The 55515-nt window shown below is 69.5% G+C and carries 54 protein-coding genes and 3 pseudogenes (2 of these 57 only partly in view); 15 read left to right on the top strand and 42 right to left on the bottom strand.

What is annotated here, in order from left to right; translation table 11 throughout:
- Positions 1-411, top strand: partial view of an NfeD family protein gene (locus HHL28_RS11130; protein WP_075773021.1) — the 3' portion only. It extends 39 nt beyond the left edge of the window; 411 of the gene's 450 nt are visible here — the last part of the coding sequence; its start codon lies off the left edge, out of view; it ends in the stop codon at positions 409-411.
- A gap of 44 nt (positions 412-455) precedes the next feature.
- On the opposite strand, the gene HHL28_RS11135 is transcribed toward HHL28_RS11130, so the two are convergent.
- The 3 genes from HHL28_RS11135 to HHL28_RS18655 form a co-directional block, all read right to left on the bottom strand.
- Positions 456-881, bottom strand: coding sequence for an HRDC domain-containing protein (locus tag HHL28_RS11135; protein WP_075773020.1), 426 nt, complete (start codon positions 879-881; stop codon positions 456-458).
- 249 nt (positions 882-1130) lie between these two features.
- A complete protein-coding gene (locus HHL28_RS11140; RefSeq protein ID WP_075773019.1) occupies positions 1131-1889 on the bottom strand; it encodes a SapC family protein in 759 nt (252 codons plus the stop codon).
- Positions 1890-1979: 90 nt separating this feature from the next.
- The gene (locus HHL28_RS18655; protein WP_404325590.1) at positions 1980-2105 is read right to left on the bottom strand and encodes a hypothetical protein; all 126 of its coding nucleotides are present in this window, start codon (positions 2103-2105) and stop codon (positions 1980-1982) included.
- 114 nt (positions 2106-2219) lie between these two features.
- Here HHL28_RS18655 and gcvA point away from each other — a divergent pair, with 114 nt between their 5' ends.
- Positions 2220-3155: a transcriptional regulator GcvA gene (gcvA, locus tag HHL28_RS11145; protein ID WP_075773018.1), complete on the top strand. Its 936-nt coding sequence runs from the start codon at positions 2220-2222 to the stop codon at positions 3153-3155.
- Between the two features lie 155 nt (positions 3156-3310).
- On the opposite strand, the gene HHL28_RS11150 is transcribed toward gcvA, so the two are convergent.
- The 3 genes from HHL28_RS11150 to HHL28_RS11160 all read right to left on the bottom strand — a co-directional run bounded on the left by HHL28_RS11150 (position 3311) and on the right by HHL28_RS11160 (position 6716).
- On the bottom strand, positions 3311-4402 hold the full coding sequence (locus tag HHL28_RS11150) for a DNA topoisomerase IB (protein WP_075773017.1): 1092 nt from the start codon (positions 4400-4402) through the stop codon (positions 3311-3313).
- A 115-nt stretch (positions 4403-4517) separates the two neighbouring features.
- Positions 4518-5588: a Glu/Leu/Phe/Val family dehydrogenase gene (locus HHL28_RS11155; RefSeq protein ID WP_169655131.1), complete on the bottom strand. Its 1071-nt coding sequence runs from the start codon at positions 5586-5588 to the stop codon at positions 4518-4520.
- A 231-nt stretch (positions 5589-5819) separates the two neighbouring features.
- On the bottom strand, positions 5820-6716 hold the full coding sequence (locus HHL28_RS11160; RefSeq protein WP_169655133.1) for a peptidoglycan-binding domain-containing protein: 897 nt from the start codon (positions 6714-6716) through the stop codon (positions 5820-5822).
- A gap of 93 nt (positions 6717-6809) precedes the next feature.
- On the opposite strand from HHL28_RS11160, the gene HHL28_RS11165 reads away from it, so the two are divergent.
- On the top strand, positions 6810-8477 hold the full coding sequence (locus HHL28_RS11165; protein ID WP_169655135.1) for a response regulator: 1668 nt from the start codon (positions 6810-6812) through the stop codon (positions 8475-8477).
- Between the two features lie 67 nt (positions 8478-8544).
- On the opposite strand, the gene HHL28_RS11170 is transcribed toward HHL28_RS11165, so the two are convergent.
- Both HHL28_RS11170 and putA read right to left on the bottom strand, forming a co-directional pair.
- Positions 8545-9261, bottom strand: a complete 717-nt coding sequence (locus tag HHL28_RS11170) for a response regulator transcription factor (protein ID WP_075771816.1) — start codon at positions 9259-9261, stop codon at positions 8545-8547.
- A gap of 233 nt (positions 9262-9494) precedes the next feature.
- Entirely contained in the window at positions 9495-12590 is a 3096-nt protein-coding gene (gene putA, locus HHL28_RS11175) for a bifunctional proline dehydrogenase/L-glutamate gamma-semialdehyde dehydrogenase PutA (protein ID WP_404325593.1), read from the bottom strand.
- 127 nt (positions 12591-12717) lie between these two features.
- Between putA and HHL28_RS11180 the strand changes: the two genes are divergently transcribed.
- The gene (locus tag HHL28_RS11180; RefSeq protein ID WP_075771818.1) at positions 12718-13203 is read left to right on the top strand and encodes an Lrp/AsnC ligand binding domain-containing protein; all 486 of its coding nucleotides are present in this window, start codon (positions 12718-12720) and stop codon (positions 13201-13203) included.
- A 3-nt stretch (positions 13204-13206) separates the two neighbouring features.
- On the opposite strand, the gene HHL28_RS11185 is transcribed toward HHL28_RS11180, so the two are convergent.
- The 7 genes from HHL28_RS11185 to HHL28_RS18665 all read right to left on the bottom strand — a co-directional run bounded on the left by HHL28_RS11185 (position 13207) and on the right by HHL28_RS18665 (position 20792).
- Complete coding sequence (locus HHL28_RS11185) at positions 13207-13965, bottom strand: ABC transporter substrate-binding protein (protein ID WP_075771819.1); 759 nt, start codon at positions 13963-13965, stop codon at positions 13207-13209.
- Between the two features lie 31 nt (positions 13966-13996).
- On the bottom strand, positions 13997-15229 hold the full coding sequence (locus HHL28_RS11190; RefSeq protein WP_075771820.1) for a TIGR03862 family flavoprotein: 1233 nt from the start codon (positions 15227-15229) through the stop codon (positions 13997-13999).
- Between the two features lie 147 nt (positions 15230-15376).
- On the bottom strand, positions 15377-15703 hold the full coding sequence (locus tag HHL28_RS11195; RefSeq protein ID WP_404325595.1) for a methyl-accepting chemotaxis protein: 327 nt from the start codon (positions 15701-15703) through the stop codon (positions 15377-15379).
- Positions 15704-15994: 291 nt separating this feature from the next.
- On the bottom strand, positions 15995-17572 hold the full coding sequence (gene serA, locus HHL28_RS11200; protein ID WP_075771822.1) for a phosphoglycerate dehydrogenase: 1578 nt from the start codon (positions 17570-17572) through the stop codon (positions 15995-15997).
- 186 nt (positions 17573-17758) lie between these two features.
- Positions 17759-18919, bottom strand: coding sequence for a phosphoserine transaminase (locus HHL28_RS11205; protein ID WP_075771823.1), 1161 nt, complete (start codon positions 18917-18919; stop codon positions 17759-17761).
- A 161-nt stretch (positions 18920-19080) separates the two neighbouring features.
- Positions 19081-19956, bottom strand: a complete 876-nt coding sequence (locus HHL28_RS18660; RefSeq protein WP_404325597.1) for a hypothetical protein — start codon at positions 19954-19956, stop codon at positions 19081-19083.
- Between the two features lie 29 nt (positions 19957-19985).
- Positions 19986-20792, bottom strand: a complete 807-nt coding sequence (locus HHL28_RS18665; RefSeq protein ID WP_404325599.1) for a hypothetical protein — start codon at positions 20790-20792, stop codon at positions 19986-19988.
- A gap of 365 nt (positions 20793-21157) precedes the next feature.
- Between HHL28_RS18665 and HHL28_RS11215 the strand changes: the two genes are divergently transcribed.
- Both HHL28_RS11215 and HHL28_RS11220 read left to right on the top strand, forming a co-directional pair.
- A complete protein-coding gene (locus HHL28_RS11215) occupies positions 21158-21385 on the top strand; it encodes a hypothetical protein (protein WP_169655137.1) in 228 nt (75 codons plus the stop codon).
- A gap of 307 nt (positions 21386-21692) precedes the next feature.
- Positions 21693-21920, top strand: coding sequence for a hypothetical protein (locus HHL28_RS11220; RefSeq protein ID WP_169655137.1), 228 nt, complete (start codon positions 21693-21695; stop codon positions 21918-21920).
- Positions 21921-22021: 101 nt separating this feature from the next.
- Here HHL28_RS11220 and HHL28_RS11225 read toward each other — a convergent pair whose 3' ends face one another.
- The 4 genes from HHL28_RS11225 to HHL28_RS11240 are packed head-to-tail and all read right to left on the bottom strand — an operon-like array spanning position 22022 to position 24548.
- Entirely contained in the window at positions 22022-22468 is a 447-nt protein-coding gene (locus HHL28_RS11225; RefSeq protein ID WP_075771825.1) for a GNAT family N-acetyltransferase, read from the bottom strand.
- Between the two features lie 8 nt (positions 22469-22476).
- Positions 22477-23112 (bottom strand): LysE family translocator, encoded by a 636-nt coding sequence (locus tag HHL28_RS11230; protein ID WP_075771826.1) that lies wholly within the window; start codon positions 23110-23112, stop codon positions 22477-22479.
- Positions 23105-23905: a PhzF family phenazine biosynthesis protein gene (locus HHL28_RS11235; protein WP_075771827.1), complete on the bottom strand. Its 801-nt coding sequence runs from the start codon at positions 23903-23905 to the stop codon at positions 23105-23107. Before HHL28_RS11235 ends, HHL28_RS11230 begins: the two co-directional genes overlap by 8 nt.
- Positions 23906-23921: 16 nt before the next feature.
- Positions 23922-24548: a GNAT family N-acetyltransferase gene (locus HHL28_RS11240; RefSeq protein WP_075771828.1), complete on the bottom strand. Its 627-nt coding sequence runs from the start codon at positions 24546-24548 to the stop codon at positions 23922-23924.
- Positions 24549-24679: 131 nt separating this feature from the next.
- Here HHL28_RS11240 and HHL28_RS18670 point away from each other — a divergent pair.
- From HHL28_RS18670 to HHL28_RS11250, 3 genes and pseudogenes are all read left to right on the top strand, one after another.
- Positions 24680-24841 (top strand): annotated as a pseudogene (locus tag HHL28_RS18670) (GntR family transcriptional regulator); the annotation flags it as partial.
- Positions 24842-24906: 65 nt separating this feature from the next.
- Positions 24907-26079 (top strand): aminotransferase-like domain-containing protein, encoded by a 1173-nt coding sequence (locus HHL28_RS11245; protein WP_404325602.1) that lies wholly within the window; start codon positions 24907-24909, stop codon positions 26077-26079.
- Positions 26080-26241: 162 nt separating this feature from the next.
- Entirely contained in the window at positions 26242-28395 is a 2154-nt protein-coding gene (locus HHL28_RS11250) for a right-handed parallel beta-helix repeat-containing protein (RefSeq protein ID WP_169655141.1), read from the top strand.
- Between the two features lie 163 nt (positions 28396-28558).
- On the opposite strand, the gene HHL28_RS11255 is transcribed toward HHL28_RS11250, so the two are convergent.
- The 4 genes and pseudogenes from HHL28_RS11255 to folP form a co-directional block, all read right to left on the bottom strand.
- Positions 28559-29005, bottom strand: coding sequence for a DUF3293 domain-containing protein (locus tag HHL28_RS11255; RefSeq protein WP_075771831.1), 447 nt, complete (start codon positions 29003-29005; stop codon positions 28559-28561).
- A pseudogene (thiD, locus tag HHL28_RS11260) lies at positions 29002-29801 on the bottom strand (bifunctional hydroxymethylpyrimidine kinase/phosphomethylpyrimidine kinase). Before thiD ends, HHL28_RS11255 begins: the two are co-directional and overlap by 4 nt.
- Positions 29802-29816: 15 nt before the next feature.
- A pseudogene (gene glmM, locus HHL28_RS11265) lies at positions 29817-31192 on the bottom strand (phosphoglucosamine mutase).
- 96 nt (positions 31193-31288) lie between these two features.
- Positions 31289-32392 (bottom strand): dihydropteroate synthase, encoded by a 1104-nt coding sequence (gene folP, locus HHL28_RS11270; RefSeq protein WP_075771834.1) that lies wholly within the window; start codon positions 32390-32392, stop codon positions 31289-31291.
- Between the two features lie 133 nt (positions 32393-32525).
- On the opposite strand from folP, the gene HHL28_RS11275 reads away from it, so the two are divergent.
- Together HHL28_RS11275 and HHL28_RS11280 are read left to right on the top strand one after the other, a co-directional pair.
- Positions 32526-33287: an AAA family ATPase gene (locus HHL28_RS11275; protein WP_083699212.1), complete on the top strand. Its 762-nt coding sequence runs from the start codon at positions 32526-32528 to the stop codon at positions 33285-33287.
- 46 nt (positions 33288-33333) lie between these two features.
- On the top strand, positions 33334-33768 hold the full coding sequence (locus tag HHL28_RS11280) for a hypothetical protein (protein ID WP_169655143.1): 435 nt from the start codon (positions 33334-33336) through the stop codon (positions 33766-33768).
- 306 nt (positions 33769-34074) lie between these two features.
- On the opposite strand, the gene ftsH is transcribed toward HHL28_RS11280, so the two are convergent.
- The 15 genes from ftsH to HHL28_RS11355 all read right to left on the bottom strand — a co-directional run bounded on the left by ftsH (position 34075) and on the right by HHL28_RS11355 (position 47524).
- Positions 34075-36009, bottom strand: a complete 1935-nt coding sequence (gene ftsH / locus HHL28_RS11285; protein WP_075771836.1) for an ATP-dependent zinc metalloprotease FtsH — start codon at positions 36007-36009, stop codon at positions 34075-34077.
- A 196-nt stretch (positions 36010-36205) separates the two neighbouring features.
- Positions 36206-37360, bottom strand: coding sequence for a tRNA lysidine(34) synthetase TilS (gene tilS, locus HHL28_RS11290; RefSeq protein WP_169655145.1), 1155 nt, complete (start codon positions 37358-37360; stop codon positions 36206-36208).
- A gap of 50 nt (positions 37361-37410) precedes the next feature.
- A complete protein-coding gene (ybgF, locus tag HHL28_RS11295; RefSeq protein ID WP_083699213.1) occupies positions 37411-38352 on the bottom strand; it encodes a tol-pal system protein YbgF in 942 nt (313 codons plus the stop codon).
- A 407-nt stretch (positions 38353-38759) separates the two neighbouring features.
- A complete protein-coding gene (gene pal, locus HHL28_RS11300) occupies positions 38760-39254 on the bottom strand; it encodes a peptidoglycan-associated lipoprotein Pal (RefSeq protein WP_075771838.1) in 495 nt (164 codons plus the stop codon).
- A gap of 156 nt (positions 39255-39410) precedes the next feature.
- The gene (gene tolB, locus HHL28_RS11305; protein WP_404325603.1) at positions 39411-40772 is read right to left on the bottom strand and encodes a Tol-Pal system beta propeller repeat protein TolB; all 1362 of its coding nucleotides are present in this window, start codon (positions 40770-40772) and stop codon (positions 39411-39413) included.
- On the bottom strand, positions 40772-41344 hold the full coding sequence (locus tag HHL28_RS18675; RefSeq protein WP_404325604.1) for a hypothetical protein: 573 nt from the start codon (positions 41342-41344) through the stop codon (positions 40772-40774). The genes tolB and HHL28_RS18675 overlap by 1 nt, the downstream gene beginning before the upstream one ends.
- Before the next feature lie 443 nt (positions 41345-41787).
- Entirely contained in the window at positions 41788-42198 is a 411-nt protein-coding gene (locus HHL28_RS11315) for an ExbD/TolR family protein (protein ID WP_404325606.1), read from the bottom strand.
- A gap of 64 nt (positions 42199-42262) precedes the next feature.
- Positions 42263-42997: a protein TolQ gene (gene tolQ, locus HHL28_RS11320; protein WP_075771841.1), complete on the bottom strand. Its 735-nt coding sequence runs from the start codon at positions 42995-42997 to the stop codon at positions 42263-42265.
- A gap of 4 nt (positions 42998-43001) precedes the next feature.
- Positions 43002-43505 (bottom strand): YbgC/FadM family acyl-CoA thioesterase, encoded by a 504-nt coding sequence (locus tag HHL28_RS11325; protein WP_083699214.1) that lies wholly within the window; start codon positions 43503-43505, stop codon positions 43002-43004.
- Positions 43495-44532 (bottom strand): Holliday junction branch migration DNA helicase RuvB, encoded by a 1038-nt coding sequence (gene ruvB / locus HHL28_RS11330; RefSeq protein WP_404325608.1) that lies wholly within the window; start codon positions 44530-44532, stop codon positions 43495-43497. Before ruvB ends, HHL28_RS11325 begins: the two co-directional genes overlap by 11 nt.
- Positions 44533-44567: 35 nt before the next feature.
- On the bottom strand, positions 44568-45188 hold the full coding sequence (gene ruvA, locus HHL28_RS11335; RefSeq protein WP_075771843.1) for a Holliday junction branch migration protein RuvA: 621 nt from the start codon (positions 45186-45188) through the stop codon (positions 44568-44570).
- Positions 45189-45367: 179 nt separating this feature from the next.
- Positions 45368-45799 (bottom strand): type II toxin-antitoxin system VapC family toxin, encoded by a 432-nt coding sequence (locus tag HHL28_RS11340; RefSeq protein WP_075771844.1) that lies wholly within the window; start codon positions 45797-45799, stop codon positions 45368-45370.
- A gap of 1 nt (position 45800) precedes the next feature.
- Entirely contained in the window at positions 45801-46061 is a 261-nt protein-coding gene (locus HHL28_RS11345) for a type II toxin-antitoxin system VapB family antitoxin (protein WP_075771845.1), read from the bottom strand.
- A 62-nt stretch (positions 46062-46123) separates the two neighbouring features.
- Entirely contained in the window at positions 46124-46660 is a 537-nt protein-coding gene (gene ruvC, locus HHL28_RS11350) for a crossover junction endodeoxyribonuclease RuvC (protein WP_075771846.1), read from the bottom strand.
- 108 nt (positions 46661-46768) lie between these two features.
- Positions 46769-47524 carry a YebC/PmpR family DNA-binding transcriptional regulator gene (locus HHL28_RS11355; protein WP_075771847.1) on the bottom strand — a complete coding sequence of 252 codons (756 nt, stop codon included), beginning with the start codon at positions 47522-47524 and terminating at the stop codon, positions 46769-46771.
- A gap of 213 nt (positions 47525-47737) precedes the next feature.
- Here HHL28_RS11355 and HHL28_RS11360 point away from each other — a divergent pair, with 213 nt between their 5' ends.
- The 3 genes from HHL28_RS11360 to HHL28_RS11370 are packed head-to-tail and all read left to right on the top strand — an operon-like array spanning position 47738 to position 50579.
- Complete coding sequence (locus HHL28_RS11360; RefSeq protein ID WP_075771848.1) at positions 47738-48850, top strand: bactofilin family protein; 1113 nt, start codon at positions 47738-47740, stop codon at positions 48848-48850.
- Between the two features lie 31 nt (positions 48851-48881).
- On the top strand, positions 48882-50408 hold the full coding sequence (locus tag HHL28_RS11365; protein ID WP_075771849.1) for an FAD-binding domain-containing protein: 1527 nt from the start codon (positions 48882-48884) through the stop codon (positions 50406-50408).
- Between the two features lie 3 nt (positions 50409-50411).
- A complete protein-coding gene (locus HHL28_RS11370; protein WP_075771850.1) occupies positions 50412-50579 on the top strand; it encodes a DUF2256 domain-containing protein in 168 nt (55 codons plus the stop codon).
- Positions 50580-50585: 6 nt separating this feature from the next.
- On the opposite strand, the gene HHL28_RS11375 is transcribed toward HHL28_RS11370, so the two are convergent.
- A complete protein-coding gene (locus HHL28_RS11375) occupies positions 50586-51605 on the bottom strand; it encodes a pepsin/retropepsin-like aspartic protease family protein (protein WP_075771851.1) in 1020 nt (339 codons plus the stop codon).
- 134 nt (positions 51606-51739) lie between these two features.
- Here HHL28_RS11375 and HHL28_RS11380 point away from each other — a divergent pair, with 134 nt between their 5' ends.
- Positions 51740-52270: an acyloxyacyl hydrolase gene (locus tag HHL28_RS11380; RefSeq protein ID WP_169655147.1), complete on the top strand. Its 531-nt coding sequence runs from the start codon at positions 51740-51742 to the stop codon at positions 52268-52270.
- A gap of 34 nt (positions 52271-52304) precedes the next feature.
- Here HHL28_RS11380 and HHL28_RS11385 read toward each other — a convergent pair whose 3' ends face one another.
- The 3 genes from HHL28_RS11385 to HHL28_RS11395 all read right to left on the bottom strand — a co-directional run.
- Positions 52305-52577, bottom strand: coding sequence for a hypothetical protein (locus HHL28_RS11385; RefSeq protein WP_075771853.1), 273 nt, complete (start codon positions 52575-52577; stop codon positions 52305-52307).
- 88 nt (positions 52578-52665) lie between these two features.
- On the bottom strand, positions 52666-54330 hold the full coding sequence (locus HHL28_RS11390) for a vWA domain-containing protein (protein ID WP_075771854.1): 1665 nt from the start codon (positions 54328-54330) through the stop codon (positions 52666-52668).
- 124 nt (positions 54331-54454) lie between these two features.
- Positions 54455-55515, bottom strand: the 3' portion of a protein-coding gene (locus tag HHL28_RS11395) for a cisplatin damage response ATP-dependent DNA ligase (protein ID WP_075771855.1). 544 nt of this gene lie beyond the right edge of the window; the window shows 1061 of its 1605 coding nt (coding positions 545-1605); its start codon lies off the right edge, out of view; its stop codon occupies positions 54455-54457.

Below are 55515 nucleotides of genomic sequence, written 5' to 3' on the forward strand. Positions count from 1 at the left end.
CTGGCGGTGGTGCTGGCCTCGGTGGAGATCTTCGCCCCCGGGGCGGCGTTCCTCTGGCTGGGGGTGGCGGCGGCGTGCGTGGGGATGGTGCTGGTGGTGTTCCCCGATTTGGGCTGGCAGGCCCAGTTCGGCCTGTTCGCCCTGCTCTGCATCATCGCCTTCGCCGCGTCCCGCTTCATCCCGCGGGGCAAGCCGGGCGACACGGACGAGCCCGGCCTGAACCGCCGGGCGGAGCAGTATGTGGGCCGCACCGTGGTGCTGGAGAGCGGCGTCGTCAACGGCCGCGGCCGTGCCCGGGTGGGCGACTCGCTCTGGACCGTCAGCAGCACCCGGGACCTGCCCGCCGGGGCGGCCGTGCGGGTGGTGGCGGCGGACGGGGTGGTGTTGAGGGTGGAACCGGCGGGATCGTGACACTGCCCCCTCTCCCCACGGGGGGGAGGGGGAACCAACCCCCGTCAGAGATCCTCGCCCGTCAGCTCTTCCATCGTCTGGCGGACGACGCGGACGATGTCGGCGCCGCGTTCGCGGACGTTGACGCCCACGGCGTTGGCGATGACGGACAGCTCGATCTCCGTCGTCGGGGCGTAGCGGGCCACCTCCGACACCAGGGCGGAGGGCAGCACCGCCTCACGGTCGATGCCCAGGTTGCGGGCCATGTCGGCGCGCCACAGGTTCAGGGCGGCCTGGATCGCCGTCTCGATCTGGGCCCGCTCCTCCTTGCGGCGCAGGTCGCGGAAATGCACCAGAACCCGCCAGCCGCCGTCGGCATAGGCGGTGTCGATCCGCTCCACCTCCACCGTGCGCAGGAAGGCGGCCAGCCGGCCCTCATCCTCCTCGCTGGCGGCGTCACGGATGCTGAAGGTGCGGATTTCCAGGTTCATCTTCGGCCACCGTCTGTGCGGGAGAGGTACCGGACGACTATAGCGCCCCCATGCGCGGGGTCCACCCCGATCCGCCTGAACAAAAGATTACGGCCCCGACGCGGGAGCGTCGGGGCCGTGGCTCTTCGTGTTCCCTAAGGCGCCGGGCGCGGCCTCCGGCCGCTTGGCTCGCGCGGGCACGGGCCCGCGGGCCGGCGGTCGCCGGCCTGGCGACGACCACGGGATGGCCGTCGGCTTGGCGAAGCCCTATCAGGCGGCGCGGGTGTCGCGCTCGCGCATGATGTCGATCAGGGACTGCCAGCGGCCCAGGGACATCATGTGGGCATAGACCAGGCCGACCCAGCCGCGCTTGCGCCACTCCAGGAAGGTCTCGTCCGGCAGGGCGTTGAACTTCTGCTCGTCCACCACCTTGAAGCCCGACAGGGACAGGCGCTTGCCGTCATGGGTGATGACGTCGGCGCGCTGCTCCACCAGCAGGCCCTGGGCGTTCAGCGCCTCGCAGAACTGGGCGGTGACCTGGGCGGAGTTGTTGAAGGCGACGCAATAGTCCATCAGGTCGTTGCCGAACTTGGTGCCCTTGCCGTCCTCGAACAGGGCCATCTGGCCGTTCGGGCCGACGCAGCGGGCGTCCTCCTCCATGATCAGCACGAAGCGCTGGTCCTGCGGGATCTCCACCAGCAGGAACGGGTAGCGCTGGACATAGGCCGGCACCGGGTAGCCCTGGCGCCACTTGTTGTCGGCGTCCACCATCAGGTTCTCGTCCTGGCGCAGGCCCACAAGGGCGATGACGCCCGGGTTCTCGCCGCCGGAGAAGACGATGGGGTAGTGGCCCTGCAGGGCCGGGATCTCATCCACGATCACCGGCACGGCATGGGTGCCGGCGGCATAGCTGAAGTCACGGTCCTGCCGCACCTTCCAGGAGCCGTGGCGCTGGGCGCTGACGGCGACGGGGTTGTTGTAGAAAAGGGGCAACACAGGCGTGTCGGCGGCGTTCGCGACGTCGGTCATCAGAAGGGCGTCCCAGACTGTTGCGGCGGGATGCCTTCAATGCTCCCGCCAATTGTGGTGCCCCCAACTGCCGGAAGCCGGGCCGCCTTGTCAATGCCGGGCACGGGGCGGGCGCACGCTTGTTCCGTCGCGCCCGATGCCGGGCAGCAGCAGCAACAGGGAGAAGACCTCCCCCAGCAGGCGGGCAAGGGGGTTGGGCTGGATCGGGCGGGTCATGGGTGCCTCCTGGCGTCACGTCTTGCCGCGGAGTCTGCACCGGCCGGTGGTTGACGTCGAATACCGTCTCGTTACAGTGGCTGTAACCCTGGATTACAGCAGAACCGCCCCGCCATGGCCCGCCGCCTGCCCCCGCTGACCGCCCTGCGCGCCTTCGAGGCGGTGGCGAGGCACGAGAGCCTGACCCGCGCCGCGGCGGAGCTGAACGTCAGCCACCCGGCCCTGAGCCGCCATGTGAAGGAGCTGGAGGCCTGGCTGGGCCGCCCCCTGTTCGAGCGGCACAACAGGGGCCTGCGCCTGACCAACGCCGGGGCCCGGTACCGCGACACCCTGACCGCCGCCCTGGACATGGTGGCCGCCGCCACGGCGGAGCTGGCGGCGGGGGCGGAGCGGCGGCGGCTGCGCCTTTCGGTGGACCCGTCCTTCGCCCAGCGCTGGCTGGCCCGGCGGCTGGCCCGGTTCCAGATCGAACATCCGGGCATCGAGGCCAGCCTGGACGCCACCCCCGCCAAGGCGGACTTCCACGCCGATGCCGACCTCGGCATCCGGTTCGGCCGTGGGCCCTGGCCGGGGCTGCGGTCGCAGGTGCTGGCGGTGGTGCACACCTTCCCCGTGGGCACGCCCGCCCTGGTGGAGGGGCTGCGGGAGCCGCGGGACCTGCTGGGCCGGCCCCTGCTGCTGGAATACCCGGACGAGCCCTGGTATCGCTGGCTGGCCACGGCGGGGGTGGAGGGGGTCACGCGGCTGGAAGGTCCCCGCTTCTTCGAGGCCGCCCACGCGCTGGACGCGGCGGCCGACGGCCAGGGCATCGCCCTGGGGGACCTGGTGCTGTCCGGCGACGAGCTGGCGGCAGGACGGCTGGTCCGCCCCTTCCCCGTGGAGATCCCCCAGGACGCCTTCCACCTGGTCGCCCCGCCCGAGCATTTCCGCCGGCCGGAGGTGTCCGCCTTCGTGGCGTGGGTCAAGGGGGAGATGGCCGCCCACCTGCGCCAGGTGGGCGGGGAGGAGGCAGTGCGGGTGCTGGGGCCCGGTCGGGCGGAGTTGGGGTAAAATCCCCTCTCCCCACCGGGGAGAGGCAGGGTGAGGGGGCGCGCCGCCAGCAGGCGGAAGGTCATGTCAGCGCTTCGCGAGTCTTGCGATCCCCCTCACCCCAACCCTCTCCCCGGTGGGGAGAGGGGGCGGGGAGATGGCCCGGCATGCCCGCCTCACGCCTGCTTCACCTCCTCCCCCAACCGCCGTTCCAGGAAGGCCAGGACGGCCACCTCTTCCGGGGTCAGGCCGGAGAGGTCGTGGCACAGTTCCCGGCGCACCTCGGCCTGGACCTGCTCCACCACGCTGCCTTCCAGGTAGGCGTCCATGACCTGGGGGTGGACGTAGCATTTGCGGCAGACGGTGGGGGTGTTGCCCAGGCGGCTGGAGACCTTGCGGATGGCGCTGGTCAGGTTGCGCTTGCGGGCGGCCTGGCTGTCCACCCGCTCCATCTCGTGGAGAGCGAAGGCGGCCAGGACCGTGCCGGCCCAGGTGCGGAAATCCTTGGCGCTGAAGTCGGCGCCCGCAACCTCCCGGATATAGGCGTTGACGTCCTGGGAGGTGACGTAGTGGCGGCTGCCGTCGGCTTCCAGGAACTGGAACAGGCGCTGGCCGGGCACCTCCTGGCAGGCTTTTACCAGCTTGGCCAGGCGGCGGTCGGTGAGCTTCAGGTCCCAGTCCTTGCCGCTCTTGCCCTTGAAGCTGAAGCGGACCGCGCTGCCCTCCACCTTGACGTGGCGGTCGCGCAGGGTGGTCAGGCCGAAGCTCTTGTTCTCCTTGGCGTAGGTGTCGTTGCCGATGCGGATCAGGGTGGTGTCCAGCAGCTTCACCACGCAGGCCAGCACCTTTTCCCTGGGCAGGCCGGGAAGGCGCATGTCCGCGTCGACCCGGGCCCGGATTTCCGGCAGGGCGCGGGAAAAAGCCATCAGCCGCTCGAACTTGTCGGCGTCGCGCACCTGCATCCAGCGGGGGTGGTAGCGGTACTGCTTGCGGCCCTTGGCGTCACGGCCCGTGGCCTGGATGTGGCCGTCCGGGTCGGGGCAGATCCAGACGTCGGTATAGGCGGGCGGGATGGCCAGTGCCCGGATGCGGGCCAGGGTGTCGGGGTCCTTGACCGTCTGCCCGCCCGGACCCTTGTAGGTGAACCCCTTGCCCGACTTCCGGCGGCGGATGCCGGGCTCGTCATCATTCACGTACCGCAGGTCCGCCGCTTCGGCCGAGGCCTGGGCTTCGGCGATGATATCCCGGTCGATGGTGCTGCCGTCCAAGGCCCTGCTCCCGATGGTTCGGGAATAGAACCATCGGCTCGCGGCGAATGTTGCGCCGGGCAGCGAAGGCCGGGACGGTCAAACCCGGGTGGGGCCGCCCGTCCCGGCCTGCCGGTCACTCCGCGGCGAGGCGGGTCTGCCGGGCGGCGGACAGCCGCTCCCGCGCCATCTGGTCGGCGATGGCGCTGGTGGGGCGGCCCTCGCGGTCGGCGCGGCGGAAAATGTCCGTCAGGGTGTGGGGGATGCGCTCCACCTGGCGCAGGACCGAGTCGCGGTCATAGGCCTGGGTGACCTCGGCGGAGACGTTGATGATCCCGCCGCCGTTGATCACATAGTCCGGCGCGTAGAGGATGCCCGCCTGGCGCACCAGCTCCCCGATGTCGTCGGTGGCGAGCTGGTTGTTGGCCCCGCCGGCCACCACCTTGGCCTTGAGCTGGGGCACCGTCCGCTCATCCAGCACCGCGCCCAGGGCACAGGGGGCGAAGATGTCCGCCTCTGCCGCATGGATGGCCGCGGGGTCCACGGCGATGGCCCCGAACCGGTCCATGGCGCGCTTCACGTTGTCGGCATGGATGTCGCTGACCAGCAGCACTGCCCCGTCATCGGCCAGGCGCTGGCAGAGGTGGGACCCCACATTGCCCAGGCCCTGCACGGCCACCCGCACGCCCTTCAGGCTGTCGTTGCCGAACTTATGCGCGAACGCCGCCTTGATGCCCAGATAGACGCCGTAGGCGGTGAAGGGGGACGGGTCGCCGCTGGCGTCGTGCCCCTTGGACAGGCCGGCCACATGCTTGGTGGACTTGCCCATGGCCATCACGTCGGCCACGGTGATGCCCACGTCCTCCGCCGCGATGTAGCGGCCGCCCAGGCTGTCGATCACTTGGCCGAAGGCGCGGAACAGGGCCTCCGACTTGTCCTTGCGGCTATCGCCGATGATGACGGACTTGCCGCCGCCCAGCGGCAGGCCGGCCATGGCGTTCTTGTAGCTCATCCCCCGGGACAGGCGCAGCACGTCGCGCACCGCCTCGCCCTCGCTGGCATAGGGCCACATGCGGCAGCCGCCGCAGGCGGGGCCCAGGGCCGTGGAATGCACGGCGATGATGGCGCTCAGGCCGGTGTCGGCATCGCGCCCGAACAGCACGAGCTCGTGGTTGTCGAAATCCGGGGCGTCAAACACCATCGCCATGCTGCGTCTCCTGCCTTTGCCAGGCGGGGCCGGTGTCCCGTCGCGCGAGGTCCGGCCGGTCCGCGTTCCCGTTCATCGCGGGATTTCCGGGGGCAAAGCTTAGGGACGGCAGGGTCTTGGGTCGATTTCGTTGTTTCGCCGAACCTTGCACGAATCGGACATGATGGCTGCCCAACCAAGTAATGAGATGACTTGTTCCGACCCGGATTACTGGAATCGCGCGTTCAGACCTCAGCGGTTCGGCCGCATGCCGGCCCGCGGCGTGGCGGTCAGGGTCGGGCCCTGGCGACCCGGCTGGGACGTTCCGCCCAGGCTGGGGGCGCGGCGGGTAGCGGTCGGCGCGGGGGCCGCGGCGGCGCGGGGGGCGGGCTTGGGCGCCGCCGGGACACGGCCGCCCCGCCACCAGGCGAACAGCATGCCCAGCACGATCAGGCCGGTGGCACCGAGCAGGCCATAACGGACCCCGTTGGACGCGGTGAGCGCGGACAGGTCGAAGCCGCCCTCCGGCCCGCCCTCCGCCTCCACGCTGGCGCGGGGGGCGGCGCTGGGGCCGGCGGGGTCACCGGCGGTGACGGACGGGGCCGGGGCGGCGCCGGGCGAGGGCTCCACCCGGGCGGCCGGGGGGGCGGCCCGGGGCGTGGCGCCGGGCGGGCTGCCGGCGGCGGGGCGGGCGATGTCCGGCGGCGCGGTGTTCAGGAGCGTCTGCTCACCACCCTCCCCCCGCTCCACGCCCCGGATGGTGGGGGCAGCCTGGGGGCGCACCTCTTCCTCCCGCAGCATGGGGCTGGAGGGTTTGGCACGGCTGTTGGGGTCGGCCAGGTTGCCCACGGTGGGGGCCTGCTTTTCCGACCGTTCGGCCAGCAGCCTGTCCACGGTGGCCTTGTCCAGCCGGCCGGTGGCCTTCAGCCCGACGGATTTCTGGTAGGCGCTGATGGCGGCGGCGGTGGCGGAGTCGAGCTTGCCGCTGGCCCGGCCCTGGTAGAAACCCTTGTCGTCCAGGATCTGCTGCGCCCACTGGATGGTGGCGCCGTTGGGTTCGGCATCCCGGGCCGGCGCTGGGGCGGAAACCAGGCAGCAGGCGGCGACGGCGAGGGCGGGCAGGATCAGGCGGGCGGACGGCTTGGGCATGGACGGACCTCGGGACACCGGGGGGCGGACAGTCCTGTCATGGACCCGCAACCCTCAAGGCTTTATAAATCGGGCGGTTACCATGCGGATGCCATGACCATTTTTCATCCCGCCCCCCTGAAATCCGAAGACCGGGGCTTCGCTGCAACAGCAGGCCCGACGGGGCCGGAGGCGGCACGCCTGTGGCGGACCCTGGCCGTCGGCGGGCTGGGGTCGTTGCTGCTGATCGGGCTGGACGTAGGCCTGGCCCCCGACGGCCCCGCCCTAGCCGGGTTGCTGGCCGTGCGGGTGCTGGCGGTGCTGGTGGCCCTGGGCGTGGCCCGGCTGGCCCTGTCGCGGGGGCTGGAGTCGGCAGGATTGCCCCTGGCCCTGTGGCAGGGGCTGCTGGTGGCCGGCCATGTGCTGGCCTTCAGCCTGTGGTCGGAGACGCTGCCCGGGCATTTGATGGCCATCCTGCTGTTGATGCTGGTCTATCTGCTGGCACCCAACCGGCCCCCGGTGGCGCTGGCCCTGGGCAGCCTGCTGACGGTCGGCCATTTCGCGATCTATTGGCTTTGCCCCGCGCCCGAGCCATTCCCCCATGCCGGCGTCGTGCTGGCCGTGGCGGCGCTGAACCTGACAGGCTTCATGCTGCTGGCCGCCCGGCAAGGGCGGGAGCCGGCCCCAGCCGCCACCGCGCCCCCGGCGGAACCGGCGCCGGCCGTCCCGGCGACGGTGGAAGCGCCGGCGGTGGCGGGGCCTGACCTGCGCGCCCTGGCCCATGACCTGCGGACGCCGCTGAACGGGCTGTTGGGCTTCGCGCAGCTTCTGGCCGGGACCCCGCTTTCGGCAGAGCAGGCCTCCCACCTGGAACAGATCCGCGTCTCCGCCGAGCGGCTGCGGCGCCTGCTGGACGAGCGCCTGTCACCCGCGGCGACCAAGGCCCCCCCGAAGCGCCCCCTGTCCCTGGCGACCTTCCCGGCGCCGGCCGCGACTCCGGCGCGGCCCCTGTCCGTGCTGGTGGTGGAGGATGACGATGTGAGCCGCCTGCTGGCCCGCACCCTGTTGGAGCGCGACGGCCATCGGGTGACGGAGGCCCTGGACGGGCAACAGGCCGTGGAGAAGGCCGCTGCCGGCGGGTTCGACCTGGTGCTGATGGACATCAGGCTGCCGGTGCTGAGCGGCACGGCCGCCGCCCGCCGCATCCGCGCCCTGCCCGACCCGGTCCGGGCCGCCGTGCCAATCATCGCCGTGACCGGCAATGCCAGCGGTGCCGACCAGGCGAAGCATGGGGACGCCGGGATGGACGGCACCCTGCAGAAGCCGCTGGAACGGGAAAGCCTGCGCGCCGTGCTGGCGGGGGTGGCAGCCAAGTCGCCGTCCCCTGCCCCCGCGGCCCCCGGCCAGCCGGCCGCCCCGGCGGAGCCGGACCCCGGGGTGCTGGACAGCAGCGTGCTGGACGGGCACCGGGAAATCCTGGGACCGGTCCGGGTGGCCCATGTGGTGGACAGCTTCCTGCTGACCGCGCCGGTGACGGTGGCGGCGGTGGAAGCCGCCCTGGCCGCCGGCGACCTGAAGACCCTGGGCCGGGCGGCCCACAAGCTGGGCAGCGGCGCCCTGACGGTGGGCCTGCCCGCCCTGGCGAGGCTGTGCCGGGAAACGGAAGCCAAGGCCGACGGCGGGGAGCGGGAGATCGCCCTGGAGCGGGCTGCTAAGATTGCCCCGGCCTATGCCGCCGGGACCCGGGCGCTGGACCAGTACAAGGCCAAGCTGGGGACCTAAAGCGTGTTTACGCTGACCGTAAACACGCTCTGAACGGCACCCGGCCCGGTTGCCCCGGACCCGACCGTCAGCCCACGTCGGCGCCCAGCCGGTAGCCCAGGCCCTTTTCCGTCAGGATCAGGTTTGTCTGGCCGCTCTCATCCGCCATCTTCTTGCGCAGGCGGCTGACCAGCACGTCGATGGTGCGGTCGTTGGGGTTCCGGTCCGTGCCGCTGACCGCGTCGATCAGCTGGTCGCGGGTCACCACCCGGCCGCCGGAGCGGACCAGCAGGGCCAACAGCTCGAACTCCCCCCGGGTCACCCGGACCTCCCGCCCCTGCGGGTCGATCAGGCGTCGGCGGGCCAGATCCATGGTCCAGCCGCCGAAGCGGCGCACCATGCCCTCCGCCAGCCGCATCTTGCTGGGGTGGGTCCGGCGCAGCAGGTTGCGGGCGCGGGCCAGCAGTTCCCGCGGGTTGGGCGGCTTGGTCACGTAATCGTCGCCGCCCGTCTCCAGCCCGAAGACGCGGTCATCCTCGTTGGCGCGGTTGGTGACGATGATGATGCCGACGTTGGAGATGTCCCGGATGCTGCGGGCCAGGGTGAAGCCGTCCTCATCCGGAAGCTCGATGTCCAGCAGCACCAGGTCGGGTGGCTGGCGAAGCAGAGCGTCACGGGTCTGCCGACCGTTCTCCGCTTCCACCACGATGAAACCGGCCTGGTGGAAGTATCCGGCAAGGAGGGCCCTGGTCGCCGGCTCATCCTCGACGATGAGAACCAGGGGGGCGTCCGCAATTTCCGCCATCAAGCACCGGACCATATTCGTTGCTGCCGACCCCGGGGGGCCCGGCGCCCCGCCGTGAATGGGAGGGACTTCACTTATTAAGTAAACCATATCATGGCACGCAAAAAACCCTTTTCGCGTGTGCTTGGAAGTGGGATGGGCACCCCGGTCGCCCATCCCGCCCCCAATCCTTTCGGGTCAGCCGCCCAGTTCGAGCAGGGAAGCATTCCCACCGAACGCCGTGGTGTTGATGGTCAGGGTCTTCTCGGTAGCAAAACGAAGCAGGTAGTGCGGGCCGCCCGCCTTTGGACCGGTTCCGGAAAGACCCTGGCCGCCGAACGGCTGCACGCCCACCACGGCGCCGACCATGTTGCGGTTGACATAGGTATTCCCCACCCCAGCCGGTGGAACAGCTCGATGGAGCGGCTTTCCAAGCGGGTATGCACGCCGAAGGTCAGGCCATAGCCGGTGGCCGCCAGGTCCGACACCACCTTGTCCAGGGCGTTGGCCTTGAAGCGGATGATGTGCAGGACGGGGCCGAACACCTCCCGCGGCAGTTGGGACAGGCTGGCGACCTCATACAGGCGGGGGCCGAAGAAGGTACCGTCATTCAGGTGTTCCGGCACCGGAACGGCCTTGATGAGCTTGGCTTCCCGGTCCATGCGGGCGGCGTGGTCGCGCAGGATGGTCCGCGCCCCCTCGTCGATCACCGGGCCCACGTCGGTGCTGGCGTCCATGGGGTCGCCCAGGCGCAGCAGGTCCATGGCGCCGGCCAGCATGTGGGCCAGCCTGTCCGCCACCTCCTCCTGCGCGAACAGCACCCGCATGGCGGAGCAACGCTGCCCGGCGGAGAGGAAGGCGGAGGTGACGCAGTCATCCACCACCTGTTCCAGAAGGGCCGTCGAATCGACGATCATGCCGTTCTGGCCGCCCGTCTCCGCCACCAGCGGCACGATGGCGCCGTCCCGGTTGGCCAGCGTGCGGTTGATGGCGCGGCCCGTCTCCGTGCTGCCGGTAAAGCAGACGCCGGAAACGCGCAGGTCGCGGGTCAGGGCGGCCCCCACCACTTCCCCGTCGCCGGGCAGCAGGGCCAGCACGTCCGCCGGCACGCCGGCCCGGTGCAGCAGGCGCACCGCCTCTGCCGCCACCAGGGGGGTCTGCTCCGCCGGCTTGGCCACCACGGCGTTGCCCGCCGCCAGCGCGGCCACCACCTGGCCGATGAAGATGGCCAGCGGGAAGTTCCAGGGGCTGATGCAGGCGAAGACGCCGCGGCCGGTCAGGTACAGCTCGTTGCTCTCCCCCGTAGGACCCGGCAGGCGCACCGGAGCGGCGAACTGTTCCCGCGCCCGGGCGGCGTAGTAGCGGCAGAAATCCACCGCTTCCCGGATTTCCGCCGCCGCGTCGGGCAGGGTCTTGCCCGCCTCACGGACCAGCAGGGCGAACAGGGCCTGGTGGTTCTCCTCCATCAGCGCGGCGGCCCGGTCCAGGCAGGCGGCGCGCTCCGCGGCCGGGGTCCGGTCCCAGGCGGGTTGGGCGGCCACGGCGCGGGACAGGGCCTCCTCCACCGCCTCTGACGTGGCCAGGGTGACGGTGCCCACCTTGCGCTTGCGGTCGGCGGGGTCGGTCACAGGGTTGGCGGGGCCCGGCAGTTCCTTGCCACCGACGATAGGACCCGCGGTCCAGGGGCGGGAGAGCGCCTTGGCCATGCCGGCCTGCAAGTCGGCCAGCTTGTCCGGCGCGCTCAGGTCATAGCCCTTGCTGTTCGACCGCTCCTCCCCATACAGCCCCTCCGGCAGGGGGATGCGGGGGTGGCGCAGGGTGCCCTGTTCCTCCAGCGTGCGGGCCGGGTCGGCCACCACCTCCGCCACCGGCACGTCCGGGTCCATGTAGGCGTTGACGAAGTTGCTGTTGGCCCCGTTCTCCAGCAGGCGCCGGACCAGGTAGGGCAGCAAATCCTCATGCGTGCCCACGGGGGCATAGACGCGGACCCGCGGCATGGACGGCAGCACGTCCCGCGCGGCGGCGAACAGCAGCTCCCCCATCCCGTGCAGGCGCTGGAATTCCAGGTCCCGGTTGTCGCCCGCCAAGTGCAGGATGGCGGCGATGGTATAGGCGTTGTGGGTGGCGAACTGCGGGTAGATGGCGTCGCGGTGGCCCAGCATCTTGCGGGCGCAGACCAGGTAGGACAGGTCCGTGGCCGCCTTGCGGGTGAAGACAGGGTAGTCGGCATGGCCGGCGGCCTGGGACCACTTCACCTCGCTGTCCCAATAGGCGCCCTTCACCAGCCGCACCATCAGCCGGCGGCCGGCCGAGCGGGCCAGCGCTGCCAGCCAGTCCACCAAGTGCACGGTGCGCTTCTGGTAGGCCTGGATGGCCAGGCCCAACCCGTTCCAGCCTTTCAGGTCCGGGTCATGGGCGAGCGCCGCGATGACGTCGAGGGAGAGGTCGAGGCGGTCCGCCTCCTCCGCGTCGATGGTCAGGTTGATGTCCCAGCGCTTGGCCTGGAGGCACAGCTCCTTCACCGGCGGCACCAGCTCCGCCATCACCGAGGCATGCTGCGCCTGGACATAGCGCGGGTGCAGGGCGCTGAGCTTGATGGAGACGCCGGGGGCGGCCGTCGGGCCCTTGCCACCGGCCTCCGCCCCCACCTTGTCCACGGCGTTCTTGTAGGCTTCCAGGTAGCGCTTCGCCTGTTCCCAGGTGCGGGCCCCCTCCCCCAGCATGTCGTAGCTGTGCAGGGTGCCGGCGGGCTTGGCCTTGCGGGCCTCCGCCAGGGCCTCCGTGATGGTCTTGCCCATGACGAAATGGTCGCCCATCACCTTCATGGCCTGGCCCATGGCGGCGCGGATCACCGTCTCCCCCGACCGGGCGACCATGCGCTTCAGGAAGCCCTTGGCGTCCTTCTCCCCCGTCTCCAGGCCGGTGACCTTGCCGGTCAGCATCAGGCCCCAGGCGGCGGCGTTGACGAACACGCTGTCGCTGCGGCCCAGGTGGCTGTCCCATTGCCCTTGCGCGATCTTCTCCGCGATCAGCCGGTCCGCCGTCTCCGGGTCGGCGATGCGCAGCAGGCACTCCGCGATGCACATCAGCGCGATGCCTTCCTGGTTGGACAGGCCGAATTCCTGAAGGAAGGCGTCCAACGGGCCCAGCTCCTTGCGCCGGCCGCGGGCGGCGTTCACCACCGCCACCGCCCGGTCATGGATGGCCTGCCGCTCCCCGCCGGAAAGGCCGTGGCCCCGCAGCAGGGCGGTGACGGCCTGCTCCTCCCGCTGGTGCTTGGTGGCGCGGAGCGTGGCACGCAGGGACGCAAGGTCTTGGGCCGGCGGGAGGTCGACCGTGGCAAGCGACATGGGATACCCCAGGGCAGCAGGTGGAATTGGCCGGAGTATGGCAAAGACACTGGCGGATTTCTCGCCATTCTCCGCGGTTTTGCAGTACGTTCTCCTATCAGAAAGCCAGATCGGCGGAGGAAATCCGGTGACCGGGGGCAATGGCCACAAACCTGACAAGGTTGACCTGAACATCCTGCGCATCCTTCAGGAGGATGGGCGCATCGCCAATGTGGAGCTGGCCCGCCGGGTCAACCTGTCCCCCACCCCCTGCCTGGAGCGGGTCCGGCGGCTGGAACGGGAAGGCTATGTGCGCCAGTACGTGGCCCTGCTGGACCCGGAAAAGCTGGACCGGGCGCTGATGGCCTTCATCGAGGTGCGGCTGGACCGGACGACGCCGGACGTGTTCCAGATTTTTGCCGACGCGGTGGCAGGGCTGGACGAAATCCAGGAATGCCACATGGTGGCGGGCGGGTTCGACTATTTGATCAAGGTGCGGGTCGCCGACATGGCCGCCTACCGCGCCTTCCTGGGGGACAAGCTGTCCAGCATCCAGGGCGTCGCCCAGACCCATACCTACATGGTGATGGAAGAGGTGAAGAGCACCCATGTGGTGCCGGTACCGAGGGCGTGACCGCTACTGCCCCGGCACGCCCCCTTCCGGCCGCGGCATCGGCAGGTTCACCTGCGCCAGCAGGGCGGCATAGCTGCCGTCGGCCAGCAGGCTGTTGAAGGCGGCGCGCAGGCGCAGGAGGTGCGGTTCCGGCACGGAGAGGGAGCAGGCCAGCCAGGCCGGGATCGGCGCGAACGCCTTGGTGACCCGGACGGGCGGGACCAGCCCCTTCACCTCGGCCTGGCGGACGACGGACAGTTCCTCCAGCCACCACTGGACCCGGCCGGTGGACAGCATGCGGCCGGCATGGTCGCGGACCCGCATGGGCTCTACCATCCAGCCTTCCTGCCGGGCCATGGCCTCGTAATGGGAGCCGGCGAAGACCAGGACAGGCTCACCCGGGCCGGGCAGGTCGGGCCCATCGCCCAGCCGGACAAGCACCGTCTGGCCATAGGACATTTCCGCCACCCAATGGCGGGCGGCTTCCCGGGCCGGGCTGCGGACATGGAAGAAGGAGCAGAGGGGCGTGCTGCCTTCCTCGAACAGGCGGGCGCGGCGGGTGCCGGGGATCGGTTCCGCCCGGAACTGGGCCGCGTCGGCGCCCAGCCGGTCCAGCAGCATGCGGGCCAGCTCCAGCCCCAGGCCCTGGCCTTCCGGCGCCGCCTCATAGGCGAGGACCACGGGATCGGCCGATACGGCCCGGAGGGTCCAGGCCGATACGCGGGCGGACGGCACCGACATCAGGAAGGCAAGAAGGAGGACGAGGCCCGCGCGCAGCATCATCGGGACAGGCTAGACCTACCCCTTTCGGCTGTCAAAGGACAGTCATCGAAGAATCCACGTACTTTCGCACGCCTTCACCCGCTGTGACACCGGAGGCCATGCAGCCCTGCAGCAGGTACCCGCCGGTGGGCGCTTCCCAATCCAGCATCTCCCCACAGGCGAAGACGCCTGGCAGCTTCGTCAGCATCAGTCCCTCGTCCAGCTCCCCCAGCCGGATGCCGCCGGCGCTGGAGATGGCGCGGTCCAGGCCACGCACGCCGGTGAGGGGGATGGGCAACGCCTTGACCAGGGCGGCCACCGTGGCAGGGCGGGACAGGTCCTGGCCGTCGGCGAATTCCCGCAGCAGGGGCCCGGCGGGTGGGGCCAGGGACAGGCCCTTGCGCAGCCGGTTGGCCAGGCTGTCGGAGGGGGAGGAGCGGGCAAGCTTGTTCTGCACCTGGGCCAGGGTCAGGTCCGGCTTCAGGTCCAGGCTCACCACCGCTTGGCCCTCCCGCTCGATGGCGTCGCGGATGGGGGCAGACAGGGCGTAGAGGGGACCGCCCTCCAGCCCCGCCCTTGTCACCACCAGTTCCCCCGGCACGGTGCGGCCGGCGAAGGTGAGGGTGATGCGCTTCAGCGGCTCCCCTTCCGCCTTTTCCAGGAAGCCGGGGCTCCAGGCCAGGTCGAAACCGCTGTTGGACGGGCGGAAGGGCGCGATCCCCACGCCGGACCGGGCCAGCAGGGGCGCCCAGGAGCCATCGGACCCGAGGCGCGGCCAGCTCGCCCCGCCCAGGGCCAGGACCGTGGCGGCGGGGCGGATTTCCTTCGGCCCCTCGGGCGACTCCAGCCGCAGGGTGCCATCCGGCCCGAAGCCCAGCCAGCGGTGGCGCAGGTGGAATCGCACCCCCTGCCCCGCCAGCCGGTTCAGCCAGGCGCGCAGCAGGACGGAAGCCTTGAAGGTCTTGGGGAACACCCGGCCGGACGAGCCGACGAAGGTGGGAACGCCCAGCCCCTCGCACCAGGCCCGCAGGTCCGCGGGGGTGAAGCGCCGCAACAGCCTCTCAAACAGGGGCCGTGCCTCGCCATAGCGGGACAGGAAGCGGTCAAGCGGTTCGGAATGGGTGATGTTCAGGCCGCCGCGGCCGGCCATCAGGAACTTGCGGCCCACCGACGGCATGGAGTCATAGACGTCCACCGCCAGCCCGGCTGCGGCCATCACCTCTGCCGCCATCAGCCCGGCCGGCCCGCCGCCGATGACGGCGACGTTCTTGCGCTTGTCGTCCATCTGAAATGCCAACGCCCGCCAACCCGAGACCCGGAGGCATCAGGTAGGCGGGCGCGGAGCCGCTGTAAAGCAGGATGTCGGCGGCCAGGAACTGGACGCCGACAAGGCCGGCGACTGAGGGCCCGGGCCGAAGCCCGGGCATGCGCGTCAGGCGCTGGTGATGGCGCGCTCGACCAGCTGGCCCAGGTGCTGGGTGCGCTTGGTCAGGCTCTGCAACACGTTGGAGATCTCCGCCGTGGCGGCGGCGGTCTGGCCGGACAGGTTCTTCACCTCACCCGCCACGACGGCGAAGCCCTTGCCCGCCTCACCGGCGCGGGCGGCCTCGATGGTGGCGTTCAGGGCCAGCAGGTTGGTCTGCTTGGCGATGGCGTCGATCTGCTGGGCGACGGTGCCCACCTTCTCGATCTCGGTGCGCAGGCCTTCCAGCTCACGGCTGATCTCCTGCAGGGAGGAGGCGAGGTCGCTCTTGCTCACGCTCGCGATATTGGGATCGTTGCCGTACTTCATCGCCGAACACCTGCGTCCGTTGGGGTGGTCTGGAGTCAATTGGGCGCCGCACCCGACCGGCGCGGCGCCCAACGTCTTACCACAAAGTCGTTGCCTTCTTTGTGATGATTTTCACCCAAGCCTAACCGAACGGGCTAAGCGGTCGCACCCCAACCCGGTGGCGGCAGCCATCGGTGGCCGGCGACCGCCGGCCCGCGCACACGTGTGCGCGCAAGCCAAGCCCGCGGAGCGGGCGCCCGGCGATTGAGGGAACGCGAATTAGAAGCTCAGCTCCTTCGCCCGCACCACGCTCGGCAGGCCGCGGATGGTGCCCAGAAGGCCCTCGCCCATGGCCTGGTCCACGGACACAAGCGCGATGGCGTTGGCGCCAGGGGCGGTGCGGCCCAGGTGGAAGGTGGCGATGTTCACGCCCGCGTCGCCCAGGGTGGTGCCCAGCTTGCCGATGAAGCCCGGCTTGTCCTCGTTGCGGATGAACAGCATGTTCGGGGTGACTTCCGCCTCGATGGGGACCTCCTCGATCTCCACCAGGCGCGGCTTGTCGCCGCCGAACAGGGTGCCGGCCACGGACCGGGTGCGCTGCTCCGTCTGGACGATGACCCGGACCAGGGTCTGGTAGTCGCCCGCCAGCTCCCGCTTGGTCTCGCTCACCTTGATGTCCCGCTCTTTGCAGATGACGGGGGCGTTGACCATGTTCACCGACTCCATCAGGGGCGACAGCAGCCCCTTCAGCACGATGGCGGTCAGCGGGCGGGTGTTCAGCTCCGCCGCCTGGCCCTCATACTCGATGGTGACGGCCTTGATGCCCGTCTCGGTGATCTGGCCGGCGAAGCTGCCCAGCTGCTCGGCCAGCTTCATGTAGGGGCGCAGCTTCGGCGCGTCCTCCGCGCTGACGGACGGCATGTTCAGCGCGTTCACCACGGCGCCGGTCATCAGGTAGTCGGACATCTGCTCCGCCACCTGCAGGGCCACGTTCTCCTGCGCCTCGGTGGTGGAAGCACCCAGGTGGGGCGTGCAGATCACCTTCTCGTTGCCGAACAGCGGGTGCTCCTTGGCGGGCTCCACCGCGAACACGTCCAGCGCCGCGCCCGCCACGTGGCCGGCGTCCAGGGCGGCCTTCAGCGCCTCCTCCACGATCAGGCCGCCGCGGGCGCAGTTGATGATGCGCACGCCGGGCTTGGTCTTGGCCAGGGCCTTGGCGTCCAGGATGTTCTTGGTCTGCTCGGTCAGGGGCGTGTGCAGGGTGATGAAGTCGGCCCGGCGCAGCAGGTCCTCCAGCTCCACCTTCTCCACGCCCAGCTCCTGCGCCCGCTCCGGCGACAGGAAGGGGTCGAAGGCGACCACCTTCATCTTCAGCCCCACGGCCCGGTCGGCCACGATGCCGCCGATGTTGCCGCAGCCGATGACGCCCAGCACCTTGCCGTACAGCTCCACGCCCATGAAGCGGTTCTTCTCCCACTTGCCGGCGTGGGTGGAGGCGTTGGCGGCCGGGATTTCCCGGGCCAGCGCGAACATCATGGCGATGGCATGCTCCGCCGTGGTGATGGAGTTGCCGAAGGGCGTGTTCATCACCACCACGCCGCGGGCCGTGGCGGCGGGCACGTCCACGTTGTCGACGCCGATGCCGGCGCGGCCGACCACCTTCAGGTTGGTGGCGGCGGACAGGATGTCCTTGGTCACCTTGGTGGCGGAGCGGATGGCGAGGCCGTCATACTCACCGATGATGGCCTTCAGCTCGTCCGGCTTCAGGCCGGTCTTGACGTCCACCTCGAGGCCACGCTCGCGGAAGATCTCAACGGCGCGGGGGGACAGGCTGTCGGAAATGAGGACCTTGGGCATGGGACGGGTTCCTTGGGTCTGAGGCGGGGTTTCCCCCTCACCCCGACCCTCTCCCCGGTGGGGAGAGGGGGAAATCGCGGTGGGGCCGACAAGCCCCCTCTCCCCGACGGGGAGAGGGAGGGGCCCGCGCAGCGGGAGGGTGAGGGGGTCCCCGGCGATCGGGTCAGGTCAGCGGATGCAAAAGGCTCAAGCCGGCTTCACCTGGGCGAAGGCCCAGTCCAGCCAGGGCAGCAAGGCCTGGATGTCGGCGTTCTCCACGGTGGCGCCGCCCCAGATGCGGATGCCCGGGGGCGCGTCGCGGTAAGAGGCGGCGTCCAGCGCGACCCCTTCCTTCTCCAGCAGGCCGGTCAGCTTCTTCGCCACCTCGGCCTGCGCCTCGGCCGGGAGGGCGGTGACCGCCGGGTCCACGATCTTCAGGCAGATGGAGGTGCAGGAGCGGGTGGCCGGGTCCACCGGCAGGAAGTCAACCCAATCCGTCTTCGCCACCCAGTCGGCCACGGCCTTCAGGTTGGACTCGGAGCGGGCGACCAGCCCCTCCAGCCCGCCCACCGACTTGGCCCAGGTCAGGCCGTCGATGGCGTCTTCCACCGCGATCATGGAGGGGGTGTTGATCGTCTCCCCCTTGAAGATGCCCTCGACGACCTTGCCGTCCTTGGTCATGCGGAAGATCTTCGGCAGCGGCCAAGCGGGCTTGTAGCTCTCCAGCCGGGCGACGGCGCGGGGGCTCAGCACCAGCATGCCGTGGGCCGCCTCCCCGCCCAGCACCTTCTGCCAGGACCAGGTGACCACGTCGAGCTTCTGCCAGGGCAGGTCCATGGCGAAGGTGGCGGAGGTGGCGTCGCAGATGGTCAGCCCCTCGCGGTCGTCAGCGATCCAGTCGCCGTTGGGCACCCGCACGCCCGAGGTGGTCCCGTTCCAGGTGAAGACCACGTCGCGGCTGAAATCGACCTGGGCCAGGTCGGGCAGCGCGCCATAGCCGGCGGTCAGGCTGCGCACGTCCTGCAGCTTCAACTGCTTCACCACGTCGGTGACCCAGTCCTTGCCGAAGCTTTCCCAGGCCAGCATGTCCACGCCGCGGGCCCCCAGCAGGGACCACAGGGCCATCTCTACGGCGCCGGTGTCGGAGGCGGGCACGATGCCGACGCGGTAGTCCGCGGGGATGCCCAGGATTTCCTTGGAGAGGGAGATCACCTGCTCCAGCTTGGCCTTGCCGGGCTTGGAGCGGTGGGAGCGGCCGACCAGGGCGCCCTTGAGCGCCTCGATGGTCCAGCCCGGGCGCTTGGCGCAGGGGCCGGACGAGAATTGCGGATTCGCGGGGCGAACCGCGGGCTTCGGCGGAGCCAGCATATGGCTATTCCTTCCAGAATAGTAGCGCCCCGTTGGGGGGCGTGACCCGCCGCCGACCGTATGGAAAGTTGTGTTGGGCGTCAATCGCCAGAAGCCCTACCCCAGACAGATTTCTGCCATGCGCGGGCTGGGTGCGACACTTTATTACGATGCAGCCACCCTCACGCCGCCGTCGGGATCAGGGACCGTTCCACCAGCCCCGATTCCATCATGGCGTTGCACAGCTTGAAGTAGGCGTCGCGGCGTTCGCCGGCGCCGGGGAAGCGTTCCAGGTAGTTCAGGATGAATTCCGGCCGCTTCAGCGCCTGGGTGAGTTGGTCGGAGGCGAGCTGGCGGGCCCGCCCCTCCGGCAGGCCGGAGCAGAGGCGGACGATGGCGATGATCCGGTCCGTGTAGGGGATGGACTGGTTGGCCAGGATTTCCGTCCGGATGGACTCGAAGATGGCGGCGTCCAGGATCTCCACCATCTCCCGCCGGTGCGCCGTGGGCATGCCGGATTGGGCGATGCGGCGGGCGAGGCCGGTCAGCGTCTTGATGGCTTCCATCCGGCTTCCCTGCTCCCGGATGATGTCCTCCGGCACGATGAAGCTGCGCAGGTAGGGGGCGATCTTGGCCTTCGGCGGCTCACCCGGCGCCTCTTCCGCCAGGGACAGGACGATCTCCGCCTTGGTCACCACGCTGCGGGTGCCGGCGATCAGCTCCGCCATGGACTCGGGCTGGATCAGCCGGTCGGCGCGGGAAGCGAGCGCCTCCAAGACCTCCTCGTCCCGGGCCAGGCCGGGGGCGTTGGCGCGAAGGTAATGCAGCACCTCCACCGTCGCCTTCATCTCATCCCGCAGGCCGCGGTCGCTGCGCAGCGGCAGGCGGGCATGCAGGTGGCGCAGCAGGCCCTGGCGCAGCTCCGCCAGGGAACGGGGCAGCACACCCCGGGACAGCAGGGTGGACAGGGCCTTGATGCCGCCCGGGTGCTCCGTGGCGCTGCCGGGCTTGGCCAGGTTGCCGACATAGAGGTCGATGGCCTTCAGCACCAGGTCCATGCGGGTCTTCTCCTCCCCCGCCAGCTCCTTCAGGGCGAGGGGGAGGCCAGGATCTCGGCCCCGATGCTGTCCAGCACCCGCATCTCCCGCACCGTCAGGTCGGGGGCCCAGAGGCGGAACAGCCGGTCCAGCTTCTCCGTCCAGGTCTTGGCGTCGGCCAAGTGGTGGGCCACGGCCCGGCAGAGCTTCAGCCCCACCTCGGGCCCGTTGCCGAGGGTCTTGGACAGGGCCAGCAGCCCGTCTGCCGGGATGGGCGGCGGGGGGTTGTTGCGGGAGGCCTGGAGCAGCTTGGTGACGCCGGCCTCGATCACCGCCATCAGTTCCTTCATGCGGGCGACGGCGGTCTGCTTGGTGCCGCGCACCTGCACGCTGGCGATGCGCTGGAGCGCGCCCTGGAGGGTGGTGCCGGCATTGTCCAGGGCCTTTGCATGCACCTCGTAGGTCAACACCTCCAGCGGGGTCAGGCGGCGCTCGTCCAGGTACTTGGCCAGGAAGGCGCGCATCACTTGGCGCTGCACGTCGCCCAGCAGATCCTCCGGCTTGTCGCACCAGGAGGCGTCGCGGCCCGGGTTGGCGCGGGCCAGGGGGTCCGTTTCCTGCACGCCGGAGCGCAGGCGCTTCACCATGGTGACGGTGGTGGAGAAGCCGTGGTCCCGGTAATCCATCCGCCGGACGAGCCGGATGCCGTCCACCTCGTTCCGCTGCACCAGCAGGGCGGCGGAAGGCTCAAGCTGCCGCAGGTCAGGGCTGTCCTTCACCAGCAGCCACGTGTCGCCGTGGAAGCTGTGAAGCTCATAGACCGTCTCGACGGTGCCGATCAGCGATTTGCCGTCCACGTCCCCGACCCAAGCTCCTGGACCCCGGCACGACCGGTCCGCGCATCGGCGGAATCGGGCGCGGGAAAGCGGCCGCTATCTTGCTGAAATCTCCTTTCGGGGTAAACCCAGTAATATTGCACGCGTGGGTTAATGTTCGGACAGAAAGCATCCCGACGGTCAGGCGACGGGGCCCGCCCGCACCATGGCCCGCGACGGGTCCGCCAGCGGGCCGAAGCCGAACGGGTGCACAAGCCATCGACCGCGCCCCAAACACCCATCCTGACAAACAGGCCTGTGTGTAGGGTCAAGCATAAAGGCTTGTGACGGCTCCATGGGGTTGCCATGTTGGCCGAAATGAACCTTAACGCGGGAATGAGCCAAGCATGGATATCTCAAGAAACGCACTATGGCGCAAAACAACCGACATTAAACGGCAGCACGCCGTCTTCGAACTCGTCCATGACAGCGCAATTCTTCTCGACATGGGCTTGTCTGACAATAATGTGATAGAAATTTGTTTTCATGGTGGAATTTGTTCAGCAACTATTGATTTGGAAGATCTCCTCTCCCTAATTGAGAACGGTAAGAAGCTGATTGATTCTGACCGTTGACAACAGCGTTACAGTTGGGAGAGACGCAAATGGTTTCGGTGGCTTCGGGCAGTGAAAGCTGAGCACTTGGCGTGTCGGCCGGAAGCCTGCCATGGAGCGGCTTAAATACGGGGACCCGGCCGCACCATGGCCCGCGACGGGTCCGCCAGCGGGCCGAAGCCGAACGGGTGCACAAGCCATCGACCGCGCCCCAAACACCCATCCTGACAAACAGGCCTGTGTGTAGGGTCAAGCATAAAGGCTTGTGACGGCTCCATGGGGTTGCCATGTTGGCCGAAATGAACCTTAACGCGGGAATGAGCCAAGCATGGATATCTCAAGAAACGCACTATGGCGCAAAACAACCGACATTAAACGGCAGCACGCCGTCTTCGAACTCGTCCATGACAGCGCAATTCTTCTCGACATGGGCTTGTCTGACAATAATGTGATAGAAATTTGTTTTCATGGTGGAATTTGTTCAGCAACTATTGATTTGGAAGATCTCCTCTCCCTAATTGAGAACGGTAAGAAGCTGATTGATTCTGACCGTTGACAACAGCGTTACAGTTGGGAGAGACGCAAATGGTTTCGGTGGCTTCGGGCAGTGAAAGCTGAGCACTTGGCGTGTCGGCCGGAAGCCTGCCATGGAGCGGCTTAAATACGGGGACCCGGCCGGACCATGACCCGCGACGGGTCCGCGAGCGGGCCGAAGCCGAACTGGCGGTACAGGCCGTGGGCATCCGCCGTGAACAGCATCCAGCGCCGCAGGTCCTGCAACTCCGGGTCGGACAAGGCAAAGCCCACCAGGAACTTGCCCAAGCCCCGGCCCCGCCAGGCATCGTCCACCCAGACATCGGCCAGGTAGGCGAAGGTGGCCCGGTCGGTGATGACGCGGCAGTAGCCGGCCTGCACGCCATCGGGGGCGTAGAGGCCGATGGGCAAGGCGTGGCGGGCGGCCCGCTCCACCCGCTCCCGCGCGATGCCCGGCGACCAGTAGCTGCCGCTGAGCCATGCGTGGATGCGGGCGAAGTCCAGCCGGTCCCGGTCGGTGGAGGCGAGAAAGCCGTCGGCGCGGCGTTCCTCGCGGATCGTCTCTAACATCCCTTCCCTCACCGGCTCACCGCCATGTGGACGGCCAGCCCGGCCAGGACGGAGCCCATGACCATGCGCTGCACCTTGGCCCAGAAAGGCCGGCCGGTGAGGAAACGCGCCACCTCCCCCGCCACCAGCACGTAGCAGGCATTGACCGACAGGCTGATGGTCATCTGCACCGCGCCCAGCAGCAGGCCCTGGGCCAGGACGGAACCGCGGCCGGGGTCGATGAACTGGGGCAGCAGGGAAAGGTAGAGCAGCGCCGCCTTGGGGTTCAGCAGGTTGGTCAGCAGCCCCATGGTGAACAGGCGCCGCGGGCTGTCCGGGGCCAGGTCCCGCACCTGGAAGGGGGATTGCCCGCCGGGTCTCAAGGCATTCCAGGCCAGCCAGCCCAAATAGGCGGCCCCCGCCCAGCGGATCATCTCGAACGCCACGGGATAGGTCGCCAGCATGGCCGTCAACCCGCCCACCGTCAGCAGCAGGAAGACGCAGAACCCCACCCCGACGCCAGCCAGGGACACGAGCCCGGCCGCCCGCCCCTGGCAGGCGGAGCGGGAGACCAGGTAGGCCATGTTGGGCCCCGGCGTCAGCACCATGCCCAGGCACAGGGCCGCGAAGCCGGCCAGGACCGGCAAGGGGACCAGGTCAGACATGGATGCTGCCTTCCAGGTACAGCACGCCCCGGCCGCCGATCTTCACCCGGTCGCCCTCCAGCGCGCAGTGCAGCCGCCCGGACCGGGCGGAAACCTGCCGCGCCTCCAGCCGGGTCTTGCCCAGCTTCTCCGCCCAATAGGGGATCAGGGTGCAGTGGGCGGAGCCGGTGACCGGGTCCTCCGGGATGCCTTCCTTCGGCGCGAAGAAGCGGGAGACGAAATCCACGTCCCCGTCCGGCCCGCCGCCGGGGGCGGTGACGATGACCATGCGGTCCACACCGGCCAGGTCGAAGAAATTGGGCGCCAGGGCCCGGACCTGGTCCGCCGTCTCATAGACGACGAAGTAGTCGCGGGAGGCCAGCACCGCCTGCGGGGCCGGGCCGCCCAGGGCGGGGACCAGGGAAGCGGGCACCTCCACCGGCTGCGGCGGGCGGCTGGGGAAGTCGAGGGTGAAGACGTCGCCGTCCCGCGTCACGCCCAGCTCCCCCGCCTTCACGGTGCGGAAGCGCATCCGTTCCAGCCCGGGGTGCAGGATGGTGGACAGGACGAAGGCGGAGGCCAGGGTCGCGTGGCCGCAAAGGTCCACCTCCACCTCCGGCGTGAACCAACGCAGGCCCCACAGCCCATCGCCCTCCGGCACCAGGAAGGCAGTCTCCGACAAATTGTTCTCCAGGGCGATGGCCTGCATCAGCCCGTCGGGCAGCCAGGAGTCCAGCGGCACCACCGCTGCCGGGTTGCCGGTGAAGGGACGCTCGGCGAAGGCGTCCACCTGGTACAGGGGAAGGCGGGGCATGTCTGTCTCCAGTCGGTCAGGGGCGGTCGAGCATCGCGAGCAGCCGGGCCTTCACCCCCGCCCACTCCCGGTCGGTGATCGAGAAATAGACGCTGTGCCGCAGGGTGCCGTCGGCGCGGACCATGTGGTTGCGGAAGGTCCCCTCCTCCACCGCGCCGATCCGGGCCAGGGCGGCGCGGGACTTGGCGTTCATGTGGTCGGTCTTGAACTCCACCCGGGTGCAGCCCCAGCCCTCGAAGGCGTGGGCAAGCATCAGGAACTTGGCTTCCGTGTTCAGGGGCGTGCGCTGGAAGCGGGGGGCGAGCCAGGTCCAGCCGATCTCCGCCCGCCAGTTGGCCCTGTCGATGGCCCCGAAACGGGTGGAGCCGGCGATGGCGGCGGTGGCCACATCGACGGTGACGAAGGGCAAGGCCTTGCCCTGCTGCTGCTCCGCCAGGGCCAGGGCAACCCAGGCCTCCATGCCCGCCCGGTCCCGCACCGGGGCGGGGTACCAGCGGAAGACGTCCGTATCCGCGCTGATCTCCGCCAGCGTCGCCGCATGCTCCGCCCGCAGGGGCTCCAACCGCACATGCCGCCCGGTCAAGGTAAGGGGTGCCGTGTCGATGCGGTTGTGGGGATGAAGGGGGACATCCTGGGGGATCATGGGAGCCCTGCCTGAAATTGTACTGGTACAATTACCGCTGCACGTATGCTCACCGCTGTTTGTGGCGTTGTGCTGCGGGTACAATCCGGCTACACTGGGCCCCATATCCGGTCAAACGGAACATTGTCCCCATGACAAGCATCCCCATCGCTCCCTGGAAACCGGATCTGTCAGGTCGGCCCGGCCCCTTGTACCGGGCCATCGCCACGGCCCTGCATGATGACATCCGCAACGGCACCCTGCCGCCCGGCACCCGCCTGCCCACCCACCGGGACCTGGCCTGGACCCTGAAGGTCACGGTCGGCACCGTCACCCGCGCCTACCAGGAGGCGGAGCGGCAAGGCCTGATCGGGGGGAGGTGGGGCGCGGCACCTTCGTGCGCGACCCGCGGCGGATCAATGAGGGGGCGGTGGAGACGCTACCCGGCGGGATCATCGACCTGTCCGTCAACGCCACCGCCCTGTGGCCAGACGCCGACAGCCTGCGGGATGCGGTGCAGGCGGTGGCCGGGCGGGGAGACCTGTTGTCCCTGATGGGCTACCAGCCGCCGCAAGGGCCGCAGCGGCTGCGCGCCGCCATCGCCGCCTGGGCGGAGGCGACGTCCGGCCTGTCGGTGCCGGAGGACCAGGTGCTGCTGACCACCGGCGGCCAGGGCGCCATGCACGCCGCCCTGTCGGCCACCACCCGGCCAGGGGACGTGCTGCTGGTGGAGCAGGTGACCTATCCCGGGATCAAGACCCTGGCCCTGCAACTGGGCCTGCGGCTGGTGCCGGTGGCCATGGACGGGGACGGCATCCTGCCCGACGCGCTGGAACAGGCGGCCCGCGGCCACGGCGCCCATGCCCTGTATTGCATGCCCACCCTGCAGAACCCCACCACCGCCACCATGCCCCGGGCAAGGCGGGAGGCCATTGCCGCCGTTGCCCGGCGGCTGGGGCTGGTCATCGTGGAGGATGACGTCTACGGCTTCCTGGCCCGCACGCGGGAGCCGACCCTGGCGGAACTGGCGCCGGAGGTGACCATCCATATCGGCAGCGTGTCGAAAAGCCTGTTCCCCGGCCTGCGCACCGGCTACGTCATCGCCCCCCGCCCCCTGCTGGACCGGCTGGCCGCCGTGACCCGCGCCACCATCCTGACCCCCGCCCATTTGGGTGCCGTGGTGACGGCGGAACTGATCGAGAGCGGTGAGGCCCTGCGCATCGCCGAGCGCCGCCGCGGTCTGGTGGCGGAGCGGCAGGCCCTGGCCCGTAGCATCCTGGGCAACCGGCTGGGCGGCTCCGACCCTGCCGTGACCCATTTGTGGCTGACCCTGCCGGAAAGCTGGCGCCGCGACGCCTTCGCCCGCGCCCTGCTGGAACAAGGGGTCAAGGTCACCCCCGCCGACGCCTTCGCCGCCGGCAAGGCAGAGGTGCCGAACGCCGTCCGCGTCTGCCTTTGCTCCGTGGACCGGGCGGAGACGCTGGAACAAGGCCTGCGCCCCCTGGCCACCCTGCTGGACAGCCCGCTGAGCGTCGAGGCGGCGTTGGTGTGACGAGGACAGGTTGGTCACGTTCCATTGCAACGAGTCTCTGCCCAAACCTATCTCGGGGAAGGAGCAGCAACCCAATTGTATGATCTTAAAACTAGACATATGGAATATGATATACGTACCCTCCCCCAGTGAGTGAAACAATCATAGTATCTGGGGGAAATTATGACCTGTATTGATTGGCCGTCGATTTCTGACCTGCCGGAGATCACCCCTGACCAGATCGGTGCCAATGATCGGCTTCGGATCGAAAGGGTTGGCGCAGGGGCCTCGGCCCTGGAAGTCCAGCGATTGGGAGAGATGGCGTTACGCCAGCACTTCAGCGGCGGGGTGCCGTCGCCCATGCGCATCCTCGGCACCGACGCGGAGGGCAAGCCAACCAGCTTCACGCCGGGGAGTGTCTGCACGACGACAGAAAACGTCTTCCACCAGGCTTCCGGGGGCTTGGAAGCACGCAAGCTGCAAGCCGTCCTGGGCGAGTCGACCAGCGTGCTGGACTTCATCCCATCCCAATTGCACCCCGGCATACGGAACAACACAAACACCACAGACTTGGCGCCCTTTCTGGCAAACGCGGTTGCCTGGGCGAAGCAGGGTGGTCCGGACTTCGGGCGGGAGCTGTTCTGGCCACAGGGCTTCTATCGGCTCCGTGAGTTGGACCTGACGGGGGTCAGCAATGTCGCCATGCGTGCCGGCGGGAGCGTCGTCCTGGTCGGGACCGCGACCCCGAGCGAGCCTGGGCTGGCCATCATCAAGACGACGAATTACCGGGATTGGGTCGCCAGGGGGGGAGCCGTCGGCGCCATCACGTCAACCCGCGGCATCAGCTGGACGGGAGGAACCTGGATCGTCAACCCGTTGCATATCCACGCCTACGACCATGGCCTGCTCATGGAGCATGCCGTGGAATGGCTGGTGGAGCGGATGTCCGTTTCCGGACGGTGGCGCCAGACGGCGCTGCCAGGTGGTACCGTCCGGGCAGGGATCTATTACCAGTACAGCTATTGCAATACACTCTTGAACTGCACCATGGGCGACAGCGCGGGTGCAGACATGGACAGCTTCGCGCTCTACATGGGCAATGACAACCCAAACGCGTTGACAGCCATCAATTGCCGCAGTGCCGGCCGCAATGGCTTCTATGTCACGGGTTCAGGCCATTCCTTCGTGAGCTGTGACATCTCCACGGGCCCTCAGCCGAATACCACGGGCATCGTCCTTGGCGCTTGCCGAGGCGTGTCCATCGTCGGCAGCTACTTCGAAGGACATACGGGTTTCTGCATCAGGAAAGCCGGTATCATCGAAGGTGCCAGCATCTCCGGGTGCAAGTTCGAAGTGCTTGACGACGCGACGGCGATCGATTTCAGCGGGCCCGCGGGCAGCCAAGGCGTCTGCATCACCGGCAATGCCTTCCGGAACGGGAACGCTTCCCCGAGCAACCGGATCGGCATCAAGACCTCGACTGCCGACCACGACCTGGTGGTCGCCGGCAATGCGTTCACGAACCTGTCGGTTGAGATCGACCAATCGGCCGGACAGCCACAAGTCGCCGCCGCGGGATGCCTGCACACCCTCAACCTGCAAGCGAACGGGAACATAACCCAGCGCACGGGTACCTTCACCGCGCCGCAGGTGACCACCCCGCAACTGACCGCACAGCAGGTAACCGCCCAGCAGGGCATGGGGTTGCAGGATGGTTCCCTGATGGTCCGCAAGACGACGTCCGCCGGGACCATGGGGCGGGGTTGGGAGTTCAGCCGCGACTACGGGATGGCAGAACTGACGGACCAGCTCTACTTGGGCAGGCCCACGGCCGGGATCCTCATCGGCTTCTATGACACCAACGGCGGGGGAACCGCGACGGCCGGCAGCATCACCATTTCGGGTGCGACCACGAGCTACAATTCCGTTTCCGACTACCGGGCCAAAGCGCTGTCGGGCGAGGCGTCAGGTGCCTGTGCGCGGCTTGCCCGCCTGCCGGTCCACCAGGGCCGGATGATCGACGAGCCGGAGGGCAGCGAACGGCCGATGTTGTTGGCCCATGAGGTGCAAGGCCTGTATCCCCATGTGGTGACGGGCCGCAAGGATGAGATGCAGCCCGAATACCTGTGGGGCTCCGGCCCCGATGGGCGGCCTGCCAAGGTACCGACAGGCCGGCTCATCCCAAGGCTGCAGGAACTCGACCGCTCCAAGCTGGTGGACGAGTTGGTCCTGGCCCACAAGGAGGCGATCACCGCCTTGCGGTGGATGCTGGACAACTGGCCTGGCGGTGACGTCCCGCCGCATATCGCGGCGAGCCTTGGGATTTCGAAGCCTTGAGCAGCGGGTTGGCCCGCTTCCAGTTGCCTGGAGGCGGGTCAAGCCTGTCCGGCCCCCATCACCGGCGCTTGATCCGCGCCAGGGTTCCCATCACCCGTGTGACGTCGAGCCCAACGGCGCAAAGCGGGGAAGGCGCGCCAGGACGAAGAGGGGGGAACGGCCCTCACTCCACCGCCAGCCGCGTGAACAGCACGTGGGCCGGTTGGCCCAAGGGCTGCCAGACGATGGCGTTCTGGCCGAACATCTCCGCCAGGGCCAGGGCGTCCAGGGGTGGCAGGTCGAGGACGAGGAAACCCTGCTCGGCCCAGTCGCCGGTCTGGGACCGGCCCTCATGGGGCAGGAACTCCAGATCCTCCTCCTCCAGGATCTCCTGGAGGCGGGCGTGGGCGGCGTCGTTCTCCGCCTTGGGCTTCACCTGGCTGCGGGGGTTCCAGGCGGTGACGAAGATGGCCTCCGCCGCCCCGTGGCGTTCCAGCAAGGCGTCCAGGTCGGGGTTCATGCGGTGGACGCGGGCGACCACCTTCTTCTTGCCGTCCATGGCGACATAGTCGGTCGCCTCATAGGGGGCGCGGACCTCGGCCAGGCTCTTGGGCTTGTTCTTGTCGCTCATGGGAAGGGGCGCACCGTGTGGCTGTGGTTCAGGGGACCATGGCCGTGGCCATAGCCGGGGGCGGTCCGCAGCGCCTCCCCCACATAACGCCGGGCCCGGTCCACCGAGTCGGCCATCCCCAGCCCCTGGGCCAGGCCGCAGGCGATAGCGGAGGCCAGGGTGCAGCCGGTGCCGTGGGTGTGCCTTGTCTCCACCCGCGGGCTGGCCCAGACATGCTCACCCGCGGCGGTGACCAGCAGGTCGGTGACCTCCGCCCCATCGATATGGCCGCCCTTCATCAACACGGCCTTGGCGCCCAGTTCCCGCAGCTTGGCGGCGGCGGCGCGCATGCTGTCCAGGTCGCGGACGGGCAGGCCGGTCAGGGCCTCCGCCTCCGGGCGTTGGGGGTCAGCAGGTCGGCCAGGGGGAGCAGGCGGGTGGTGACGGTCCCGACGGAGTGCGGGTCAAGCAGGGCATGCCCGCCCTTGGCCACCATGACCGGGTCCACCACGATGGGCACCCGGCCGCCCAAGGCGGCGATGCCGGCGGCCACCGTCTCGATCACGTCGGAGGTGGCGAGCATCCCGGTCTTCACCGCGTCGGCGCCCAGATCGTCCAGCACCAGGCGGATCTGCTGCCGGATGAAGTCCAGCGGCACCGGCAGCACGCCATGGACGCCGCGTGTGTCCTGGGCGGTCAGGGCGGTGATGGCGGTCATGGCATAACCGTCCAGGGCGGTGACCGCCTTGATGTCCGCCTGGATGCCGGCGCCACCCCCGCTGTCGGACCCGGCGATGATCAGGACGCGCCCCTTCACGGCAGTCTCCCCCTGTTACTCCGCCGCCTGGGCCGGGGCCTTGGCGGCCGCCTCCACCGCGGCGCAGATGTCGTCCACAACCGTGCGGACCAGCGCCTCGTCCTCCCCCTCCGCCATGACGCGGATCAGGGGCTCGGTGCCGGACTTGCGGATCAGCACCCGGCCGCGTTCGGCCAGCTTTCCCTCACCCGCCTTGATGGCGGCCTGGACCGGGGCCGCGTCCAGCGGCTTCACACCGGAGGAGGCATCGTAGCGCACGTTCTTCAGGAGCTGCGGCAGCGGGGTGAAGACCTTCAACACTTCCGACGCCGGCCGGCCCGCCCGCTTGACGCAGGCCAGCACCTGCAGGGCTGCCAGCAGCCCGTCGCCCGTGGTGGCGAAGTCGGACAGGACCACGTGGCCGGACTGCTCCCCGCCCACGTTGAAGCCCTGCTGGCGCATGCGCTCCACCACATAGCGGTCGCCCACGGGGGTGCGCTCCAGGGTCAGGCCCTTGCCGCGCAGGTGCAGTTCCATGCCCATGTTGGACATGACGGTGGCCACCACGCCGCCGCCGCGCAGGCGCCCGTCCTCCGCCCAGGAGGCGCCGATCAGGGCCATGATCTGGTCGCCGTCGATCTGGGTTCCCGTCTCATCCGCCAGGATCAGCCGGTCGGCGTCGCCGTCCAGGGCGATGCCGATATGGGCGCCATGAGCCACCACGGCGGCGCGCATGGCCTCCGTGTGGGTGGCGCCGCACTGGGCGTTGATGTTGGTGCCGTTGGGTGCGACGGCGAGGGGGACCACCTCCGCCCCAGCTCATACAGCACCCGGGGCGCCACCTTGTAGGCGGCGCCGTTGGCGCAATCCACCACCACCTTCAGCCCGTCCAGCCGCAGGTCGCGGGGGAAGCTGGACTTCACCACCTCGATATAGCGGCCGGACGCGTCCTCCATCCGCTGGGCACGGCCCAGGGCGCCGGGGGCGGCCAAGTCGGGGCCGAAGGGCTGCGCCATGCGCGCCTCGATCTCTGCCTCGATCTCATCCGACAGCTTGTACCCGTCGGGGCCGAACAGCTTGATGCCATTGTCCTGGTACGGGTTGTGGGAGGCGGAGATCATCACCCCCAGATCCGCCCGCATGGAGCGGGTCAGCATGGCCACGGCCGGGGTGGGCATGGGGCCCACCATCACCACGTCCATGCCCATGGAGGTGAAGCCAGCGGCGAGCGCCGGTTCCAGCATGTAACCGGACAGGCGGGTATCCTTGGCGATGACCACCACATGCCGGTGGCTGCCACGGCGGAACTGCAACGCGGCGGCCATGGCGGCCTTCAGGGCCGTCTCCGCCGTCATGGGTTCGGTGTTGGCGGTCCCGCGGATGCCGTCGGTGCCGAAAAGCTTACGACCCATTTCCTAAAAATCCCCGCAAATTATTCGATTATCCGGCTTAAGCCGTTTATAGCACGCCGGCCCCGCGGCACCATGGGACACCGGCGGGTGCCCGCGTCAGCCCTGCAATGCTGCCCAGACGGAACGCGCCTGGGCCGTTTCCGGCACGTCATGCACCCGCAGGATCTGCGCTCCCTGCCCCAGCGTCGCCAGCCCCGCCGCCAGGGAGCCCCCCAGCCGCTGCTTCGGTGGTTCCCCGCGGGACAGGGCGCCGATGAAGCGCTTGCGGCTGACGCCCACCAGGATGGGGCAGCCCAGGCCATGGAACAGGGCGGCGTGACGGAGCAGGTGCAGGTTGTGCTCCACCGTCTTGCCAAAGCCGATGCCGGGGTCCACGGCGATACGGCTCGGCGGGATGCCGGCATGGCGTGCCGCCTCCACCCGCTCCTCCAGGGCGTCGAACACGTCGAGGGCGGCGTCGTGGTAGCGCGGGTCCTGCTGCATGGTGCGCGGGTTCCCCACCATGTGCATCAGCACCACGGGGCAGCCGGCCTTGGCCACCAGGGGCAGGCTGTCCGGGTCGCCGGTCAGGGCAGTGACATCGTTGACGATGCGGGCGCCGGCCTCCAGCGCCGCCCCCATCACCCGGGCATGGCGGGTGTCGATGGAGACGACGGCCCCCTTCTCCACCAGCCCGCGCACGACGGGCAGGGTTCGGGCCAACTCCTCTTCCGGGTCCACCGGATCGGCGCCGGGACGGGTGGACTCGCCGCCCACGTCCAGGATGTCCGCCCCCGCTTGCATCAGGGACAGGCCATGGGCGACGGCGGCGGCCGGGTCGGCATGGTCGCCGCCGTCGGAGAAGCTGTCCGGCGTCACGTTGACCACGCCTATCACCAACGGCCGGTCCAGCCCCAGCCCGGCCCAGGCGGGCCGCGGGGTGATGGCATCGAACAGCAGCCGCCGCGCCCGGGCCGCGAAGCCGTCGCCCAGCGCCGCGGCCCAACCCTCCACCTCCGCCGTAGGCATCAGCGCGCGGGCCGTGGCTTCCCGCTCCCGCACCGCCAGTTCCACCAGGGGGAAGGCATAGGGGCCGCCGGCCAGCCACGCCGCCTGCCCCGCCACCACGGCCTCCTCCGCCGTCGTGCCTGAGAGCAGCCCCGCGGGGCGCAGATAGAGGTCGGCGGGGCGGGCGGGTCGCGGGAGGGGTGTTGGGGTCATGGCACCGGGCGGGTTGGGACGGCCGTGATTCCCCACCGTAGCCCAGCGGGAAGGGCAGGCAAAGGTTCGGCCGCTTGCGGCCCGGCTCACAGGACGGTTAGCCTGACCGGTGTCCCCCAACCGAGTCCCGCCCATGTCCCGCGGCACCCCCGCCCCGTTCCTGCGCAACGTCCGGCTGGCCTGCCCCCCGGCGGGGGGCGGGGACCGCTATCCCTTCACCCTGCCCTACCTGCGCGGCGGGCTGGCGCTGGAATTGACCACCCCGGTCACGATCTTCGCGGGGGAGAACGGGTCGGGCAAGTCCACCCTGCTGGAGGCCATCGCACTCCATTGCGGCTTCGCCATGGAAGGGGGCAACCGCGACCATTGGTATGACGAGCCGGAGTCGGTTGACGTGAAGCCGCTGACCCAGGCCATGCGCTTTTCCTGGTCGACCAGGGTCACGGACGGCTTCCTGTTGCGGGCGGAGAGCCTGTCCGGCTTCGCCGACACGCTGGACCGCCGGGGGCCGGACTGGCTGGAGCGGTTCGGCGGGCAGAGCCTGCATGCCCGTTCCCATGGGGAAGCCTTCATGGCCGTGTTCGAGACGGTGGGCAAGCGGCCGGGCATCTACCTGTTCGACGAGCCGGAGGCGGCCCTGTCGCCCACCCGGCAGCTGGCCTTCCTGCGCATCCTGCATGCCATGGGGCAGTCCAAGGCCTGCCAAGTGATCCTGGCCACCCACTCCCCCATCCTGATGGCGGTGCCGGGGGCGCGACTGCTGTGGTTCGACGAGGAGGGGATCAGCCCGCGGGACTGGCGCTCCACGCCGCACGCCCGGGTCTACAAGCGGTTCCTGGGCGACCCGGACAGTTATCTGGCGGACTTGCTGGACGATATACGACCGGATGGTTGACGTTCCGGCCCCCGGGGCATCTGATCTGCCCGCATGCAACCGGGGGATGACGATGGTCGCGGACAAGACAGACCAGGGCGGGTTCGGCGACCTGGAAGGGGCCTGCGACATGGCCAGGACGCGCCGCTTCCTCAACGGGACAGAGCGCTTCCCTTTCGACTTCCTGGTGGCAGCGGACGGGGAGCCCTCGGTCCGACTGCCGGATTTCGGCTATGCCATCCCCTTCTTCCTGCTGTGGCAGATGCTTCGGGAAAACCGGGCGGGGCGCATCCAGGACCAGGCCTATGTGGCGGCGGGCCAACGGCTGGAATTCAGCCTGGAGGGCCGGGACTACGTGTTCTATGCCGACGATTGGGGCGGCGGCTCGGTCCACAGCCGGCGCCGCTGCCCCGCCGACATGGCTTTCCTGGTGGACGTGCTGGGGGCCTGTGACCGGCTGTTCCTGCGGTCGTCACGGAGCTTGGTGGCGGCGGGGACGTGAGGGGGGCATCATCTCAGTGAATGCGTGTAGGCGCTCAGGTAATTGAGAGCCGCTCGTAGCCACCCCCAGTGCTCCCCCTGCGAAAGCAGGGGCCCACAGTTCTTAAATCCCAGATGCCGTGTTTACCGGGTCAAAAACCGTGGGCTCCTGCTTTCGCAGGAGAAGCAGGAAGAGCAAACCTCAGGAACTCTTCAGCGCTGATACACGGAAGCCGGATGTAAATGCTAAAGCCATCATTCCACGACCAACGAAAAAGGCCCCCGGGCTTCCCCGGGGGCCTTCGTCTTTACGGCACAGCCTCGCGCGTCACACGCCCGGCTGGGGCTCCGGCTCGAAGCCGCCGGACTCCTTGCCCGAGGTGGGGACGGAGGAGCGACGGCCCGACTTGGGCGGCTCCGCCTTGGCCTCCGGCGGGCGGGCCGGGGGATCGGTGCGGACGATGGCCTCACCCCGCAGCAGGGCGCGGACCTCGTCGCCGGACAGGGTCTCGTACTCCAGCAGGGCCAGGGTGATCTTCTCCAGCCCGTCGCGCTCGGTGGTCAGGATGCGGCGGGCGTGGCCCTCGGCCTCCTCGATGATGCGGCGGACCTCCTGGTCGATCAGGTTGGCCGTCGCCTCCGACATGTTCTGCTGCTGGGTCACGCTGTGGCCCAGGAACACCTCCTGCTCGTTGGCGCTGTAGCGCACCCGGCCCAGCTTGTCGGACATGCCGAACTCCGTGACCATCCGGCGGGCCATGTTGGTGGCCTGCTGGATGTCGTTGCCGGCGCCGGTGGTTACCGCCTCCGGCCCAAAGACCAGCTCCTCCGCCACGCGGCCGCCGAACATCATGGCCAGCCGGCTCTCCAGCTCGACCTTGGAGTAGGTGTACTTGTCCCGCTCCGGCAGGTTCATGGTCACGCCCAGGGCCCGGCCGCGGGGGATGATGGTGACCTTGTGCAGGGGGTCGCTGGCCGGCATGTGCAGGCCGACCAGGGCATGGCCCGCCTCATGGTAGGCGGTCAGCTTCTTCTCCTGCTCGGTCATCACCATGGACCGCCGCTCGGCGCCCATCATGACCTTGTCCTTGGCGGCCTCGAACTCGGCCATGCCCACGACCCGCTTGCCGGCGCGGGCCGCCAGCAGGGCCGCCTCGTTGACCAGGTTGGCCAGGTCGGCGCCGCTGAAGCCGGGGGTGCCGCGGGCGATGATCTTGGCGTCCACGTCCGGCGCCAGCGGCACCTTGCGCATGTGGACCTTCAGGATCTTCTCGCGGCCCAGCACGTCGGGGTTCGGGACGACCACCTGGCGGTCGAAGCGGCCGGGGCGCAGCAGCGCCGGGTCCAGCACGTCCGGCCGGTTGGTGGCGGCGATGAGGATGACGCCCTCGTTCGCCTCGAAGCCGTCCATCTCCACCAGCAGCTGGTTCAGGGTCTGCTCACGCTCATCGTTGCCGCCGCCCAGGCCGGCGCCACGGTGGCGGCCGACGGCGTCGATCTCGTCGATGAAGATGATGCAGGGGGCGTTCTTCTTGCCCTGCTCGAACATGTCGCGCACGCGGCTGGCGCCGACGCCCACGAACATCTCCACGAAGTCCGAGCCGGAGATGGTGAAGAAGGGCACGTTCGCCTCACCCGCGACCGCCCGGGCGGTCAGGGTCTTGCCGGTACCCGGCGGGCCCACCAGCAGCACGCCCTTGGGGATCTTGCCGCCAAGGCGCTGGAACTTCTGCGGGTCCTTCAGGAACTCGACGATCTCCTCAAGCTCCTGCTTGGCCTCGTCGATGCCGGCCACGTCGTCGAAGGTGACGCGGCCCACCTTCTCCGTCAGCAGGCGGGCGCGGGACTTGCCGAAGCCCATGGCCTTGCCGCCGCCGGACTGCATCTGGCGCATGAAGAAGACCCAGACGCCGATCAGCAGCAGCATGGGGAACCAGCTGAGCAGGATCTGGAACAGGGTGTTGGGCCCCTCCTCCGGAACCGCGTTCACGCGCACGCTCTTCTCGGTCAGGCGGTTCACCAGATCCGCGCCGGGCGGCACGTAGGTGGAGAAGGCCTGTCCGTTGCTGAGCGTGCCGGACACCTGGTTGCCCTTGATGGTGACCGAGCCCACGTTGCCCTTGTCCACTTCGTTCAGCAGGTCGCTGTACGCGAAGCTGGATTGGGGCGTCCGGGTGGACGACGTCTGGAACAGGTTGAACAGGGCCACCAGCAGCAGCCCGATGATGATCCAGAGCGCCAGGTTCTTACCGAAGTTGTTCACGTCGCGGACCTTTCGTCACCGACCCGTGGGCCCCGCGTGCCGCCCGGGCCGGGTCGGCACATTCCCACACGGGAAGCTTCCCATTAGATAATCTCACCAGCGGGGCTGACAACAGGGAAGCGAGGTCCCGCCGCCGGCTCCGGCACAAATGGAAGAACATCGCACCGTACGGTAAGCGTTCCGGACGACACATAGCTCAGATGGGGTACGGCAAGGACCAAGTCGCCCCCCCATACTGCCGGCAACGTGCGGCGGACCGCCGCGGGCAGGTTCGGGGGCCCAACAGTTTGAAGCTTTTCCCGCACCTGGCCCCAACCCTTGTCCCCCAACGCGCCGACGGCGGCACCCGCAACCCCTTGGCAGCGCAGCAGGAAACGCCCGTCCCAGACCATTTCCCCATGCGTGGGGAGCGTGGCTGGCGGGCCGACCCTCCCGGTTCCCGCATGACGCGCCAGCCCCCGGCTGTGGCATCCACAAGGCAGCGGCCCAGGGTCCCGCTGGTTGTGACATCGGCGCGCATCCGGCCCAGCAGGCCCCGGACCCGCTCCCGCCGCGGCCGGTAGGTTCCGCCGCCCACCGCAAGGACCAGCCGGGTAAGCAGCCCTTCGGCGATGCCGGGGTCGGCATCCGCCAGGGCCGCCCGTCCCAGCTCCACCCAGCCTTCCGGGTAGAAGGCAGCGTGGCGGGCCAGCAGGCGGGCGATCTCCCCCTCCCTGCCCGCCCTGTCGCGGGCGGCATCCGGGACCATCGCGGCATGATCGGTGTCCACGCGGCCCGACAGGCGGAGGCGGCCACGGGCGTAGCGGTCGGACAGGTTGGAAGGGTCGTCCACCCAGGGCTGGCCGAACTTTTCGCAGACTGTTCGCAGGGCGGCGCGCCTGACCCCCAGCAGCGGGCGCAACAGCCGGACATGGCGCAGCTCCCGGATGGGGGCCATGCCCGCCAGCCCGTCCGGGCCGCTGTCGCGGGCCTGGCGGATGGCGACGGTTTCCGCCTGGTCGTCCGCCTGGTGGCCAAGGGCGAGGTGGAGGATCCCTTCCTCCCGGCAGGCCTGCTCCAGCAGGGCATAGCGGGCGGCGCGGGCGGCTTCCTGGATGCCCGTGGCGGGCTTGGGCCCCTCCCAGCGCAGGATGCGGTGGGGGATGGCACGGGCTTCCATCCACCGCCCCACCTGCCGCGCCTCCGCCGCCGACTCCGGCCGCAGCGCATGGTCCACGGTGAGCGCCAGGACCGAGCCGCCCCGGTCCCGGGCCCAGCGGTCCAGCAGCAAGGCCAGCGCCAAGCTGTCCGAGCCGCCGGACAGGGCCACCGCCACGCGTGGCCGCGGCTCGAACGGGCCAAGGGCATCCATCAGCCGGGCGAAGGCCCCGGCCGTCAGAGGGGAGGCCGGACCTTCCGCCCCTACTTGCACTTCAGGCGCGCACGCTCCTGCTCGGAGCGGCGCTTGATGGTGGCGGGAGCTTCCTTGTAACCGCGGTTCAGCTCGTCCAGCGCGGCGCAGGCGTCCTCACGGCGGTTCAGGTTGCCCAGGGCCATGGCCAGCTTCAGCAGGTTGTCCGGGGCCTTGTTGCTCTTCGGGTATTTCTGGAAACCCTCGGCGAAGGCGATGGCCGCTTCCTTGAACTTGTTGCGGACGTACAGCGTCTCCCCCAACCAGTACTGGGCGTTGCCCGACAGGGAATGGTTGGGGTGCAGCTTCACGAACTGGGCGAAGGCCTTCTCCGCGTTGGCATAATCGCCCTGGCGGATCAGGTTGAAGGCATAGTCGTACTGCTCCGCCTCCGTCCCGCCGGGAAGGGTGCCGGCGCTGGCGTCCGGGATGGTCTCCGTCGGCAGGGTCGGCTTGGGCGCGGTGGTACCGGCCGCGGCAAGCTGCTCCCGCGACTGGCCCGCGGCGTCCGCGGCCGCGGAGGAAGGCGGCGGGCCGCCCAGGCCGCCGCCCTGGCCCTGCTCCAGCCGGCTGAGGCGCAGGTCCATGTCCTGCTGCATCTTGGTGAGCTGCTCACGGATCTGGCCGAGCTGGAACGAGGCTTCCTCGTACCGGCCGGTCAGGACCTGCATGTTGTTCTCCAGCGTCGTCATCCGCGCCTCCAGCCCGGCGACCACGCCGGGGTTGGCGCTGGCGACACCCGCCGGGGCGGACGAGCCGCCGCTGCGTCCCCCGCCGCGATAGACCTCGCGGTTCAGGGTCTGCATCTCGTTCTCCAGCCGGTCCAGCCGGTTGAACAGGTCGCGCATGTCCGCGCTCTGCGCCCAGGCGCCGCCCGCCAGGGGCAAGGCGGCCAACAGGGCGACGGCGGCGGCCATCAGGGGACGGCGGAAGGCGGCGGGGCGGAGCGTCATGGGATGGGGCCGGCAGTTGGGCGACGGGACGGCGCGCAGGTTAACCACCTTCGCCCGCGGCGCAAAGGGTGCAACGGTCGGACGGCAGAAGTGTGGCAAAGTTGGCACTCGGGACTCGGGGGCGGGGTTAGGTCCAACCATTCTCCGCCCGATCCTGCTTCCCCCGCGAAGGCGGGGGTCCACGGTTCCTTGACCACGGCGGCACGGGGATGTGGATAAAAAACTGTGGGTCCCCGCCTTCGCGGGGGACACAGCGGGGGGTGCCCGGGAATCCGGTGGATGGCTGGCAGGAGTCGTCCAGTTCAGGGCAGCCCGTGGAGGAGCGCCCCACACCCCAAAAAGAAGAAGGGCGCCGGCCGGTTGCCCGGCGGCGCCCCCCTCCAACCATTTGGCCGGTCAGGCCGTCATCACTTGATGACGGTCACGCCACGGCGGTTCTGGGCCCAGGCGGCCTCGTTGGAACCGAGCACGGCGGGCTTCTCCTTACCGTAGGAGATGACCTCGACGCGGGCGCCCTCGACACCCAGGGCGGTCAGGTAGTTCTTCACCGCGTTGGCGCGGCGCTCACCCAGGGCCAGGTTGTACTCGCGGGTGCCGCGCTCGTCAGCGTGGCCCTCGACGGACACGGTGACCTGCGGGTACTGCTTCAGCCACGCGGCCTGGCGGTCGAGGGTGGCGGTCGCCTCCGGGGTCAGGTCGAAACGGTCGAACCCGAAGAAGACGCGGTCGCCGACGTTGACCACGAAGTCCTCGGCGGAGCCGGGGACCGGGCCGGTCTTGGCCGGAGCGGTGGCGGTGGTGGCGGTGCCGCCGCCGGTGTTGGTCGCCGTCTCGGTCGGCTTGGAGCTGCAGGCGGTGACCAGCAGCGCAGCCGCGAACAGGCTGATAATCTGAGTGCGCATGTTTTTGAGACCCCCTACTTGGACTCTGTCGTGTGTTTATGGTCGGAAGATTGCCCCACGAGCGGCGCGGACATCATCCAGTCGCCATCGTTACTCGATGTTCAAGACTGGTAAGTCTTTCCGCCGATCTTGCGATGCGAAAATAATGTGACCCCTTTAGGGAATCAAGGGCGACCAAGCCGGGTCCGAAGCATCCGTCGGCGTCAAGACCTGCCTTTCGTTGAACCCTGTCAAGTCGATTGAGAATAGCTTGGCGGTACGCTGGCGCCCGCCGTCGCCGCTCGGACGCTCCTTGAAGTACATCAGCACGCGGCCGTTGGGGGCCCAGGTGGGGCCCTCGGCATGGAAGGCCTCGGCCAGCATGCGCTCACCCGTCCCATCCGGGCGGATTACACCGATGTAGAAACGACCCTCGAAAATTCGGGTAAAGGCGATCAGGTCCCCACGCGGCGACCAGACCGGCGTGCCATAGCGGCCCTTGTCGAAAGTAATCCGCTTCACGTCACTGCCATCAGCATTCATCGTATAAATCTGCTGGGTGCCGCCGCGATCGGATTCGAAGGTGATTTTACTTCCGTCGGGGGAGAAGGACGGGGCCGTGTCGATGCTGGGATTGTCCGTCAACCGGGTCTGCCGCCGCGTCCGTAGGTCGAGGGAGTAGATGTCGGTGTTCCCGTTCTGGGCGAGCGACATGAGGACCCGGTTGCCGTCCGGGCTGAAGCGCGGGGCAAAGGTCATGCCGGGGAAGTCACCCAAAACTTCCTGCCGGCCGGTGTCGATATTGAACAGATACACCCGAGGCCTGTTGTTGAAGTAACTCAGGTATGTGATTTCCTGGGTCGAGGGGGAGAAGCGCGGCGTCAGCACCAGCACCCGCCCGTCGGTCAGGAAGCGGTTGTTCTCCCCATCCTGGTCCATGATGGCCAGGCGCTTCACCCGCTGCGTCGCCGGGCCGGACTCGGCGATGTAGACGACGCGGGTGTCGAAGTACCCGTCCTCGCCGGTGATGCGCTTGTAGATGGCGTCGGAGATGATGTGCGCCGCCCGCCGCCAGCCGTCCGGCTGGACGTTGTAGGCGAGGCCGGTCATCTGCTGGCCCGCGTTCACGTCGAACAGCCGGAACTCGATGCGGATACGGCCGTCCGGCAGGTTGGAGACCGTGCCCGTCACCAGGGCCTGGGCCTGGATCACCCGCCAGTCGGCGAAGCGCGGCAGCGGGCTGGCGCGGAGCTGTTCCGGCGTCTGCAGGAAGGTCTTGGGGTCCAGCGGGCGGAACAGGCCCGACCGCTCCAGGTTGGCGGAGATCACGCTGGTGATGCTCTGCCCCGTGGCCGCCGCCTGCGGGTTGTCGGCCGTGAAGGTGGTCACGGCGATGGGCAGCGGCTGCTGATTCCCCTTGTACAGGTCGAGGCGGAGTTCCGCCCGGGCCGTCGGCACGAGAGCGACCCCGGGCAGGAGCAACGCGAGCGCGGCCACCAGGGTGCGGCCGAGGCGAAGCATGGGGGAAAGAGCCAGCATCAGAACATGTCCCTCGGGCTGAAGTTGATCACGATGGTGCCCTGGTTGCCGTACTTCTCGGCCGGCAGGTCCAGGCGCTTGCATCTGGGGTTGTCGATGGCCCGCTTGGCCGACTCCGCGAAGGAGCGGAACCGCGGGTCGGACAGGTTGCCGCTGCCCTTGATGAACTGGGAGTCGATGACTTCCATCTGCGGGTTGAAGAAGACCCGGAACTCCGCGCTCATCTCCTGCACGCCCTTGGCGCCCACGTCCACGTTCCAGCAGGCGGCGAACTGCCGGCGCAGCGCGTCCTCCTCCCCCGGGGACAGGGTGGCGTCCTGGCCGGTGCCGGGCGTCGGCACGCGGGTCTCCCGGTCCTTGGCGGCGTTGATCTGCTTGGACGGCGCGGCGGGGGGCTCGGGCTTCTCCGCCGGCTTGTCCTTCAGCACGTTGTTGAGGACGGACGAGAAGTCGCGCTTCGGGGGATCCTCCTTCTTCGGGGGGTCCGGCTTCTTCTCTTCCTTCTTCGGCTCCGGCTTGGGCGGGTCGGGCTTTTTCTCTTCCTTCTTGGGCTCGGGCGGCTTCTCGGCCACCTGCTTCGGCGGCTCGGGCTTCGGCTCCTCCTTCTTGGGAGGCTCCGGCTTCGGCTCGGGCTTGGGTTCCGGCTTCGGCGGCTCCGGCTTGGGGGCTCGGGCTTGGGCTCGGGCTTGGGCTCGGGCTTGGGCTCGGGCTTCGGCGGCTCCGGCAGCTTCACCGGCGGCGGAGGGGTCGGCTCCTCCTTCGCCTCGGGCGGCGGAGGCGGGATCTCCTTCGGCGGGGCCGGCTTCGGTGCGGGCGGGGTCGGCCGCGGCTTCGGCGCCTCCGCCGTGGTCAGCGGGCCGGGCACGGCCTCGATGGGGACTTCCTGGTACGGAATGATCTCCCGCTCGTCCCGCAGCAGGGGCAGGCCCAGCACCGCGATCAGGAAGATCGCGACGTGCAGCACCGCGGAGAGGATCAGGGGCGTGCGCATGGTGGCTGGGTCTACCCCGTCCGGTCAGCGAGCGCGGGCAGGCGCGGGGTCAGACTCGATGATGAGCTTGGCCTCCGTCAGGCCGGCGCGGCGCGCGTCGCTCAGCACGTCGATGATGGTGGAATAGCGCACGTCGCGGTCGCCGCGGATCATTACCTTGCGGTCGGCGGCCTTGGCGGCCACCGCGGCGAAGCGGGCCGGCAGCTCGGCGATGCTGTATTCCTCGTTGTCGAAGTCCTTCTTGTCCTTGAAGGACACCCGGCCGTCCGCCGTCACGCTGACCCACAGCGGGTCCTCCTGCGTGTCCAGCGCCTGTGCCGCGCCCTTGGGCAGGTTGACGGGGATGCCGGCGGTCAGCAGCGGGGCCGCCACCATGAAGATGATCAGCAGCACCAGCATGACGTCCACCAGGGGCGTCACGTTGATTTCCGACATGGGGCGCGCGCCGCGACGGCGGCCGCGCCCAGACCCCTTACCCGGAAGTGCCGCGCCCATCTGATCAGCCCCGCTCTTCGAGGTGCCGCTGAAGGATGGCGGAGAATTCTGTCACAAATGAGTCCAGCCGCTCGCCGAAGCGGGCCAGGTCGCTGGAGAAGATGTTGTAGGCCAGCACCGCCGGAATGGCCGCCACCAGGCCGATGGCCGTGGCGAACAGCGCCTCCGCGATGCCCGGCGCCACCACGGCCAGCGAGGTGTTCTGCTGCGCCGCGATGTTGGTGAAGGCGCGCATGATGCCCCACACCGTGCCGAACAGGCCGACGAAGGGGCCGGCGGAACCGACGGAGGCCAGCACGGTCATGTAGCGCTCGGCATTGGCCATCTCGCGCCCCACGGTGACGGACATGACCCGTTCCACCCGCTGGGCGAGGCCGGTGCGCAGGGAGGAGTTGCCGCCCAGCCCCTTCTCCGAGGCCATGCGCCATTCCTGCATGCCGGCGGCGAAGGTGGCGGACAGGGGGTCGGCCGGGTTGGCCGACACCTCGTCGAACAGCGCGTCCAGGGACCCGCCGGACCAGAACCGCTCCTCGAACTGGGCGGCGGCGGCCTTCATGCGGCGCAGCTTCATGGCCTTGTCGAAGATGATCGCCCAGGTCCAGACGGAGGCGCCCACCAGCCCCAGCATCACCAGCTTGACCACGGCGTCGGCCTGCCAGAACAGGCCCCACATGGACAAATCATGGACGGGCGCCGCCACGGCGGCGACGCCCAGGGCATCAAGGATGGTCGGGTTCATGGGGTCAGTCCTGGTCCGGCCTCGCGAGGAAATCCATCAGCGCCGTGCGCAGAGGCTTGGGTAGACGCACGGGTCTTCCATTTTGGTTAATGCAGGCCAGCCGAAGCCGCGCCACCACCAAATCGCCGCCGCCCGGCGGTTGGGGCGACTCGGCGGATGGTCCGGCACGGCGCACGGTCTGGACGGCATCCAGCGTGGCGGCGCCGATATCAGGGATGGTTGTCACCACTTCAAGCGCGTCGTCCAGCCGCGCGGACTGGCGGAAGTCGATTTCGCAATGCCGTACCGCAAACGCAACACCGTCCTCCGCCACCATGCGGGCGTGGGGCTGGCCCAGCAGGCGCATGAACTCGTTCCGCGCCCGCTCCATGAAGCGCAGGTAGTTGGCGTGGTAGACGATGCCGCCGGCGTCGGTGTCCTCGTAATAGACGCGGACGGGATAGACATGCGCCTTCCCGTCCAGCCAGCCCATGGCCGGCCCCTGCCCCGCCTGCCGGTCAGGGTTCATCCGCCGCCTCCGGCAGGCCGCCCAGCAGGTCCAACTGCCGCGCCGGCGTGGCCGGCGGGTTCAGGCCAAGGTAGCGGTAGCCCGTGTCCGTCAGCATGCGCCCGCGCGGCGTGCGTTGCAGCAGGCCCTGCTGGATCAGGAAGGGCTCGATCGTCTCCTCCAGCACGTCCCGCTGTTCCCCCAGCGCCGCGCCCAGCGTCTCCACCCCCACCGGCCCGCCGCCGTAATTGTCGGCGATGCAGCGCAGGTAGCGTCGGTCCATGCTGTCGAAGCCCATGCGGTCCACCTCCAGCCGCAGCAGGGCGGAGTCGGCGGCGCGGGCGTCCACCACCTCCAGCCCCTGCACGCCGCAGATGTCGCGCACACGGCGCAGCAGGCGGCCGGCGATGCGGGGGGTGCCGCGGGACCGGCGGGCCACCTCCAGCGCCCCGTCGGCGGTCATGTCCACCCCCAGCAGCCTGGCGCCGCGGCTGACGATGAGCTGCAGTTCCTCCGGCTCGTAGAACTGCAGCCGCAGGGGGATACCGAACCGCTCCCGCAACGGTCTCGTTATCAAGCCGGAACGGGTGGTGGCGCCCACCAGGGTGAAAGGCGGCAGGTCGATGCGCACGCTGCGCGCCGCCGGCCCCTCCCCGATGATCAGGTCGAGCTGGAAATCCTCCATGGCGGGATACAGGATTTCCTCCACCGCCGGGGACAGGCGGTGGATCTCGTCGATGAACAGCACGTCGTTGGGTTGGAGGTTGGTCAGCAGCGCCGCCAAGTCACCCGCCCTGGCGATTACCGGGCCCGACGTGGCGCGGAAGCCGACATTCATCTCCTTCGCCACGATCTGCGCCAGGGTGGTCTTGCCCAGGCCCGGCGGGCCGAACAGCAGGACGTGGTCCAGCGCCTCGTTCCGGGACCGGGCGGCCTGGATGAACAGGGCCAGGTTCTCGCGCGCCTGTTTCTGGCCGATGAACTCGGCCAGGCTCAGGGGGCGGATGGAGCCCTCGCCCGCGTCGATGCCGATGCGGTCCTGCTCCACCAACCTATCAGGGCCAGGGCGTTCGGGGGCGGGGCTCACTGGCTCAGTTCCTTCAGGCCGGTACGGATCAGGTCGGACATGCTGGCCTCAGGCCCCAGCTTCTGCTGGGCCGCGTTGACGGCGGTGAAGGCCTCCAGCCGGCGGTAGCCCAGGTTGACCAGGGCGGAGACGGCATCGGCCACGGCGGTGCCGCCGGGGGCCGGGGCCGCCGCGCCGCCCTTCTGCGGCAGGGACACCGGGGTGGAGAGCGCGAACTGCGCGACCTTATCCTTCAATTCGTTCAAAATTCGGGCAGCCAACTTCGGGCCTACCCCGTCCGCGCGGCACAGGCTGGTCTTGTCCTGGGCGGCGATGCTGCCCGTCAGCTCATCCGTGGACAGGGCCGACAACAGGTTCAGCGCCACCTTGGCGCCCACGCCCTGTACCGTGGTCAGCAGCCGGAACCAGTCCCGCTCCTCCGCGTCGGCGAAGCCGTAGAGGGCGATCTTGTCCTCCGACACCCACATGTCGGTCAGGACCGAGACGGCATTGCCCGGGCTGCCCAGCCGCCGCAGTGTGCGGGCGGAGGCGGCCACCATATAGCCCACCCCGCCCACGTCGATGATGGCCCAGTCGAGCCCCGTGCTATCGAGCAAACCCGACAGTTTGGCGATCATGCCCGCCCTCCCGGTAGGCTGGATGGACGCCGCGACACCGGCCGCCGCCAGCTGCAACGCCGCCGGCGTGGGCGCGTGTGCCCAGCCGGCCTGTTGGATGTATCCCATGGTCCCGACCCTCGTTCCGATAGGTCTGGACAGATGGGCATTTTAGAACAAAAGGGCAACATCAACCACCGTCACGCATCGCCGCGCCCATGGGGCAGCAGCAGCGGCAAAGCCGGTCGGATGTCGGTCGCGGCGAAGTCGTCGCCTTTGTAGAGGAGGGGCAAGCCCCGGCTTGATGCCAAGGCGTAAGAAGCACAATCGCCCAAGTTCAATTGGGCACGATGCCCCGAACCCTTGCCGTACAATCGATATGCTGCCAAGGCATGCTCAATCTGGTCCAGGTCGAACGCGATGATCCGGGCTTCCATCCGCGCCAACATCCTGTCGAGCACGGCAAGTGGAGCCTGACCCTTCCGAGATTGGAGCACCGTCTTGGTCTCGAATAGCGTGAAGGCCGAAATCAGAGGCGACTTCGCCACAGCCAAGGCCCGAGCATAAACAGGCGCATCTGCCTCATGAAGCATCACGCAGACAATGGCGGAGCTATCGACAACACTTTCCATATCAGTCGAAAGTCCCCCGCTCATTGTAGCCGAGGATGTCTTCGACACTCCGATCGTTCAGGTCCGGCATGTCCTGGATGCGTCGAATCAGGGCAAGGATTTCGGATTGCCTGGCTTCCTCGGACTGCCGCTGCTCATCCTCGATGCGTTCGTCCAATTCCCGCAAAGCTTGGATCACCGTCTCCGTGATGCTCGCCCCCAGCTTGTCGGCGACACGGCGGGCGAGCTGGTCGGCAAGGTCGGATTTGATGTTCAGGGCCATCGCTTCTTCCTTTCGTCCGGGCCAGGAAGAAATCTACACCAACCTGGGATTGGGCACACCCCTCACACCCTCACCCCCAGCACCGCCAGATCCACCTTCCGCCGCGTCTGGGCGTGGTGGGCGTGGCAGATGGCGACGGCCAGAGCATCCGCCGCGTCGGCGGTGGAGCGTTGGAACCCGGGCAGCAGCATCTTCACCATGTGCTGCACCTGTTCCTTTTCCGCGTGGCCGGTGCCGACCACGGACTTCTTCACCAGCATGGGCAGGTACTGTTCCACCGGCAGGCCCGCCTTGGCAGCGGACAGCAGCGCGATGCCCCGGGCCATGCCCAGCTTGAGGGTGGAGGACGGGTTCTTGTTGGACAGCGTCTCCTCCACGGCGGCCTCGTCGGGCTGCCAGAGGCGGATCACCTCCATGATGCCGTCATGCAGGGTGGTCAGGCGGGTAGCCAGATCTTGCTTCTCGTTGGTGTTGATGGTGCCGTCGGCCACATGGGTCAGCCGGTTGCCGGCCACGTCGATCACGCCCCAGCCCATGTGCCGCAGGCCGGGGTCCAGCCCCAGCACCCGCACCGTGCGCACCGATCCAGCCAACGCCATCCCCGCCCCCTGCGCAAACATGCCCGCCGGTCCCGGCGGGGCGACCTTCCTACAGGACCGGAGCCCGGCCGCCCGTGACAATGTTCCGGCGGCCGGGCGGGGCGGGGGTCAGCCGCCCAGCTTGTCCATCAGGTCCTGCGGGATGTCGAAGTTGCCCAGCACGGTCTGGACGTCGTCATTGTCGTCCAGGAAGTCCAGCAGCTTCATCAGGCTCTGGGCCGAGTCCTCGGCCGTGACCGGCACGGTGTTCAGGGGGATCCAGGTCAGCTTGGCGCTTTCCGGCGGGCCGAACTTGGCTTCCAGCGCGTCACGCACCTCCCCCAGGCTGTCGGTGGCGGTCAGGACGGAGTGGCCGTTCTCATCCGACTGCACGTCGTCGGCGCCCGCCTCGATGGCGGCTTCCAGCATGTCGTCGGCGCTGGCGGCGGAGGCCGGGTAGGCCACCTGCCCCACCCGGTTGAACATGAAGGAGACGGAGTTCGTCTCCCCCAGCGTCCCGCCGAACTTGGTGAAGGCGGAGCGCACCTCCCCCGCCGTGCGGTTGCGGTTGTCGGTCAGCGCCTCGATGATCAGGGCGACGCCGCCGGGGCCATAGCCCTCATACCGCACCTCCTCATACACGGAGTCGTCGCCGCCGCCGGGGGTGCCCTGCTTGATGGCGCGGTCGATGCGGTCCTTCGGCATGTTCTGCGCCCGGGCGGCCTGGATGGCGGCGCGCAGGCGGGGGTTCATGGCCGGGTCGGGCAGGCCGGACTTGGTGGCGACGGTGATTTCGCGCGCCAGCTTGTTGAAGATCTTCGACCGCTTGGCGTCCTGCGCGCCCTTGCGGTGCATGATGTTCTTGAATTGGCTATGGCCGGCCATGGGACGTCCAGACTTGTTGTGTATCGTGGCGATATGGGGGCGTGATCGCGCAGCTTGTACCACATGTTGATAGGCTTGGCACCAGCGCCGCGCAAGGCCGCCGACAGGCGACAATGCGGGGTATTCTCGACCAGCCCTTGCATTGCCGGGGCGGAAACGCCGACAGTGTTAATCATGTCTCCGCCGAACCGGGTACGTCCCCTGATGCGCCGATTGCTGCAATCCCTTCTGCTTGCCCTGGCCCTGGCCCCGCCCGCCGACGCGGCGGAGTTCCGCAGCGGCCAGACGGTGGAGGTGTCGGGCGCGGTGTCGGACACGCTGTTCGCCGCCGGCCAGTCCGTGGCGATGCCGGCCGCCATCGACGGCACGGTGTTCGTGGCGGGCATGCAGGTGGACTTGACCGGGGCGGTCAGCGGCGATGCCATGCTGGCCGGGTACCATGTCCATGTCTCCGGCGTCGTGGCCAAGGACGTGATGGCCGTGGCGGGGGAGTTCATCCTGGACGGCAGGGTGGCGGGGGATGTGCGCGTCGCCTCACCCACCGTGAGGCTGGAACGGTCCGGCACCGTCGCCGGTGACCTTGCCGCCACCGGTGAGGAGGTGGTGCTGGCCGGCACCGTGGCTGGCGACGCGCAGCTTGCCGGGGCGCGGGTCGTGGTGTCCGGCACGGTGAACGGCACGCTGGACGTGGCGGCGGCGGAACTGCGGCTGGAGCCCGGCGCCCGCATCCTGGGCAACATCCGCCACGCCGGCCCCCGCACGGTGGAGGTGCCGGCGGGGGTGACCGTGGGCGGCACGGTGCAGTACCGGGAGGATGACAGCCACGTGGACACCGGCCCCACCCTGCTGGAGACGCTGGGGGAGGCGCTGGCCCTGTTCCTGCTGGGGCTGGTGGCCCTGTGGCTGTTCCCCGGGCTGGTGGCACGGGCCAGCCAGGACCTGCGGCTCCGCCCCGGCCATTCCTTCGGTGTGGGCTTGGCGGCCCTGCTGCTGGCGCCGCTGCTCGCCGTGCTGCTGATGGTGACGCTGGTCGGCATCCCGCTGGGGCTGCTGCTGCTGGGGCTGTACCTGGTGTCCTTGCCGCTGGGGTTGGCGGTGGCGGGGTTCGGGCTGGCGGAGTGGGCGGCGCGGCGGCGGGGCCGGGTTCCCCAGGGTAAGGACCAGCCGATGAAGCGCTTCGCCCTGTTCGCGGTCCTGCTGACCCTGGTGGGACTGGTGCCGGTGGTGGGCGGCCTGGCCCTGGGCATCGCCACCTGCCTGGGCCTGGGCGCCCTGGTGGCGCAGGTGTTGGCGGGGCGGCGGACGCGCTCATACCCCTCGGCTTGAGGGTTCGACGGGGCGCCCTATCTCCCCGGCCATGACCGCCCTGCACGTCGTCTGGTTCAAGCGCGACCTGCGCACCCATGACCATGTCCCCCTGGCCGCCGCCGCTGGCGCGGGCGGGCCGGTGCTGCCCTTGTATGTGGCGGAGCCGGAGCTGTGGGCGCAGCCCGACGCCAGCGCCCGGCAGTGGGGCTTCGCGGCGGAGGGGCTGGCCGAGCTGCGGGCCGACCTGGGCCGGCGGGGCCAGCCGCTGGTTGTGCGGGTGGGGGACGCGGTGGACATCCTGGACCGGGTCCGCCGCAAATGGGGCATCAAGGGCCTGTGGAGCCATGAGGAAACGGGCAATGGCTGGACCTACGCCCGGGACCGGCGAGTCGCCGCCTGGGCCAGGGCGCACGGCATCCCCTGGACGGAGCTGCCGCAGAACGGGGTGGTCCGCCGTCTGAAGGACCGGGACGGCTGGGCCCGGCGCTGGGAAGGCCGGATGGCGGCGGATGTGACCGTGGCACCGGCGGGCTTGGCGCCGCTGGCCGGCATCGACCCCGGCCCGATCCCCACGGCCACCGGGCTGGGTCTGTTCCCCGACCCCTGCCCCGGCCGGCAACCCGGTGGGCGGGCCAGGGGCCTGCGTACCCTGGCGAGCTTCCTGGACGACCGGGGGCGGCTGTACCAGCGCGGCCTGTCCAGCCCGGTGACGGCCTTCGACAGCTGCTCCCGCCTCTCGCCCCACCTGGCCTGGGGCACGCTGTCCCTGCGGGAGGTGGTGCAGGCCACGCGGGCGCGGATGGCGGGGCTGGAGGACGCGCCCTTCCGCCGGTCCTTGAGCTCCTTCGTGGAGCGGCTGCACTGGCATTGCCACTTCATGCAGAAGCTGGAAAGCCAGCCGGACCTGGAGTTCCGCAACGCCCACCCGGCCTATGACGGCCTGCGCGGCAGCGACCCGGCGCGGCTGGCGGCCTGGGCGGAGGGGCGCACCGGATGGCCCTTCATGGATGCCTGCATGCGGGCCCTGGTGGCCACCGGCTGGATCAACTTCCGCATGCGGGCCATGCTGATGGCCGTGGCCAGCTATCACCTGTGGCTGGACTGGCGGGAGACGGGCCTGCACCTGGCCCGGCTGTTCACGGATTATGAGCCGGGCATCCACTGGAACCAGTGCCAGATGCAGTCCGGCACGTCGGGCATCAACACCATCCGCATCTATAACCCAGTCAAGCAGGCGGAGGACCACGACCCCGCCGGCACCTTCACCCGCCGCTGGCTGCCGGAGCTGGCGGGCGTGCCGGGCCACCTGTTGCAGGAACCCTGGAAGATGGACGCGGCGGAGCAGGAGCGGGCCGGCTGCATCCTGGGCCGCGACTATCCCCTGCCCCTGGTGGACCACCAGGAAGCGGCGCGGGCGGCGCGGGACAAGGTCTGGGCCGCCCGCCGCGGGCCCGACTTCCACGCCTTGGCGGACGCGATCCAGGACCGGCACGGCTCCCGCAAGTCCGGCCTGAAGCCCAGCAACCCGACGAAGGCCCGGAAGAAGCCGGCCGGGCAACTGGCGTTGGACCTTTGACCCATGCCCAAGATGCGCCGCAAGGCCGACCTGCCCACCAAACCCTGCAAGCAATGTGGCCGTCCCTTCACCTGGCGGAAGAAGTGGGAGAAGGTGTGGGACGCGGTGCAGTACTGCTCCGACGCCTGCCGCCGGGGCAAGGTTCCGGACCGGACGGGCGGCAACCGTTGAGACCCGTCACTCCGCCGCTGCGGCGGGCGCGGCGAAGGCTGCCGGGGGGATGATCAGGTTCGCCTGGCGCAGGTCCGGGTCCCGCGGCATCAGCAGCAGCCGACCACGCCCCGCCTCGATCACCACCTGGTAGTTGGACAGCAGGCCCAACCCCAGCCGACCATCCAGGGCGCGGGGCATCCCTTCCCCCCGCGGGCCGATGGTGGCCTCCACCGGGCCAAGCTCCCGGCCGGCCAGCGCCAAGGCCGGCAGTTCCGTCCGGCGCAGCATGTAGGGGCCGGCCGCCCCCATCACCGGGACCACGCCCATGGGCCCCGCCAGCGGCTTGACGCCCACCCGTGCAGCGCTGTCCTCGAACAGGGTGACGGCGCCGAAATCGCCCGTGTCGATCATCAGGGACAAGGGTTGCCCCGCCACCAGGACCGTGGTGGTCAGAAGGTTGTCGTTCCAGGCCAGCGGCAGCACCAGCGTGTCCGGCCCCGGTTCCGGCAGGACCGGGTTCAGCCGCAGGGCGCCGTGGTCGAAGTCCAGCAGCACGTCGAAGCTGTGCAGCAGCGAATCCCCCAGCACACCGGCCAGGACCGTGCCGTCGTTGCGGGCCAGGGCCTGGGGCGGCAGGTCGATCACCGCGACCTTCTGCCCGCGCAGGGTGACCGGCCCGACGGACAGGCTGTCCAGCCGCGCCTTGCCCATGGGAAAGGGCCGGCCGGCGGAATCATAGGCCACCGCCCCGCCCTGCCATTCCAGCCCCAGGTCCCTGGCCGTGCCCGGGGTGACCAGATGGATGTCGGTCAGGCCGGTGTCGAACAGGAACGCATGGCCGGGCTGGCCGTTCACCGCCGCCTCCACCACGATGCGGTGCCGATCCAGGGTGAAGGGGATGTCCAAAGGCGCGGCCAGGGAGGCGATGGCCACCTCATCCTCCGGCGCGCCGGCGCAGGCCGTCAGCAGTCCCAGGGACAGGAGTGCCGCCCGCGATGCGGCCCGCAGGGACCCGGTCGCCCATCCCGTCGTTACGGTCATCATGCCGGCTCCACCCGCCTGCTGCCCCTGGGGAAGCAAACGGGTAAATGGCCGGTTCGGGCAGGCCGCCATCGGCACCTCAGGCCATCGGGCTAGGCGCCGCCGATCGGGGGATGCGAAATGGGGGGACTGTCGGGATGAGGATACCCAGGATGGCGGCGCTGGCCGCCCTGCTGCTGGCGATACCCGGGATGGCGGGGGCGGGGGAACTGCGGCTGGGCCTGCTGCGCCAGGACTTCACCAGCTTCTGGGCCGCCGGCCGCAACTTCGAGCGCGCCTGGGCCTTGAACGCCGAATGGGCGGCCGACCCGCTGGGCCGGGTGATCGGCGGCGAGCTGATCCCCTTCGCCGGGGGCACCTGGGCGCCGGGGAAGGAGCTGGACCGGCTGCATGCCGGGCTGAACTGGCAGCTTTCCGCCGACCGGGCCTTCCTGCGGCTGGGCCTGGGCGTGGCGGTGCACAACGGCAAGACCAACGACCCGGACAGCTATGGCCGCCGCCGCCAGATGGGCAGCCGGTTCCTGTTCCACGTGCCCGTCGAGGTGGGCTTCCGGCTGGACCAGCGCCTCAGCCTCAGCGCCTATTTCGACCACGTCTCCAACGCCAACCTGGACGACATCAACCCGGGCATCGACACTGCCGGGCTCCGGGTGGGGCTGAGGTTCTGAGCCGGGCCAGAAGCACTTTCGAATTCGAAAGTCTTCAGCGCGCCGGAATGGGCGCGGGCGCCTCGACGGCGGCGGGCTGCGGCGGGGCGGTGGCGTCCACTTGCGTCTTGGCCGCCGCCTCCTTCTCCTTCGCCGGGTCGCTGACCTCCGCCGGGGCGAGGATCATCACCGGCTTGTCCTCCGGCCACCACAGGGGCTCAATGGCCTTGAACACGGTCTGGCTGCCGAAGACGAAGGACGTGATGATAAGGCCGCCGATGACGATGGCGACGAAGCGGATCAGCAGGGACAGGAACAGGCGCGGCATCAGGGCTCCGGGAAGCCGAACGGCGTAAAGGGCGGACAGCGCGGTGATAAGCCACCGCGCCGTCCATGTATACCGCTTCCGGCAGGGTTCAACGCTTGTCCAGGGCGCCCGCCAGCTTCACCAGCCGCAGGAACTCCGCCCGTTCCCCGTTGGGGTCGGTGCCGCGGGCGCCGGATGCCAGGGCCTCCACCGCCACCCAGGGATAATCCTTCACGAAGCTGGAGCCGCGCAGCTTCTGCCCATAGGCCGCGGCCGCGGCGGCGAAGCGCACCTCCGTCCCTGCCTGGTCCAGGCTGGGGACCCGGTCCTTGGACGTGATGGGCCGGGTGACGAGCTGGCTGTCCTTCGCCCCCGGCGCCTTCCAGCGCAGCTTCAGGAAGGCGATCTCGTTGCCGGCGCCCGCCGGGGCCGCCTTGCCCTTGCCTTCCGGCTGGTAGCGGCTGGGGTCCAGCAGCCGGGCCTTGCTGTCCGGGGCGACGATCTCATACAGCGCCGTCACCCGGTGGCCGGCGCCCACGTCGCCCGCATCCACCTTGTCGTCGTTGAAGTCCTGGTTGCGCAGCATCCGGGTCTCGTAGCCGATCAGCCGGTACTCGGCCACCCGGGCAGGGTTGAACTCCACCTGGATTTTCACGTCGTTCGCCACGGTCAGCAGCGTGCCGCCGAGCTGTTCCCGCAGCGCCCGCCGCGCCTCATGCAGCGTGTCCACATAGACGGCCTGGCCGTTGCCCGCCTGGGCCAGGGCCTGGGCCACGTCGTCCCGGTAGTTGCCGCGCCCCACCCCCAGCACGGTCAGGGCCACGCCCTTCTCCCGGTAGCCGGCCACGAACTCCGCCAGCTTCTTCGGGTCGCTGATGCCGAGGTTGAAGTCGCCGTCGGTGGCCAGGATGACGCGGCTGACCCGCCCCTCTCCCGCCGCACCCTCCGCCAGCGCATAGGCCGCGGTCAGGCCGCCCTGCCCGCCGGTGCCGCCGCCGGCCCCCAGCTTGTCGATGGCGTCGGCGATCAGGGCCCGGTCCTTGCCGGGGGTCAGGGGCAGGATGGTCCTGCTTTCCCCGGCATAGGTGACCAGGGCGATGCGGTCATCGTCCCGCAGCCCGTCCAGCATCATGCGCAGCGACCGCTTCACCAGCGGCAGCCGGTCCGGCGCGTCCATGGAGCCGGAGACGTCCACCAGGAACACAAGGTTGGCCGGCGGCCGCGCCTCCGCCGGCACGTCATAGGCGGCCAGGCCCACATGGACGATCTCCGCCCCCTGACGCCAGGGCGACGGGTAGACCGCCACCACCGGGTTGAAGGGCTTCGCCTTGACCTTGCTGACGGGGTAGTCATAGCGGAAATAGTTCACCACCTCCTCCACCCGTACGGCGTCGGGCGGCGGCAGGGAGCCCTGTTCCAGGAAGCGGCGGATGTTGGCGTAGCTGGCCGTGTCCACGTCCACGGAGAAGGTGGAGACCGGCGCCTCCGCCACGGCCTTGACCGCATTCTCCTCCACCGCCTGGTAGCTGTCGCCCTGCTGCACCGGCACCGGGGGCCGGGCCATCGCCATGCGGGCGGCGGGGGCATAGCCGGGGGGCGGCGCGCTTGGCAGCGGCGGCGGCGGGGTGGGGGGCGGCGGCGCCATGGTCGGCACGGGCTCGGGCGCCAAGCCGCCGATCTCCTGGTCTGCCGGCTTCATGGGCGCGCAACCCACCGCCACCAGGGCGACACCGCCGAGCAGCAGGAACACGGAGCCCTTGTTCAACCTTTTCATGGTCGCTTCCCCCTCACCCCAAATCGATCACCCCAAAGTGGTGGGGGATTGTGTCAGGGAATGGGCGGGGGGCAGGCTTTATTTCAGCCCTCGAAGGGTTTTGTCACGATCCGATAGGGGACCGTCACTCCACGATCATCGCCTCCAGCGTGGCCAGCCGGTCGGCCTCCGCCGCGGGCTTGTCCCAGCGGACGCGGTGGACGCGGGGGAAGCGCATGGCGACGCCGCTCTTGTGCCGGGTGGAGCGGTGGACGCTGTCGAAGGCCACCTCCAGCACCAGGCCCGGCGGCACCTCCCGCACGGGGCCGTAGCGGCGCACCGTGTTGTTGCGGATCCAGCGGTCCAGGCGGACCAGCTCCTCGTCCGTGTAGCCGCTATAGCATTTGCCCACGGGCACCAGCTCCCCCCCGTTTTCGGGGTCGCCGGTCCAGGCGCCGAAGGTGAAGTCGCCGTAGTAGCTGGCGCGCTTGCCGTGGCCGCGCTGGGCGTACATCACCACCACGTCCAGGGTCAGCGGCCCGCGCTTCCACTTGAACCAGGGCCCTTTGGGCCGGCCGGAGACATAGGTGCTGTCCGCCCGCTTCAGCATCAGCCCCTCGATGGCGTTGTCGCGGGCACCGGCCCGCAGCGCTGCCAGCTCCTCCCACGTCTCGAAGGGGACCATGGGGGACAGGTCCATGGCGGGGGGCCGGGTGCGGGCGTACCAGTCCTCCAGCCGCTGGCGGCGGGCGTCGAAGGGCAAGGCCCGCAGATCCTCGTCGCCGTCGAACAGGATGTCGTAAAGCCGGATGTGGGCCGGATACTCCTTGACCAGCTTGGGCGTCACCTGCTTGCGGTTCAGGCGCTGCTGCAGGTCGTTGAAGGGCCGCACCTCCCCGTCGCGGACCACCAGCAGCTCCCCGTCCAGCACCGCGTCGAAGGCCAGCCGTTCCACCACGTCGGGGAAGGCGGCGCCCACCTCCTCCCCGGTGCGGCTGTACAGGCGGCTCTCGCCCAGGGTGCGGGCGACCACCTGGACCCGGATGCCGTCCCACTTCCACTCCGCCCTATAGGCGGCGGGGTCCAGGCCGGCGATGTCCTCATCCTCCAGCGGCTGGGCCAGCATGGTGGGGCGATAGCCGCCGGTGGCCGCCACGGTGGGCTTGGGGCCGGCACCCGACAGCCAGCCGAACAGGTCCAGGTAGG

This window comes from Aerophototrophica crusticola (genome assembly GCF_012913305.1).
Classification (GTDB): Bacteria; Pseudomonadota; Alphaproteobacteria; order Azospirillales; family Azospirillaceae; genus Niveispirillum; species Niveispirillum crusticola.

Bases quoted from the DNA above. Each gene is read 5' to 3' on its own strand.
- HHL28_RS11165 (WP_169655135.1), top strand. From the start codon at position 6,810: ATGACCATTTTTCATCCCGCCCCCCTGAAATCCGAAGACCGGGGCTTC.
- HHL28_RS11365 (WP_075771849.1), top strand. From the start codon at position 48,882: ATGACCGCCCTGCACGTCGTCTGGTTCAAGCGCGACCTGCGCACCCAT.
- HHL28_RS11135 (WP_075773020.1), bottom strand. From the start codon at position 881: ATGAACCTGGAAATCCGCACCTTCAGCATCCGTGACGCCGCCAGCGAG.
- folP (WP_075771834.1), bottom strand. From the start codon at position 32,392: ATGACCCCAACACCCCTCCCGCGACCCGCCCGCCCCGCCGACCTCTAT.
- tilS (WP_169655145.1), bottom strand. From the start codon at position 37,360: ATGGATGCCCTTGGCCCGTTCGAGCCGCGGCCACGCGTGGCGGTGGCC.
- gcvA (WP_075773018.1), top strand. From the start codon at position 2,220: ATGGCCCGCCGCCTGCCCCCGCTGACCGCCCTGCGCGCCTTCGAGGCG.
- HHL28_RS11390 (WP_075771854.1), bottom strand. From the start codon at position 54,330: ATGAAAAGGTTGAACAAGGGCTCCGTGTTCCTGCTGCTCGGCGGTGTC.
- tolQ (WP_075771841.1), bottom strand. From the start codon at position 42,997: ATGAACCCGACCATCCTTGATGCCCTGGGCGTCGCCGCCGTGGCGGCG.
- ruvC (WP_075771846.1), bottom strand. From the start codon at position 46,660: ATGGCGTTGGCTGGATCGGTGCGCACGGTGCGGGTGCTGGGGCTGGAC.
- HHL28_RS11185 (WP_075771819.1), bottom strand. From the start codon at position 13,965: ATGATGCTGCGCGCGGGCCTCGTCCTCCTTCTTGCCTTCCTGATGTCG.
- HHL28_RS11325 (WP_083699214.1), bottom strand. From the start codon at position 43,505: ATGAACCCTGACCGGCAGGCGGGGCAGGGGCCGGCCATGGGCTGGCTG.
- serA (WP_075771822.1), bottom strand. From the start codon at position 17,572: ATGCCCAAGGTCCTCATTTCCGACAGCCTGTCCCCCCGCGCCGTTGAG.
- HHL28_RS11205 (WP_075771823.1), bottom strand. From the start codon at position 18,919: ATGCTGGCTCCGCCGAAGCCCGCGGTTCGCCCCGCGAATCCGCAATTC.
- pal (WP_075771838.1), bottom strand. From the start codon at position 39,254: ATGCGCACTCAGATTATCAGCCTGTTCGCGGCTGCGCTGCTGGTCACC.
- HHL28_RS11240 (WP_075771828.1), bottom strand. From the start codon at position 24,548: ATGATCCCCCAGGATGTCCCCCTTCATCCCCACAACCGCATCGACACG.
- HHL28_RS11230 (WP_075771826.1), bottom strand. From the start codon at position 23,112: ATGTCTGACCTGGTCCCCTTGCCGGTCCTGGCCGGCTTCGCGGCCCTG.
- HHL28_RS11140 (WP_075773019.1), bottom strand. From the start codon at position 1,889: ATGACCGACGTCGCGAACGCCGCCGACACGCCTGTGTTGCCCCTTTTC.
- ruvA (WP_075771843.1), bottom strand. From the start codon at position 45,188: ATGATCGCCAAACTGTCGGGTTTGCTCGATAGCACGGGGCTCGACTGG.
- HHL28_RS11190 (WP_075771820.1), bottom strand. From the start codon at position 15,229: ATGGACGACAAGCGCAAGAACGTCGCCGTCATCGGCGGCGGGCCGGCC.
- HHL28_RS11155 (WP_169655131.1), bottom strand. From the start codon at position 5,588: ATGGCGATGGTGTTTGACGCCCCGGATTTCGACAACCACGAGCTCGTG.
- HHL28_RS11255 (WP_075771831.1), bottom strand. From the start codon at position 29,005: ATGAGCGACAAGAACAAGCCCAAGAGCCTGGCCGAGGTCCGCGCCCCC.
- HHL28_RS11160 (WP_169655133.1), bottom strand. From the start codon at position 6,716: ATGCCCAAGCCGTCCGCCCGCCTGATCCTGCCCGCCCTCGCCGTCGCC.
- HHL28_RS11345 (WP_075771845.1), bottom strand. From the start codon at position 46,061: ATGGCCCTGAACATCAAATCCGACCTTGCCGACCAGCTCGCCCGCCGT.
- HHL28_RS11225 (WP_075771825.1), bottom strand. From the start codon at position 22,468: ATGTTAGAGACGATCCGCGAGGAACGCCGCGCCGACGGCTTTCTCGCC.
- HHL28_RS11385 (WP_075771853.1), bottom strand. From the start codon at position 52,577: ATGCCGCGCCTGTTCCTGTCCCTGCTGATCCGCTTCGTCGCCATCGTC.
- HHL28_RS18660 (WP_404325597.1), bottom strand. From the start codon at position 19,956: ATGGACCTGGTGCTGAAGGCCATCGACCTCTATGTCGGCAACCTGGCC.
- putA (WP_404325593.1), bottom strand. From the start codon at position 12,590: ATGTCGCTTGCCACGGTCGACCTCCCGCCGGCCCAAGACCTTGCGTCC.
- HHL28_RS11215 (WP_169655137.1), top strand. From the start codon at position 21,158: ATGGATATCTCAAGAAACGCACTATGGCGCAAAACAACCGACATTAAA.
- HHL28_RS11235 (WP_075771827.1), bottom strand. From the start codon at position 23,905: ATGCCCCGCCTTCCCCTGTACCAGGTGGACGCCTTCGCCGAGCGTCCC.
- HHL28_RS18655 (WP_404325590.1), bottom strand. From the start codon at position 2,105: ATGACCCGCCCGATCCAGCCCAACCCCCTTGCCCGCCTGCTGGGGGAG.
- HHL28_RS11275 (WP_083699212.1), top strand. From the start codon at position 32,526: ATGTCCCGCGGCACCCCCGCCCCGTTCCTGCGCAACGTCCGGCTGGCC.
- HHL28_RS11220 (WP_169655137.1), top strand. From the start codon at position 21,693: ATGGATATCTCAAGAAACGCACTATGGCGCAAAACAACCGACATTAAA.
- tolB (WP_404325603.1), bottom strand. From the start codon at position 40,772: ATGCTGGCTCTTTCCCCCATGCTTCGCCTCGGCCGCACCCTGGTGGCC.
- HHL28_RS11340 (WP_075771844.1), bottom strand. From the start codon at position 45,799: ATGGAAAGTGTTGTCGATAGCTCCGCCATTGTCTGCGTGATGCTTCAT.
- HHL28_RS11315 (WP_404325606.1), bottom strand. From the start codon at position 42,198: ATGTCGGAAATCAACGTGACGCCCCTGGTGGACGTCATGCTGGTGCTG.
- HHL28_RS11280 (WP_169655143.1), top strand. From the start codon at position 33,334: ATGACGATGGTCGCGGACAAGACAGACCAGGGCGGGTTCGGCGACCTG.
- HHL28_RS11250 (WP_169655141.1), top strand. From the start codon at position 26,242: ATGACCTGTATTGATTGGCCGTCGATTTCTGACCTGCCGGAGATCACC.
- HHL28_RS11375 (WP_075771851.1), bottom strand. From the start codon at position 51,605: ATGATGACCGTAACGACGGGATGGGCGACCGGGTCCCTGCGGGCCGCA.
- HHL28_RS11370 (WP_075771850.1), top strand. From the start codon at position 50,412: ATGCCCAAGATGCGCCGCAAGGCCGACCTGCCCACCAAACCCTGCAAG.
- HHL28_RS11380 (WP_169655147.1), top strand. From the start codon at position 51,740: ATGAGGATACCCAGGATGGCGGCGCTGGCCGCCCTGCTGCTGGCGATA.
- HHL28_RS11355 (WP_075771847.1), bottom strand. From the start codon at position 47,524: ATGGCCGGCCATAGCCAATTCAAGAACATCATGCACCGCAAGGGCGCG.
- ybgF (WP_083699213.1), bottom strand. From the start codon at position 38,352: ATGACGCTCCGCCCCGCCGCCTTCCGCCGTCCCCTGATGGCCGCCGCC.
- HHL28_RS11170 (WP_075771816.1), bottom strand. From the start codon at position 9,261: ATGGCGGAAATTGCGGACGCCCCCCTGGTTCTCATCGTCGAGGATGAG.